The 55,598-nt window shown below is 69.3% G+C and carries 49 protein-coding genes and 1 tRNA gene (2 of these 50 running past the window's edge); 19 read left to right on the forward strand and 31 right to left on the reverse strand.

Annotated features, from left to right (window positions below; translation table 11 throughout):
* A protein-coding gene (locus IM787_RS12180; RefSeq protein WP_193676905.1) for an arginine/lysine/ornithine decarboxylase crosses the window boundary here: on the reverse strand, positions 1-1,056 show its beginning. It extends 1,215 nt beyond the left edge of the window; only the first 1,056 of its 2,271 coding nucleotides appear in the window; the start codon lies at positions 1,054-1,056; the stop codon falls past the left edge of the window.
* 112 nt (positions 1,057-1,168) lie between these two features.
* Here IM787_RS12180 and IM787_RS12185 point away from each other — a divergent pair, with 112 nt between their 5' ends.
* Together IM787_RS12185 and IM787_RS12190 are read left to right on the forward strand one after the other, a co-directional pair.
* Positions 1,169-1,591 (forward strand): NfeD family protein, encoded by a 423-nt coding sequence (locus IM787_RS12185; protein ID WP_193676906.1) that lies wholly within the window; start codon positions 1,169-1,171, stop codon positions 1,589-1,591.
* A gap of 19 nt (positions 1,592-1,610) precedes the next feature.
* Complete coding sequence (locus IM787_RS12190; RefSeq protein ID WP_193676907.1) at positions 1,611-2,597, forward strand: SPFH domain-containing protein; 987 nt, start codon at positions 1,611-1,613, stop codon at positions 2,595-2,597.
* Here IM787_RS12190 and IM787_RS12195 read toward each other — a convergent pair.
* Both IM787_RS12195 and IM787_RS12200 read right to left on the reverse strand, forming a co-directional pair.
* Entirely contained in the window at positions 2,561-2,944 is a 384-nt protein-coding gene (locus IM787_RS12195; RefSeq protein ID WP_193676908.1) for a hypothetical protein, read from the reverse strand. The genes IM787_RS12190 and IM787_RS12195 overlap by 37 nt on opposite strands.
* An 18-nt stretch (positions 2,945-2,962) precedes the next feature.
* Entirely contained in the window at positions 2,963-4,468 is a 1,506-nt protein-coding gene (locus IM787_RS12200; RefSeq protein ID WP_193676909.1) for a MerR family transcriptional regulator, read from the reverse strand.
* 306 nt (positions 4,469-4,774) lie between these two features.
* Between IM787_RS12200 and IM787_RS12205 the strand changes: the two genes are divergently transcribed.
* A complete protein-coding gene (locus IM787_RS12205; RefSeq protein WP_193676910.1) occupies positions 4,775-5,140 on the forward strand; it encodes a hypothetical protein in 366 nt (121 codons plus the stop codon).
* Between the two features lie 48 nt (positions 5,141-5,188).
* Here IM787_RS12205 and IM787_RS12210 read toward each other — a convergent pair.
* The 7 genes from IM787_RS12210 to IM787_RS12240 all read right to left on the reverse strand — a co-directional run bounded on the left by IM787_RS12210 (position 5,189) and on the right by IM787_RS12240 (position 17,969).
* A tRNA-Ser gene (locus IM787_RS12210) sits at positions 5,189-5,279 on the reverse strand.
* 29 nt (positions 5,280-5,308) lie between these two features.
* Complete coding sequence (locus IM787_RS12215; protein WP_354004405.1) at positions 5,309-7,411, reverse strand: hybrid sensor histidine kinase/response regulator; 2,103 nt, start codon at positions 7,409-7,411, stop codon at positions 5,309-5,311.
* Positions 7,412-7,425: 14 nt separating this feature from the next.
* Entirely contained in the window at positions 7,426-14,025 is a 6,600-nt protein-coding gene (locus IM787_RS12220; RefSeq protein WP_227494283.1) for a hybrid sensor histidine kinase/response regulator, read from the reverse strand.
* A 322-nt stretch (positions 14,026-14,347) separates the two neighbouring features.
* Entirely contained in the window at positions 14,348-15,586 is a 1,239-nt protein-coding gene (locus tag IM787_RS12225) for a branched-chain amino acid ABC transporter substrate-binding protein (protein ID WP_227494284.1), read from the reverse strand.
* A gap of 119 nt (positions 15,587-15,705) precedes the next feature.
* Positions 15,706-16,008, reverse strand: coding sequence for a hypothetical protein (locus IM787_RS12230; RefSeq protein WP_193676913.1), 303 nt, complete (start codon positions 16,006-16,008; stop codon positions 15,706-15,708).
* Positions 16,008-16,445 (reverse strand): DNA polymerase III subunit chi, encoded by a 438-nt coding sequence (locus IM787_RS12235; protein WP_193676914.1) that lies wholly within the window; start codon positions 16,443-16,445, stop codon positions 16,008-16,010. The genes IM787_RS12230 and IM787_RS12235 overlap by 1 nt, the downstream gene beginning before the upstream one ends.
* Before the next feature lie 3 nt (positions 16,446-16,448).
* Positions 16,449-17,969: a leucyl aminopeptidase gene (locus IM787_RS12240; RefSeq protein ID WP_193676915.1), complete on the reverse strand. Its 1,521-nt coding sequence runs from the start codon at positions 17,967-17,969 to the stop codon at positions 16,449-16,451.
* 42 nt (positions 17,970-18,011) lie between these two features.
* Between IM787_RS12240 and lptF the strand changes: the two genes are divergently transcribed.
* From lptF to IM787_RS12265, 5 genes are read left to right on the forward strand one after another with little or no spacing between them, the layout of a single operon-like run.
* Positions 18,012-19,112, forward strand: a complete 1,101-nt coding sequence (gene lptF / locus IM787_RS12245) for an LPS export ABC transporter permease LptF (RefSeq protein WP_193676916.1) — start codon at positions 18,012-18,014, stop codon at positions 19,110-19,112.
* Positions 19,109-20,206 (forward strand): LPS export ABC transporter permease LptG, encoded by a 1,098-nt coding sequence (gene lptG / locus IM787_RS12250; RefSeq protein WP_193676917.1) that lies wholly within the window; start codon positions 19,109-19,111, stop codon positions 20,204-20,206. The genes lptF and lptG overlap by 4 nt, the downstream gene beginning before the upstream one ends.
* Positions 20,207-20,211: 5 nt before the next feature.
* A complete protein-coding gene (locus tag IM787_RS12255) occupies positions 20,212-20,571 on the forward strand; it encodes a sirohydrochlorin chelatase (protein ID WP_193676918.1) in 360 nt (119 codons plus the stop codon).
* Positions 20,572-20,614: 43 nt separating this feature from the next.
* Positions 20,615-21,565 carry a CysB family HTH-type transcriptional regulator gene (locus IM787_RS12260; protein WP_193676919.1) on the forward strand — a complete coding sequence of 317 codons (951 nt, stop codon included), beginning with the start codon at positions 20,615-20,617 and terminating at the stop codon, positions 21,563-21,565.
* A gap of 47 nt (positions 21,566-21,612) precedes the next feature.
* On the forward strand, positions 21,613-22,764 hold the full coding sequence (locus IM787_RS12265) for a pyridoxal phosphate-dependent aminotransferase (protein WP_193676920.1): 1,152 nt from the start codon (positions 21,613-21,615) through the stop codon (positions 22,762-22,764).
* Between the two features lie 3 nt (positions 22,765-22,767).
* Here IM787_RS12265 and IM787_RS12270 read toward each other — a convergent pair whose 3' ends face one another.
* The 4 genes from IM787_RS12270 to IM787_RS12285 form a co-directional block, all read right to left on the reverse strand.
* On the reverse strand, positions 22,768-23,469 hold the full coding sequence (locus IM787_RS12270) for a Rieske (2Fe-2S) protein (RefSeq protein WP_193676921.1): 702 nt from the start codon (positions 23,467-23,469) through the stop codon (positions 22,768-22,770).
* A gap of 80 nt (positions 23,470-23,549) precedes the next feature.
* Positions 23,550-27,347: an ATP-dependent RNA helicase HrpA gene (hrpA, locus tag IM787_RS12275; protein WP_435531156.1), complete on the reverse strand. Its 3,798-nt coding sequence runs from the start codon at positions 27,345-27,347 to the stop codon at positions 23,550-23,552.
* 111 nt (positions 27,348-27,458) lie between these two features.
* Positions 27,459-28,703: a diguanylate cyclase domain-containing protein gene (locus IM787_RS12280; protein WP_193676922.1), complete on the reverse strand. Its 1,245-nt coding sequence runs from the start codon at positions 28,701-28,703 to the stop codon at positions 27,459-27,461.
* A 52-nt stretch (positions 28,704-28,755) separates the two neighbouring features.
* Positions 28,756-29,982: a GGDEF domain-containing protein gene (locus IM787_RS12285; protein ID WP_193676923.1), complete on the reverse strand. Its 1,227-nt coding sequence runs from the start codon at positions 29,980-29,982 to the stop codon at positions 28,756-28,758.
* Between the two features lie 71 nt (positions 29,983-30,053).
* Between IM787_RS12285 and argA the strand changes: the two genes are divergently transcribed.
* On the forward strand, positions 30,054-31,403 hold the full coding sequence (gene argA, locus IM787_RS12290; RefSeq protein WP_193676924.1) for an amino-acid N-acetyltransferase: 1,350 nt from the start codon (positions 30,054-30,056) through the stop codon (positions 31,401-31,403).
* 83 nt (positions 31,404-31,486) lie between these two features.
* Positions 31,487-32,833 (forward strand): erythromycin esterase family protein, encoded by a 1,347-nt coding sequence (locus IM787_RS12295; protein ID WP_193676925.1) that lies wholly within the window; start codon positions 31,487-31,489, stop codon positions 32,831-32,833.
* A 4-nt stretch (positions 32,834-32,837) separates the two neighbouring features.
* On the opposite strand, the gene IM787_RS12300 is transcribed toward IM787_RS12295, so the two are convergent.
* The 7 genes from IM787_RS12300 to IM787_RS12330 all read right to left on the reverse strand — a co-directional run bounded on the left by IM787_RS12300 (position 32,838) and on the right by IM787_RS12330 (position 38,907).
* Positions 32,838-33,383: a disulfide bond formation protein B gene (locus IM787_RS12300; protein ID WP_193676926.1), complete on the reverse strand. Its 546-nt coding sequence runs from the start codon at positions 33,381-33,383 to the stop codon at positions 32,838-32,840.
* Between the two features lie 45 nt (positions 33,384-33,428).
* Complete coding sequence (locus IM787_RS12305; RefSeq protein ID WP_193676927.1) at positions 33,429-34,547, reverse strand: sulfate/molybdate ABC transporter ATP-binding protein; 1,119 nt, start codon at positions 34,545-34,547, stop codon at positions 33,429-33,431.
* Positions 34,544-35,449, reverse strand: a complete 906-nt coding sequence (gene cysW / locus IM787_RS12310) for a sulfate ABC transporter permease subunit CysW (RefSeq protein WP_193676928.1) — start codon at positions 35,447-35,449, stop codon at positions 34,544-34,546. Before cysW ends, IM787_RS12305 begins: the two co-directional genes overlap by 4 nt.
* A complete protein-coding gene (gene cysT, locus IM787_RS12315; RefSeq protein WP_193676929.1) occupies positions 35,446-36,342 on the reverse strand; it encodes a sulfate ABC transporter permease subunit CysT in 897 nt (298 codons plus the stop codon). The genes cysW and cysT overlap by 4 nt, the downstream gene beginning before the upstream one ends.
* A gap of 9 nt (positions 36,343-36,351) precedes the next feature.
* Positions 36,352-37,344, reverse strand: coding sequence for a sulfate ABC transporter substrate-binding protein (locus IM787_RS12320; protein WP_193676930.1), 993 nt, complete (start codon positions 37,342-37,344; stop codon positions 36,352-36,354).
* A 65-nt stretch (positions 37,345-37,409) separates the two neighbouring features.
* Positions 37,410-38,048: a peroxiredoxin gene (locus IM787_RS12325; protein ID WP_193676931.1), complete on the reverse strand. Its 639-nt coding sequence runs from the start codon at positions 38,046-38,048 to the stop codon at positions 37,410-37,412.
* A gap of 103 nt (positions 38,049-38,151) precedes the next feature.
* Positions 38,152-38,907 (reverse strand): IclR family transcriptional regulator domain-containing protein, encoded by a 756-nt coding sequence (locus tag IM787_RS12330; protein WP_193676932.1) that lies wholly within the window; start codon positions 38,905-38,907, stop codon positions 38,152-38,154.
* A gap of 115 nt (positions 38,908-39,022) precedes the next feature.
* Here IM787_RS12330 and pobA point away from each other — a divergent pair, with 115 nt between their 5' ends.
* Positions 39,023-40,201 (forward strand): 4-hydroxybenzoate 3-monooxygenase, encoded by a 1,179-nt coding sequence (gene pobA / locus IM787_RS12335; RefSeq protein WP_193676933.1) that lies wholly within the window; start codon positions 39,023-39,025, stop codon positions 40,199-40,201.
* A gap of 51 nt (positions 40,202-40,252) precedes the next feature.
* On the opposite strand, the gene IM787_RS12340 is transcribed toward pobA, so the two are convergent.
* Positions 40,253-41,227 (reverse strand): tripartite tricarboxylate transporter substrate-binding protein, encoded by a 975-nt coding sequence (locus IM787_RS12340; protein ID WP_227494286.1) that lies wholly within the window; start codon positions 41,225-41,227, stop codon positions 40,253-40,255.
* 123 nt (positions 41,228-41,350) lie between these two features.
* Between IM787_RS12340 and IM787_RS12345 the strand changes: the two genes are divergently transcribed.
* On the forward strand, positions 41,351-42,223 hold the full coding sequence (locus tag IM787_RS12345) for a CoA transferase (protein ID WP_193676935.1): 873 nt from the start codon (positions 41,351-41,353) through the stop codon (positions 42,221-42,223).
* Here the strand turns inward: IM787_RS12345 and yihG are convergent.
* From yihG to IM787_RS21515, 5 genes are all read right to left on the reverse strand, one after another.
* Entirely contained in the window at positions 42,220-43,104 is an 885-nt protein-coding gene (gene yihG, locus IM787_RS12350) for a 1-acylglycerol-3-phosphate O-acyltransferase, YihG family (RefSeq protein ID WP_193676936.1), read from the reverse strand. The two genes, IM787_RS12345 and yihG, sit on opposite strands and share 4 nt — an antisense overlap.
* A gap of 92 nt (positions 43,105-43,196) precedes the next feature.
* Entirely contained in the window at positions 43,197-45,434 is a 2,238-nt protein-coding gene (locus IM787_RS12355; RefSeq protein ID WP_193676937.1) for a YgiQ family radical SAM protein, read from the reverse strand.
* 58 nt (positions 45,435-45,492) lie between these two features.
* Positions 45,493-45,696 carry a hypothetical protein gene (locus IM787_RS12360; protein ID WP_193676938.1) on the reverse strand — a complete coding sequence of 68 codons (204 nt, stop codon included), beginning with the start codon at positions 45,694-45,696 and terminating at the stop codon, positions 45,493-45,495.
* A complete protein-coding gene (locus tag IM787_RS12365; RefSeq protein WP_354004406.1) occupies positions 45,693-47,282 on the reverse strand; it encodes an FAD-dependent monooxygenase in 1,590 nt (529 codons plus the stop codon). The genes IM787_RS12360 and IM787_RS12365 overlap by 4 nt, the downstream gene beginning before the upstream one ends.
* Positions 47,283-47,343: 61 nt before the next feature.
* On the reverse strand, positions 47,344-47,640 hold the full coding sequence (locus IM787_RS21515; protein ID WP_227494287.1) for a hypothetical protein: 297 nt from the start codon (positions 47,638-47,640) through the stop codon (positions 47,344-47,346).
* Positions 47,641-47,748: 108 nt separating this feature from the next.
* On the opposite strand from IM787_RS21515, the gene IM787_RS12370 reads away from it, so the two are divergent.
* Positions 47,749-48,300, forward strand: a complete 552-nt coding sequence (locus IM787_RS12370; RefSeq protein WP_193676940.1) for a DUF924 family protein — start codon at positions 47,749-47,751, stop codon at positions 48,298-48,300.
* Here IM787_RS12370 and IM787_RS12375 read toward each other — a convergent pair.
* The 3 genes from IM787_RS12375 to IM787_RS12385 form a co-directional block, all read right to left on the reverse strand.
* A complete protein-coding gene (locus IM787_RS12375; RefSeq protein WP_193676941.1) occupies positions 48,292-48,921 on the reverse strand; it encodes a hypothetical protein in 630 nt (209 codons plus the stop codon). The genes IM787_RS12370 and IM787_RS12375 overlap by 9 nt on opposite strands.
* A 90-nt stretch (positions 48,922-49,011) precedes the next feature.
* Positions 49,012-49,821 (reverse strand): exodeoxyribonuclease III, encoded by an 810-nt coding sequence (xth, locus tag IM787_RS12380; protein WP_193676942.1) that lies wholly within the window; start codon positions 49,819-49,821, stop codon positions 49,012-49,014.
* A 54-nt stretch (positions 49,822-49,875) separates the two neighbouring features.
* On the reverse strand, positions 49,876-50,091 hold the full coding sequence (locus IM787_RS12385; RefSeq protein WP_193676943.1) for a hypothetical protein: 216 nt from the start codon (positions 50,089-50,091) through the stop codon (positions 49,876-49,878).
* A 59-nt stretch (positions 50,092-50,150) separates the two neighbouring features.
* Between IM787_RS12385 and IM787_RS12390 the strand changes: the two genes are divergently transcribed.
* The 3 genes from IM787_RS12390 to IM787_RS12400 all read left to right on the forward strand — a co-directional run bounded on the left by IM787_RS12390 (position 50,151) and on the right by IM787_RS12400 (position 52,355).
* Positions 50,151-50,606, forward strand: coding sequence for a hypothetical protein (locus tag IM787_RS12390; protein ID WP_193676944.1), 456 nt, complete (start codon positions 50,151-50,153; stop codon positions 50,604-50,606).
* Positions 50,607-50,694: 88 nt separating this feature from the next.
* On the forward strand, positions 50,695-51,654 hold the full coding sequence (gene ku / locus IM787_RS12395; RefSeq protein WP_193676945.1) for a non-homologous end joining protein Ku: 960 nt from the start codon (positions 50,695-50,697) through the stop codon (positions 51,652-51,654).
* A 17-nt stretch (positions 51,655-51,671) separates the two neighbouring features.
* The gene (locus IM787_RS12400; RefSeq protein ID WP_193676946.1) at positions 51,672-52,355 is read left to right on the forward strand and encodes a hypothetical protein; all 684 of its coding nucleotides are present in this window, start codon (positions 51,672-51,674) and stop codon (positions 52,353-52,355) included.
* Between the two features lie 5 nt (positions 52,356-52,360).
* Here the strand turns inward: IM787_RS12400 and IM787_RS12405 are convergent, their stop codons facing one another.
* Entirely contained in the window at positions 52,361-53,311 is a 951-nt protein-coding gene (locus tag IM787_RS12405; protein WP_193676947.1) for a LysR substrate-binding domain-containing protein, read from the reverse strand.
* An 82-nt stretch (positions 53,312-53,393) separates the two neighbouring features.
* Between IM787_RS12405 and IM787_RS12410 the strand changes: the two genes are divergently transcribed.
* From IM787_RS12410 to IM787_RS12420, 3 genes are all read left to right on the forward strand, one after another.
* Positions 53,394-53,690, forward strand: coding sequence for a DUF2917 domain-containing protein (locus tag IM787_RS12410; RefSeq protein WP_193676948.1), 297 nt, complete (start codon positions 53,394-53,396; stop codon positions 53,688-53,690).
* Between the two features lie 168 nt (positions 53,691-53,858).
* Entirely contained in the window at positions 53,859-54,422 is a 564-nt protein-coding gene (locus IM787_RS12415) for a biliverdin-producing heme oxygenase (RefSeq protein ID WP_193676949.1), read from the forward strand.
* Positions 54,400-55,598, forward strand: partial view of an ATP-binding protein gene (locus IM787_RS12420; RefSeq protein ID WP_193676950.1) — the 5' portion only. The gene runs 1,021 nt beyond the window's last position; only the first 1,199 of its 2,220 coding nucleotides appear in the window; it begins with the start codon at positions 54,400-54,402; the stop codon falls past the right edge of the window. The genes IM787_RS12415 and IM787_RS12420 overlap by 23 nt, the downstream gene beginning before the upstream one ends.

Raw genomic sequence — 55,598 nt, forward strand, 5'->3', positions numbered from 1 at the left:
GTAGCCGTCGAGCATGCCCTTGATGGTCTCGGTGTTGTACAGGACGCCGTCGTAGGTCGACTGCGTCAGCGTCAGGATGCGCGGCTTCACCGTCTCCGGGTCGACCCCGGCCAGCAGCGGGTTGGCCTTGATCTTGGCCCGGATCGATTCGGGCGTGAACTCGCTCTGCGGGATCGGCCCGATGATGCCGAAGTGGTTGCGCGTGGGCCGCAGGAAGACGGGGATCGCCCCCGTCATGATGATCGAGTGCAGGATCGACTTGTGGCAGTTGCGGTCGACCACCACCACGTCGCCCGGCGCCACCTCGTGGTGCCAGACCATCTTGTTCGAGGTGCTGGTGCCGTTGGTGACGAAGAAGCAGTGGTCGGCGTTGAAGATGCGCGCGGCGTTGCGCTCGCTGGCGGCCACGGGGCCGGTGTGGTCCAGGAGCTGGCCCAGTTCGTCCACGGCGTTGCAGACGTCCGCCCGCAGCATGTTCTCGCCGAAGAACTGGTGGAACATCTGGCCCACCGGGCTCTTGAGGAAGGCGACGCCGCCCGAATGCCCGGGACAGTGCCAGGAATACGAGCCGTCCTCGGCGTAATCGAGCAGCGCCTTGAAGAACGGCGGCTGGATGCCCTCCAGGTACGACCGCGCCTCGCGGATGATGTGGCGCGCCATGAACTCCGGCGTGTCCTCGTACATGTGGATGAAGCCGTGCAGCTCCCGCAGGATGTCGTTGGGCAGGTGCTGCGAGGTCTTGGTTTCGCCGTAGACGTAGATCGGCACGTCCGGGTTCTTGCGGCGCACTTCGGAGATGAAGGCGCGCAGGTTCACCACCACCGGGTCGACGCCGTCGGGGCCGGCGGTGAACTCCTCGTCGTCGATCGACAGGATGAAGGCGCTGGCGCGGCTTTGCTGCTGCGCGAACTGCGACAGGTCGCCGTAGCTGGTGACGCCCAGGACCTCGAAGCCCTCCGCCACGATCGCTTCGGCCAGCGCGCGGATGCCCAGTCCGGAGGTGTTCTCCGAGCGGTAGTCTTCGTCGATGATGACGATGGGGAAACGGAACTTCATGCGGCGTCCAGGAGGGCTAAAAGGGCAACGAGGGGCGAAGTGTATGAAATCCGCAGCGGCTTCACCGCCACGGATGAGTTTTCGCCCACAATGCGGGCCAAAAGGAGGGCACATGGCGGAACCGACACTCTGGTGGCTGCTGGCCGGCGCGGCCGTGGCGATCGAACTCCTCACGGGGACGTTCTACCTGCTGATGCTGGCCATCGGGCTGGCGGCGGGCGCCGTGGCGGCCCACGCCGGCACCTCGATCCCGACGCAGCTGGTGATGGCCGCCCTGGTCGGCGGCGGCGCGGTCGCGGCCTGGCACGTCGTGCGCCGCCGCCATTTCGCCGGCGCGGCGGGCGAGAACACCAACCTGAACCTCGATGCCGGCGAGGCCGTGCACGTGGAGGCCTGGACGGCCGAGAACACATCGATGGTCCGCTACCGCGGCACCACCTGGACCGCCGTCCCTGCCGGCGGCACGCCGCAGGGCACGGGCGCGCACCGGGTGCGCGAGGTGAGTGGCAGCCGCCTGGTCGTCGAGAAGATCTGATCCAAGAGGGAAGAAAAGCATGGAAATCGCACTGGTCCTGTTCGTCATCGCCGTCATCTTCGTGGTGCGCGCGATCAAGGTCGTCCCGCAGCAAAACGCCTGGGTCGTGGAGCGCCTGGGCAAGTACCACGGCACGCTGACGCCCGGCCTGAACTTCCTGATCCCCTTCGTCGACAAGGTGGCCTACAAGCACAGCCTGAAGGAGATCCCGCTCGACGTGCCCAGCCAGGTCTGCATCACGCGCGACAACACCCAGCTGCAGGTGGACGGCATCCTGTATTTCCAGGTGACCGACCCCATGCGCGCGTCCTACGGGTCGTCCAACTACATCGTGGCGGTGACGCAGCTCGCGCAGACCTCCCTGCGCAGCGTGATCGGCAAGCTCGAACTGGACAAGACTTTCGAGGAGCGCGACATCATCAACGCGCAGGTGGTCCAGGCCATCGACGAAGCTGCCCTGAACTGGGGCGTGAAGGTGCTGCGCTACGAGATCAAGGACCTGACGCCGCCCAAGGAGATCCTGCACGCCATGCAGGCGCAGATCACCGCCGAACGCGAGAAGCGCGCCCTGATCGCCGCTTCGGAAGGCCGGCGCCAGGAGCAGATCAACATCGCCACCGGCGAGCGCGAGGCGTTCATCGCGCGCTCCGAGGGCGAGAAGCAGGCCGAGATCAACAACGCCCAGGGCGAGGCGGCGGCGATCCTGGCGGTGGCGGAAGCCACGGCGGCGGCGATCCGGCAGGTCGCCGAGGCCATCCGCCAGCCGGGCGGCGAGCAGGCGGTGCAACTGAAGGTCGCCGAACGCGCCGTCGACGCCTTCGGCAAGGTGGCGGCCGACGCGACCACCACGCTCGTCATCCCGGGCAACATGAGCGAGGTCTCCGGCCTCATCGCGTCCGCCATGAAGATGATCTCCGGCACCCGCACCTCCCCTGCTGGCGCCACAGCGTCTCCCAACGCCGTTCCTTCTCAGATGTCGTCCGAATGGGGGCGCGACGCCCGGTAGGAGTGGTTCAGCGGGCTGGGACGCGAGCGCAGCCCGCTCGGCAGCATGTCCTCGAACAGGGCGCCCAGCCCTTCCAGCTGCTCGCGCGCCGCCATTTCCCCGTGCGTCCGTGCCAGCAGCCCCATCAGCTCCCCCCGCATGAACCAGAGCGCCTCGAGGTCCGCGTAGCGGATCCGCCGCGCCAGCTTCTCCGCGCGGTCGCTGCCGTCCATGTCGACCATCGCCAGCATCGTCTGCCGGATGTTCTCCGTGCGCAGCGAGTGATCCGAGGCCGCGGGCCTGGACACGCCCACGCTGAAGATCGCGTAGATGCTGCTCCGGAGGTCCTTGGTGTTGAACCAGCGCATTTTCTTGTCCTCTCGAAATCAGGCTCCGCCTCGTGGGGCGGGCTCGTTATGGGGGAACTGCAGGTCCAGGAGTTCGGCGACGGCAAGGTCGGCGAAGCGTCCGGACACGGGGGAAGCGGGGGCGATGTCGGCCAGGCGGCCGAAGGTGAAGAGCACGCGGCCGTCGCTGCCGTCGGTGGCCGGCACGCCGTAGGTGACGCGGCGCAGTTCCTCGGGCGCCACCTTGCCCAGGAAGCTGCGCGTGACCAGGATGGCGCCGAGCCGGCTCGCGCGTGACAGCTGTTCCGCGCGGTCCGCGGCGTCGCCCAGCACGCGCAGGCTGCCCTGTTCCGCGGGCCCCATGCCGCCGATCCATTCCTGGCCTTCGTCCAGGCCGACGTTCATCGACAGCTCCACGTCCCAGCTCTTGCGCTGCTTCCAGCGGCGGCTGACCTGGCGCAGCGCGTCGCGGCTCTGTTGCGCGGCCAGCAGCGCGTTCCACAGGTAGCTGCCGCCGCCGGCCGGCAGGAAGTAGCAGACGAGCACTTCGCCCGATTGCGTGCCGCGCACCCCCCCGTGGCGACGGAAGATCCGGTCCAGCTCGGCCCAGATCTCGTTGAGGAGCTCAAAATATTCCTGCGCGGTCAGCCGGACCCACAGCGCATGCGCTTCCTGCAGGGTGGCCACCAGCACGGCGACCGGCGTCAACGCGGGAGCGGCCTGCGGCGCCGGAGCGCTCGGCGCCTCCTCGGCGAGGGCGCCGTAGACGAACAGCACGCCGTCACGGAACTGCACGGCGTACACCAGGCGCGCCGGCGCGGCCGCCGAACCGGGGATGCGCAGGTGGCTCACCAGGCGCGGCTCCTGGTCCCGGACTTCGCGGTACACGTTTTCGACGGCGGCAGCGTGGTGCTGCGGCAGGTCCCGCAGCAGGTCGCCGGCCGCGGCGGAGCGCTGGCGGGCCATCTCCAGGTGGAAACGCAGCAGCGCGTCGCGCCCGCCGGCGGCATCGACCGCCAGCAGGTGCGGCAGGATGCTGCCGGCCCCTTCGCGCGTCACGCCGGCCAGCGGCGACAAGCCGCTGGCGCGCGCATCGTCGTTGGCCCACACGATCCGGAGCCCGTGGTCGACCAGGTAGGCGGCGCCGCGGCCCTGGGGCAGCCACAGGCGCAATGCGGGGTCGATCGGGGACGCCGGCGCGGGCGCCGCCAGCGCGGCGGCCGGCACGCGCGCCGGTGCGGATGCGATGGGCAGGGACGCGATGGGCGCGGACGCGGGAGTCACAGGGGACTCGGGCGCCGCGGGCGGATGCGCCGAGAGGTGCTCCGCGATGCGCGAGATGGTCCAGCCCTCGCGCTTCAGTCGCTGGATGACCTCGATGCGCGCGATCGTGTCGTCGGGGAAGTAGCCGATGCGGGGCGCCGCACCATCCCGCGGGCCCGGCGGCAGGACCTGCGGCCGCGGCACCAGGCCGCTGGCGATGTAGTTGTTGAGAGTGGCACGCGAGATGCCGGTCCTCTCGATGATCTCCTTGCTGGTGAGCAAGAGCGCCTCGTCGGTAGACTGTATGGACAGACTATGCGACTGCGCAAATGGACAGTCAACTTACACAGTAGACAGTTGTACACACTGCGCAACAGCTCGCGACGAACGGTAAGCGGAAGCCTGCGCGTCACTCGGAACACACCACCCCGACGTCGATACAAGTTGGCCCCGCCACTGTCCAAGACTGTCTAACTTCCTCTTGTCTGTCTAGTTAACTTAGACAGATGAGCCTATTGCATCCTGCGCTGTCACCTTCCGCAGGTTCGCGCGTCCAATGGACTCCCCCACCCCACCCAGGAGCCTTCCATGGATTTCCAGACCCTGCTGCGCACCGCCGTCGTCCTGCTGGCCATCACGGCGGCCGGCGGCCTGGTGCTCGCCGGCATCCGTTTCAGCGGACGTCCCCATCCTCCGATCTCCATCGCGATGGTGCACGGGCTGCTGGCCGCGGCCGGACTCACGCTCCTGCTCTACGGAGCGCTGGCCCGCGGCTTGCCCGGCATGGCCTGGGCCGGGCTCGTGCTGCTGCTGGTGGCGGCGCTGGGCGGCGCGGTGCTGAACCTGCGCTACCACTGGCAGCGCATCGCCCTGCCCGTTTCGTTCGTCCTCGGTCATGCTGCGGCCGCGGCGATCGGCCTGGTGATGGTCGCGTTGGGCGTGTGGAACGCCTGAGGGCGCGGCCAAGAAAAAACCCGCCGGTGGCGGGTTTCATCATCGTGCTGGCGGAGAGGGCGGGATTCGAACCCGCGGAGGGCTATTAACCCTCACACGCTTTCCAGGCGTGCGACTTAAACCGCTCATCCACCTCTCCAGCAAGCCAGCGATTGTAGCAGTGGAAATTCACGCGGCCGTCGTGGCCGTCGCGTTGCGGCGCGCCTCCTGCGGATTCGCGAGCATCGACAGCAGCAGGTTGACGTCGGCCGGCTTGACCATGTGGAAGTCGAAGCCCGCCTGGGCCGAGCGCGTGCGGCTCTCGGCTTCGCCATAGCCGGTCAACGCGATCAGCAGGGCCTCCTGCGACTCCGGCTGGCTGCGCAGGCCGTGCGCGACCTCGAAGCCGTTCATCCCGGGCAGGCCGATGTCCAGCAGCACCACGTCGGGCCTGAACTCCCGCGCGATGCGCAGGGCGTCCTGGCCCTCGTGCGCCATGCGCACCTCGAAGCCCTCCATCTCCAGCAGCGTGAGCAGGGTCTCGGCCGAGGCGGCCAGGTCGTCCACCACCAGGATCCGCGCCGCGGCGCCCGGTGCCACGTGCACCGGCCGATGCGTCACGGACGGCAGCGGGCCCGCCGGCTGCGTGGACACGCAGGCCGGCAGCGCGATCGTGACCTGGGCGCCCTTCCCCAGGCCTTCGCTGGTCGCCCAGACACGGCCTCCGTGCAGTTCCACGAGGTGCTTGACGAGCGTGAGGCCGATGCCCAGCCCGCCCTGCGAGCGGTCCAGCGACTGGTCCGCCTGCGCGAACAGGTCGAACATGTGGGGCAGGAATTCGGGGGCGATGCCGGCACCCTGGTCCTTCACCGCGATCTGCAGTTCGCCGTCGCGGTAGCTCGATTCCAGCGCGATGCGGCTGCCTGGCGGCGAGAACTTGCAGGCGTTGTTGATCAGGTTGGACAGCACCTGCGACAGGCGCACGGCGTCGCCGTCCAGTTCGATGGGTACCCTGGGGAGCACGACGTCGAGCACCTGGTCGCGCGCGCCCAAGCGGGGCGAACTGGCCTCCACCGAGCGCTCGATCAGCGACACGAGCTGCAGCTTCTCGGGCTTGACCGCCACCTTGCCCTGCACGATGCGGGAGACGTCCAGCAGGTCGTCGATCAGCCGCGCCATGTGTTCGGCCTGCCGCCCGATGACGTCCCGGGCCCATCCCAGCTTGGGCGGCAGTTCCTCCGCGCTCGCCAGGATGTGCACCGCGTTGCGGATCGGGGCCAGCGGGTTGCGCAGCTCGTGCGCCAGCATGGCCAGGAATTCGTTCTTGCGGCGGTCGGCTTCCTGCACGGCCGAATAGAGGCGCGCGTTCTCCATGGCGATGGAGGCGCGGCTGGCGAACTCGCGGATCAGCGCGGTCCGGGGCGAGTCGAAGAAGGCCTCGTCGCCGACGAGGGCGAGCGCGCCGCGGATCTCGTCGCCCGCCATCAGCGGGCAGACCGCGGCGGCCCGGCCGTTGCCCTTGCGCCAGAGCCGGAACTGCTTGTCGCGCAGCACCTGGTCGGCCACCGACCGCAGGTCCGGCCCCACCGCCTCGTCGAAGGCGACGTGGTCGTCCGCCTTGGGCGCCGGATGCATCTCCAGGCGGCGGACGCCGCCTTCCTTGTCCGGGATGCCCAGGACGGCGCGCTGGCCGAGCATGGGCACGCTCAGGTCCAGGATCGCGGCGACCGTGTCGTCGAGGTTCAGCGACCGGGACAGCACCTGGCTCGCCTCGGCCAGGTAGTCGGCGCGGTGGATCGCCTCCTCCGCTGCCGCCCGCGCGGCTTCGGAACGGGCCAGTTCCTCGCGTTGCTGCGCCTGCTTCTGCAACTGCCGGTTCATCCGGAACAGCTCGCAGAACACGCGCACCTTGGAACGCAGCACCTCCGGCACCACCGGTGACGGGATGTAGTCGACCGCGCCCAGCGCGTAGCCGCGCCTGGCCTGCAGGTCGTCGACGTAGGCCGTGATGAAGACGATCGGCGTCTGGGCCGACTTCTTGTACTGCCGGATCAGGCTGGCGGTCTCCAGGCCGTCGATGTCCGGCATGTTGACGTCGAGCAGGATGACCGCGAATTCCATCTCGAGGATGTACTTCAGGGCCTCCTGCCCGGACCGGGCACTGACGATGTTCTGGTCGAGCTCGTCCAGGATGGTGGTGAAGACCACGTGCTTCTCCGGCAGGTCATCCACCACGAGGATGTTGACCTTCTCCGGGGCCTCCTGCTGCTGCGGGTTCGCAGTGCTCGTCACCAATGCTCCTGTAGTTACTGCTGCAGCCAGGCGCGCAGCACCGACAGCAGGTCCGGCGTGTTCACCGGCTTGGCCAGGTAGTCCCAGGCCCCCGCCTCGATGCATTTCTCCCTGTCGCCCTTCATCGCCTTGGCCGTGACCGCGATCATAGGCAGGTTCCGGCCCTGCGGGAGCTTGCGGATCTCCTTCATGGTGGCCATGCCGTCCATCTCCGGCATCATGATGTCCATCAGGACCACCTGGATGCCGGGGTCGTTGGCCACGCGGTTGATCGCCTCGCGGCCATTGTCGGCCCAGACGATGTCCATGCCGTGCTCTTCCAGCACCGTGGCCAGGGCGAAGATGTTGCGCATGTCGTCGTCGACGATCAGCACCCGCTTGCCGGCCAGCGGCTTGGCGGATTCGTAGACGTTGTCGATGACGTTGCGCTTGATCTCCGGCAGGCGCGCCAGGCTGCGGTGCAGCGCGATCAGGGTGGCGTCGAACAGCTTGGGGGCGCCCTGCACTTCGTGCACGGTGATGCCCTCGTCCGAATGCCAGGCCTGGCGCGCGCCGGCGTCGCCCCGGTACAGGATCAGCGGCAGGGGGCCGATGCTGGCCTGCCCGGCGAGCGACCGGCGCAGTTCGCGGGTGTCCGCGCCGGCGAAGCCGTCCTCCAGCACCACCGCATCGAAGCGGCCGTCGTCCAGCGCCTGCTGCAGCTGCGCGGCCGTGGCCACCACCGTCACGTCGATCTGTTCGCCCTCGATCTGGGCCAGCAGGTCGTTGCGGACCGACTGGTCTTCCACGGCGACCAGGAGGCTCTTCTCGGTGCGCGCCAGGTAGTTGTGCAGCTTCTCGAGCATGCCGTCCAGGACTTCCTTGGAGCGGATCGGCTTTTCCAGGAACGCCAGCGCGCCGGACTTGAAGGCCCGGTCCTTGCTGTCGTCGGTGGAGATCACGCACACCGGCACGTGGCGCAGCGCCAGGTCGTGCTTGATGCGGTCCAGCACCCGCCAGCCGGCCATGTCGGGCAGGTGCATGTCCAGCGTGACCGCGGACGGCTTGTGCTGGCTGGCCAGCGTGAGCGCACCGGCCCCCATCGTGGTCACGAGGCCCTTGAAGCCCTTGGCGCGCGCGGCATCCAGCAGGAAGCGCGCGAAGGCCAGGTCGTTCTCCACGATCAGGAGCACCTGGTCGCTGGGCTGGATGTTGTCGCGGTCGTCGTTGGCCACGTTGTCGGCGGCCAGCAGCTCGTCGCCTTCGACCTCGACTTCGACCGCATCCTCGACCTCGGCCGCCGCGGACGGCACCGGCGTCGGCAGGCGCTTGGGCACCGGGGCCACCGTCTGGTCGCCGCGGTAGTCGGTGGTGACCCGGCGCGTCGTGCGCGTGGCCATGTAGACCAGCGGCAGGTACAGGGTGAACGTGGAGCCCTGCCCCGGCGCGGACACCAGGCGGATCTCGCCGCCCAGCAGCTTCGACAGTTCGCGCGAGATCGCGAGGCCCAGGCCCGTGCCCCCGTACTTGCGGCTGGTGGAGCCGTCGGCCTGCTGGAAGGCCTCGAAGATGATCTGCTGCTTGTCCGGCGAGATGCCGATGCCGGTATCGGAGACCGAGAACGCCAGCACCTGCTGTGCGCGGTTCAGGTCCTCGTTGTCCGGCGCCCAGCCCGCGAACACCTCTTCCACCGTCAGCGTGACGTGGCCCTGGTGCGTGAACTTGAAGGCGTTGGACAGCAGGTTCTTCAGGATCTGCTGCAGGCGCTTGGCGTCCGTGACCATCGAGGCCGGCAGGTTGAGGCCGGTGCGGACGGTAAAGTCCACGTTCTTGGCTTCGGCGACGTGGCGGAAAGTCCGTTCCACGTACAGCTGCAGGTCGGACAGGCGCAGCTCGTTGACGTCGACCACCACCGTGCCGGACTCGATCTTGGACAGGTCCAGGATGTCGTTGATCAGCATCAGCAGGTCGTTGCCGGACGAATGGATGGTCTTGGCGAACTCCACCTGCTTCGGCGTGAGGTTGCCCTCCGGGTTCTTGCACAGCTGGTCGGACAGGATCAGCAGCGAGTTCAGCGGCGTGCGCAGCTCGTGCGACATGTTGGCCAGGAACTCGGACTTGTACTTGGACGTCAGGGCCAGCTGCTTGGCCTTTTCCTCCAGGGCCTGGCGCGCCTGCTCCACCTCGGAGTTCTTGCGCTCCACCTCCTGGTTCTGGTGCGCCAGCAGGCGGGCCTTCTCCTGCAGTTCCTCGTTGGTCTGCTGCAGTTCCTCCTGGCGGGACTGCAGTTCCTGCGCCAGCGACTGCGACTGGGCCAGCAGGTCTTCCGTCCGCATGTTGGCTTCGATCGTGTTGATCACGATGCCGATCGATTCCGTCAGCTGGTCCAGGAAAGCCTGGTGGGTCGGGTTGAAGCGTTCGACCGACGCCAGCTCGATGACGCCGCGGACCTGGCCTTCGAAGATGATCGGCAGCACCAGCACGTTCAGCGGCGCGACTTCCGTCAGGCCGGAGGCGATCTTCAGCGTTTCGGGGATGCTGGAGGTCAGCGTGATCTTCTTCTTGTCGAACGCGGCCTGGCCGACGAGGCCCTGTCCCAGGTCGACCTCCTTGCCGTAGGCGCCATGGCCGTCGGACGCGTACGACGCCATCAGGCGCAGCTTCGGCTGCTCCTGCGTGTAGCGCAGCACGTAGAACTCGGCCTGCTGCGCGCCCACCACCGGCGCCAGCTCCGACAGGATCAGGTGGCCCACCGCGACCAGGTCGCGCTGGCCCTGCAGCATGCGCGAGAACTTGGCCAGGTTGGTCTTCAGCCAGTCCTGTTCCGTGTTCACCTGCGTCGTGTCGCGCAGGTTGCGGATCATCTCGTTCACCGTGTCCTTCAGCGCGGCCATCTCGCCCAGCGCCTCCACCGTGATCGAGCGCGTCAGGTCACCCTGCGTCACGGCCGTCGCCACCTCGGCGATCGCCCGCACCTGCGTCGTCAGGTTGGCGGCCAGCTGGTTCACGTTCTCCGTCAGGCCCTTCCAGGTGCCCGAGGCGCCCGGCACCTTGGCCTGGCCGCCCAGCTTGCCTTCCACGCCCACCTCGCGCGCCACGGTCGTCACCTGGTCGGCGAAGGTGGCCAGCGTGTCCGTCATGGCGTTGATGGTGTCGGCCAGCGCGGCCACTTCGCCCTTGGCTTCCACGGTCAGCTTCTGGTCGAGGTCGCCGTTGGCCACGGCCGTCACCACCTTGGCGATGCCTCGCACCTGCGACGTCAGGTTGCCGGCCATGAAGTTGACGTTGTCGGTCAGGTCCTTCCAGGTACCCGCCACGCCCTGCACGTAGGCCTGGCCGCCCAGCTTGCCTTCGGTGCCCACTTCCCGCGCCACGCGCGTCACCTCGGCGGCGAAAGAGGAGAGCTGGTCCACCATCGTGTTGATGGTGTTCTTCAGTTCCAGGATCTCGCCCTTCACGTCCACCGTAATCTTCTTGGAGAGGTCACCGGCGGCCACGGCCTTCGTCACGTCCGCAATGTTCCGCACTTGCGCGGTCAGGTTGCCGGCCATGAAGTTCACGTTGTCGGTCAGGTCTTTCCAGGTGCCGGCCACGCCCTGCACGTAGGCCTGGCCGCCCAGCTTGCCTTCGGTACCCACTTCCCGCGCCACCCGGGTCACTTCCGAAGCGAAGGAGCGGAGCTGGTCCACCATCGTGTTGATGGTGTTCTTCAGCTCCAGGATTTCACCCTTCACGTCCACCGTGATCTTCTTGGACAGGTCGCCCGCGGCCACGGCGGTCGTCACTTCCGCGATGTTCCGCACCTGCGCCGTGAGGTTGCCGGCCATGGAGTTCACGGAATCGGTCAGGTCCTTCCACGTGCCGGCCACGCCCTGCACGTCGGCCTGGCCGCCCAGCTTGCCTTCGGTACCCACTTCGCGCGCCACGCGCGTCACTTCGGAAGCGAACGAACGCAGCTGGTCCACCATCGTGTTGATGGTGTTCTTCAGCTCCAGAATCTCGCCCTTCACGTCCACGGTGATCTTCTTGGAGAGGTCGCCGGCCGCCACGGCCTTCGTCACGTCCGCGATGTTCCGCACCTGGGCCGTCAGGTTGCCGGCCATGAAGTTCACGTTGTCGGTCAGGTCCTTCCACGTGCCGGCCACGCCCTGCACGTCGGCCTGGCCGCCCAGCTTGCCTTCGGTCCCCACCTCGCGCGCCACGCGCGTCACTTCCGACGCGAACGAGCGCAGCTGGTCCACCATCGTGTTGATGGTGTTCTTCAGCTCCAGGATCTCGCCCTTCACGTCCACGGTGATCTTCTTGGAGAGGTCGCCGGCCGCCACGGCCTTCGTCACGTCCGCGATGTTCCGCACCTGGGCCGTCAGGTTGCCCGCCATGGAGTTCACCGAGTCTGTCAGGTCCTTCCAGGTGCCGGCCACGCCCTGCACGTCGGCCTGGCCACCCAGCTTGCCTTCCGTGCCCACCTCCCGCGCCACGCGGGTCACTTCCGAGGCGAACGAGGAAAGCTGGTCCACCATCGTGTTGATGGTGTTCTTCAGCTCCAGGATCTCGCCCTTCACGTCCACCGTGATCTTCTTCGACAGGTCACCGGCGGCCACGGCCTTCGTCACGTCCGCGATGTTCCGCACCTGCGACGTCAGGTTCCCGGCCATGAAGTTCACGGATTCGGTCAGGTCCTTCCAGGTACCCGCCACGCCCTGCACGTCGGCCTGGCCCCCCAGCTTGCCTTCCGTACCCACCTCGCGCGCCACGCGCGTCACTTCCGAGGCGAAGGAGGAGAGCTGGTCCACCATCGTGTTGATGGTGTTCTTCAGCTCAAGGATTTCACCCTTCACGTCCACGGTGATCTTCTTCGAGAGGTCACCGGCCGCCACGGCGGTCGTCACTTCCGCGATGTTCCGCACCTGGGCCGTGAGGTTGCCGGCCATGGAGTTCACGGAATCGGTCAGGTCCTTCCACGTGCCGGCCACGCCCTGCACGTCGGCCTGGCCGCCCAGCTTGCCTTCGGTACCCACCTCGCGGGCCACGCGCGTCACTTCCGAAGCGAAGGAGCGCAGCTGGTCCACCATCGTGTTGATGGTGTTCTTCAGCTCCAGGATCTCGCCCTTCACGTCCACCGTGATCTTCTTGGAGAGGTCACCGGCGGCCACGGCCTTCGTCACGTCCGCGATGTTCCGCACCTGGGCCGTCAGGTTACCGGCCATGGAGTTCACCGAGTCGGTCAGGTCCTTCCAGGTGCCGGCCACGCCCTGCACGTCGGCCTGGCCGCCCAGCTTGCCTTCGGTCCCCACCTCGCGCGCCACGCGCGTCACTTCCGACGCGAACGAGCGCAGCTGGTCCACCATCGTGTTGATGGTGTTCTTCAGCTCCAGGATCTCGCCCTTCACGTCCACGGTGATCTTCTTGGACAAGTCACCGGCCGCCACCGCCTTGGTCACGTCAGCGATGTTCCGCACCTGCGAGGTCAGGTTGCCGGCCATGAAGTTCACGGATTCGGTCAGGTCCTTCCACGTGCCGGCCACGCCCTGCACGTCAGCCTGGCCCCCCAGCTTGCCTTCGGTCCCCACCTCGCGCGCCACCCGCGTCACTTCCGAAGCGAAGGAGCGCAGCTGGTCCACCATCGTGTTGATGGTGTTCTTCAGTTCGAGGATCTCACCCTTCACGTCCACGGTGATCTTCTTGGAGAGGTCACCGGCGGCCACGGCCTTCGTCACTTCGGCGATGTTCCGCACCTGGGCCGTCAGGTTGCCGGCCATCGAGTTCACGGAGTCGGTCAGGTCCTTCCAGGTACCCGCCACGCCCTGCACTTCTGCCTGGCCGCCCAGCTTGCCTTCGGTACCCACCTCGCGCGCCACCCGCGTCACTTCGGCGGAGAAGGTCCCGAGCTGCTGCACCATCTTGTTGATGGTCATGGCCGTGCGCAGGAACTCGCCTTCCAGCGCGCGCCCGTCCGCCTCCAAAGCCATCGACTTGGACAGGTCCCCCTGCGCCACGGCACCGATCACGCGCGCCACTTCGGACGTCGGGTGCACCAGGTCGGAGATCAGGGAGTTGATGGATTCCGCGGAATCGCGCCAGAAGCCGCCCTGGCTCGGCATCGCCGCGCGTTCCTTCAGCTTGCCTTCCTTGCCGACCACGCGCGAAAGGCGGGCCAGCTCCTGCGACATGCGCACGTTCTCGGCGACGACGTCGTTGAAGGCGTCCGCGACCTTGCCGAACAGGCCGGTCCAGTCGTGCGGCAGGTGCGCGTCGGCACTGCCCTTCTTCAGTTCGGTGAGGCTGGAAAGCAGCGTGCGGGTGCGGTCGGAAGCGAGCTCGACTTCGTCCAGCAGGCTGTTCACGCTGGCGACGTTCTCCTGCCAGAAGCCCGTCAGCTTGTCGTCGGCGACGCGCTTGACGGTGCGGGCGCCCGTGTTCGGTGCGGCGGCGACCGTCTTGAGCTTGTGCGAGGTGCGCGAGGTCTGCGAGGAAAGCTCATTGAACTCCGCGGCGATCTTTCCGTAGAGCCCGTCCCATTCGGTCGGCAGCGTAACGCCGTGTTCGCCACGCCGGAAGGCCGAGAGCGCCTTCAGCACCAGTTTCAAGTCGCCGTCGCGATGCTCGGCCGAAGGCACTTTCGCCAGAACTTCCATGTCTTCCCCCATTGGTAAGCAACTGTTGGCACGCCAACAGAACGAGGGAGGGTACCGGGTTCACGATGGCCGTTCAACCCGACAGGAAAGCGGGATCGCCCACAAACCCAATACTGGCGCGGGGTGTAGGACGGCGCGCACAGGAAAACCTCCAGCGGGCCTACAGCAAGCGTGCGTGGATGCGACGCCGTGACCAGGGCACCAACCAAGCTCTGCAGGCCCTCCTGCTGCGACACATGCGGTTACCGCGGATCAGCATGCCCGGACGACGGCACAAAGAAAAAGGCCGCCTCGCGGCGGCCTTTTCCGTGCGTCGAGCGGCTTACTCGATCGGCTTCTTCGCGCCGCCCTTGTACGAGTACAGGGTGGTGGCGGCGTTCTTCAGCTCGCCGTTCGGCTCGAACGCGATCTTGGCGGTGACGCCCTGGTACTGCGTCTCGATCAGCTTGGGCATGTAGACCTTCGGGTCCGCCGAGTTGGCACGCTTCATCGCGTCGACCAGCACGAACGTCGCGTCGTAGGTGTACGGGCTGTACACCTGGAACTGGTTCGGGTACTTCTGGTCGTACTTCTGGCGCCAGGCGGTGCCGCCGGGCATCTTGGCGATGGAGGCGCCGCCTTCGGCGCAGATCACGTTGTCCAGCGTCTTGGCGCCCGCGGCCAGCTTGATGATCTCGCTGGTGCAGATGCCGTCGCCGCCGAAGTACTTGACGTTGGCCATGCCCAGCTGTTCCATCTGGCGCAGCATCGGGCCGGCTTGCGGGTCCATGCCGCCGTAGAAGATGGCGTCGGGAGCCTTGGCCTTGATGGCGGTCAGGATCGCCATGAAGTCGGTGGCCTTGTCGTTGGTGAACTGCTCGTCCACCACCGTCATGCCCTTGGACTTGGCGGTGTTCTTGAACACCTCGGCGACGCCCTGGCCGTAGGCCGTGCGGTCGTCGATGATCGCGACCTTCTTCAGCTTCAGCGTGTCGGCGGCGTACAGGGCCAGAGCGGCGCCCAGTGCGTTGTCGTTCGCGATGATGCGGTAGGTGGTCTTGTAACCGGGCTTCGTCAGCGCCGGGTTGGTCGCCGCGCCGGTGACGTGCGGGATGCCGCAGTCGTTGTAGACCTTGGACGCCGGGATGGTGGTGCCGGAGTTCAGGTGGCCCACCACGCCCGCGACCTTCGCGTCGCACAGCTTCTGGGCGGCGGCGGTGCCCTGCTTCGGATCGGCGGCGTCGTCTTCCGCCTGGATCTCGAAGCGCACGGCCTGGCCGCCGATCTGGATGTTCTGCGTGTTGAGTTCCTCGATCGCCATCCGGACGCCGTTCTCGTTGTCCTTGCCGTAGTGCGCCTGCGCACCGGACAGGGGAGCCACGTGACCGATCTTGATGACGTTGCCGCCGGCCGCGGGGGCGGCAGCGGTCGGGGCGGGAGCGGGCGCGGCCGCCGGGGCGGGCGCGGGGGCCGAGCTGGTCGCGGGAGCCGGCGCCGGTGCCGGTTCTTCCTTCTTGCCACAGCCTGCCATCAACAGAACCACGGCAGCGGTCACGCTACCCAGTACCAAACCTCTCCGCATAGCACCTCCAGTGAAAAATGAGAGTTGAATTTTGCTCAAGCGCGGCACATTAACGCAAAACGCGTGCCTCTTCCATAGGTAAAACGAAGGGACGGGCCGGGGCGCAACAGCGCGGGCCTTCAGGGACCGCGCGGCGCGCGGGCCTGCATCTCGTCGGCCACCGCTTCCGCCACGACTTCGCGCACCACGACTTCGAGGCGTTCCCGCAGCATGGGCGTGAGCAGCCTGCTCTGCTCGAGCACCACGCTGGCGATCGCCTCGCGCAGGCGGCGCTCCAGCACCAGGTCCACGCGCTGGAGCACCCGCTGGGCGATCTGCTCCTGGGACACCGCCACGTTGCCCGCGGGCGCCAGCGGCGCGGGCCCGGAATGCACGACTTCGGTGAGCGTTGGCACGAAACGGGGCGGCGTGCGGCTGGCCATCAGGCGGACTCCCGCGCGGCGAGGTCGTGCCGGGTGATCGCATAGCCGCGGTCGGCATAGTGCTTCCAGCGGCCGCGCGCCTGCTGCCGGTCGCCGTCGTCGGTCGCCACCAGCTCGATCAGGCGCTCGAAGCGCTCGAAGCCTTCCGGCACCGGGCCGCCGAGGTTCACCAGCACCTGCTGGTGCGGCGTGCCGCGGGGCGACGCCGCCAGCAGCACCGGCGAGGCCGCGACCACGGACGGGTCGGCTTCGGCCACGCTGCAATGGGGGATGAACTCCAGCGGCGAGAAGGTCCACAGCTGCGTGTCGAGGCTGCGCAGCGCCTCGGGCTCGCCCGTGACCACCACCCGCGAGCCGGTGCCGTGCGCCTTGCGCAGCAGGCGGCACGCATAGGCCAGCTTGTCCGGCACGTTGAAGTGGAACGCGACCTCGGTCATGCGTCAGGCGGCAGCGCGCGAACGGCCCTTGGCCGGCTTGGCGGCCTTCACGGCCCGCGGCGGCGCGTCCTTGGCGGAGGCATTGCCGCCTTCCTGCGACAGCAGGTATTCCAGCAGCAGTCCGACGGGCCGGCCCGTGGACCCCTTCGCGGAACCGCCCTTCCAGGCCGTGCCCGCGATGTCCAGGTGGGCCCAGGGATAGTTCTGGGTGAAACGGTGCAGGAACTTGGCCGCGACGACGGCGCCCGCGGCGCGTCCCGCCACGTTGGCCACGTCGGCGAAATTGGTCTTCAGGCCTTCCGCGTACTCGTCGTCCAGCGGCAAGCGCCAGCACGGGTCGAGCGCCGCTTCGCCGGCGGCCGCGAGCTGCTCCGCCAGTGCGTCGTCGGTGGCGAACAAGCCGCTGCGCACGCCGCCCAGGGCCACCACGCAGGCGCCCGTGAGCGTGGCGATGTCGATCACGGCGCGCGGCTTGAAGCGTTCCGCAAAGGTCAGCGCGTCGCACAGGATCAGGCGGCCCTCGGCGTCCGTGTTCAGCACCTCGATGGTCTGGCCGCTCATGCTGGTGAGGATGTCGCCCGGCTTGTACGCGGAGCCATCCAGCATGTTCTCGCAGCTCGGGACCAGCCCGACGACGTTCAGCTTCGGCTTCAGTTCCGCCAGCGCCCGGAAGGTGCCGAGCACGCTGGCCGCACCGCCCATGTCGAACTTCATCTCGTCCATCTCGGCGGAGGGCTTGATCGAGACGCCGCCGCTGTCGAACGTGATGCCCTTGCCCACCAGCACGATGGGCGCCTCGGACTTGCCCGCGCCGTTGTAGCGCAGCGTGATGAAGCGCAGGGGCTCCGCGGAACCCTTGGCCACGCTCATGAAGGACCCCATGCCGAGCCGGGCGACTTCCTTCGGGCCGAGGACCTCGACGGCGAAGCCGTGCGCCTTGCCCATCTTCTGCGCCTCTTCGCCCAGCCGCGTGGGGGTGGCGTAGTTCGGCGGCAGGTTGCCCAGCTCGCGGGCGAATTCGATGCCCACCGCCGCGGCCTTGGCACGCTGGAAGGCCTGGCGCTGCGCGCCGGCATCGGCCACGCCGACCACGACCTTCTTCAGTTCGCGGCCTTCGGGCTTGGACTTGGTCGCCACGTACACGTAGCTGCTTTCGGCGGTACCGCACACGGCGGCGCGGACCGCTTCGGCGCCGGCGGCCCGCGGCAGCAGGATGACCAGCTTGCGGGCGGCCGAGGACCGCAGCACGCCGGCGGCGGCCTGGACCGCGGCCTGCACGCGCTTGCCCGACCCGTCGCCGCAGCCGGCCAGCACGACGCGCGTCGCGGCGATGCCCTCGCTGCGGTAGGCCTGCAGCATCTTGCCGGGCTTGGGTTCGAGGTCGCGGGCCGAGAGGGCGGCGCCCACCAGGCGCGAAACGGGGTCCTTGCCGGCCTGGAAACCTTCCGTCACCAGGACCAGGAGCACGTCGCACTTTTCGGCGGCTGCACCCGCGAGGTCGAGGGTCTTGAGTTCGAAGTCCATAATCCCTTGTTGTTCACGCGCACAAGGCGCCTGCAGCCGCCGATGTTATTCCATTCAACCGTCCGCAAGGAGCTGGCCCGCAGTTTCGGGGCCTCGCTCGTCGTGCTGGTCACCATCATCGTGACCATGACCCTGATCCGTACGCTCAGCCTCGCCAGCCGCGGCAGCGTGAACCCGGAAGAAGTCCTGATGGTCATGGGCTACACCGTGCTCGGCTACCTCCCCACGGTGCTGACGCTGTCGCTCTTCATCGCCATCGTCGGGACGCTCTCGCGCATGTACCGGGACAGCGAGATGGTCATCTGGTTCTCCGCCGGGCGGGGCCTGTCGTCGCTGGTGCGCCCTCTGTTCGCGTTCGCCTGGCCGGTGCTGGTGGTGGTGGCGCTGCTGGCCCTGGTGGTCTGGCCCTGGGCCAACCAGCAGACGCAGGAACTGAAGGAACGCTATGGCCGCCGCGGCGACCTCGAGCGCGTCGCGCCGGGCCAGTTCCAGGAGTCGGCCAGCGGGCGCCGCGTGTTCTTCCTGGACAAGGACACGCCGGACAACAAGTCGGGCCGCAACATCTTCATCTCGACCCTGGAGCGGGACCGCGAGACGGTCACCTCCGCGCGCAGCGGCCGCGTCGAGACGATCGGCGACGCGCAGTTCCTGCTGCTGCAGAACGGCCAGCGGATGGAGAACTCGCTCAAGGGCGACGGCATGCGCATCAGCGAGTTCGAACAGCACGGCAGCCGGGTCAAGGACAACGACTGGCTCGGCGGCGGCGAAGGCCCCACCAAGGCACGCTCCACCCTCGAACTGGTACGGGAGCCCACCGCGCAGAACCGGGCGGAACTCGGCTGGCGCCTCGGCCTGGCGCTCGCCGCCATCAACTTCGTGCTGCTGGGGGTCACGGTGTCCAGCGTCAACCCGCGCGTGGGCCGCAGCGGCAACCTGGTGTTCGCCCTGTTCTCCTTCGTCGTGTACTTCAACCTGCTGAACCTGGGCCAGAGCTGGATCTCGAACGGGCGCATGGGCCTGGCGCCCTTCCTCCTGCTGCTGCATGGGGGCACCTTCGCCTTCGCGGCCTTCTGGCTGGCCAAGCAGCACAACAACTGGGGCTGGGCCGCGCTCGTGCGCCGCGTATCGGGGCGCGCGGCATGAAGACGATCCGGCGCCTGATCTACGTCGAGGTCCTGCAGGCGGTGGCTTTCGTGAGCCTCGGCTTCCTCGCGCTGTTCTTCTTCTTCGACTTCGTCGACGAACTGCCCAACCTCGGCCGCGGCCTGGAGCCCTACCGGATGACGCAGGCCCTCGTCTACGTCGGGCTGCGGCTGCCGAACCACCTGTACGAGCTGCTGCCCATCGCGGTGCTGATCGGCACCATCTTCGTGATGGCGCGCTTCGCCCAGAGTTCGGAGTACACCATCCTGCGCACCAGCGGTCTCGGCCCCTGGCGGGCGCTGCGGACGCTGCTGGTGCTGGGCGCCGGCTTCACCGTCCTCACCTTCGCCGCCGGCGACTACCTCGCGCCGCTGGCGGACCGCACGGCGCAATTGCTCAAGGCGCGCTTCTCGGGCGGCATTTCCGTGGGCACCACCGGCGCGTGGCTGAAGGAGCGGCAGCGCTATCTCTCGTACAACGTCAACGTCCGCTCCCTCACGCCGGAGGGGCAGATGCGCGAAGTGCGCATCTTCGAGGCCGATTCGCGTGGCCACCTGGTCTCGATCACGCAGGCGAAGCGCGGCGTGTTCGGCGAGGCGGCATGGGTGCTGCAGGACGTCGAACGCACCGAGTTCAACGTGGGCGACGGCGTTTCGCGCGTCGACCAGGCGAAGATGGCCACCCTGCGGTGGCCCACCGAGATCACGCAGGAGATGGTCTCCGTGGCGCTGCTCAAGCCCGACCGCATGAGCACCATCGCCCTGTTCCAGTACATCCGCCACCTGGAGGCCAACGGCCAGACCTCGCAGCGCTACGAGATCGAGTTCTGGCGCAAGGTGTTCTACCCCCTGTCCTGCATGGTGATGGTGGTGCTCGCCCTGCCCTTCGCGTACCTGCACTTCCGCTCGGGCGGCATCACGAGCTACGTGTTCGGCGGGGTGCTGATCGGCATCAGCTTCTTCCTCCTGAACAACGTGTTCGGCTACATCGGCAACCTGCAGAACTGGCTGCCGTGGGTGGCGTCCGGGGCGCCGGGCCTGATCTACATGCTCGTGTCGCTGGCCGCCTTCGGCTGGCTCGTGCTGAGGCGCTGACGCCGATGTCCTCCGCGATCATCCTGTTCGGCCACGGTTCGCGCGACCCCCTGTGGCGCCTGCCGATGGAAACGGTGGCCGCCCGGCTACGCCACCTCAGCCCCGGCACCCCGGTGCGCTGTGCCTTTCTCGAACTCGAGGCGCCCGGCCTGCCCGAAGCGGCCGGCGCGCTGGTCGCCGAGGGCGCGAGCCGCGTCACGATCGTGCCGATGTTCCTGGGCACGGGCCGCCATGCGCGCGAAGACCTGCCGGCGCTGGTCCGGCAGCTGGAAACCGAGCATCCCGCCGTCGCCTTCGTGCTGCAGAAGCCGGTGGGAGAGGACGGCCGGGTGCTGGAACTCATCGCAAAGATTGCTTTGGAATAACAACCGAATGCATAATGAATTTCTTTCTTAGAAGAAATTCGATATGAATCTGCATCAGTTTCGCTTCGTGCAGGAAGCGGTGCGGCGGAACCTCAACCTGACCGAGGCGGCCAAGTCGCTGCACACCTCGCAGCCGGGGGTGTCCAAGGCCATCATCGAACTCGAAGAGGAACTGGGCGTGGAGATCTTCGCGCGCCACGGCAAGCGGCTCAAGCGCGTGACGGAGCCGGGCCAGCACGTGCTGAAGAGCATCGAGCTCATCATGCGGGAGGTCGGCAACCTCAAGCGCATCGGCGAGCAGTTCAGCGCGCAGGACAGCGGCACGCTGTCCATCGCCACGACCCATACGCAGGCGCGCTACGTCCTGCCGGTGCCCGTGGCCAGGCTGCGCGAGGCCTACCCCAAGGTGAACGTCAGCCTGCACCAGGGCTCTCCCGACCAGGTGGCGCGCATGGTGCTGGACGAGATCGCCGAGATCGGCATCGCGACCGAATCCCTGTCGGACTACCCGGACCTGGTCACGATGCCCTGCTACGAATGGCAGCACGTGCTGGTGCTGCCTGAGGCGCATCCGCTGGCGAAGAAGGAGCGCATCACGCTGGAGGACATCGCGTCGGAGCCGCTGGTGACCTACCACCCCTCCTTCACCGGCCGCACCCGCATCGACACCGCCTTCGCGCAGAAGAAGCTGCAGCCCCGCATCGCGCTCGAGGCGATCGATTCGGACGTCATCAAGACCTACGTCCGGCTGGGCCTGGGCATCGGCATCGTCGCGGAGATGGCGGTGCACGACGACGTCGGCAGCACCAACGGCGACCTCGCCGTGCGCCCCCTGGGCCAGCTGTTCGGGCAGAACCTTGCCCGCGTCGCGTTCAAGCGCGGCGCTTACTTGCGAAACTTCGTCTTCCGCTTCGCGGAACTGCTGTCGGACCGCCTCGACCGCAACCTGATCGCCCGCGCCATGACGGGCCACGCCAACGACTACGAACTGTGACTCCCCCCGAAGCGGCCTGGAGAAAGCCGGCTGTCTATCATTGCCTCATGAGCACTCCCGCACTCGAAACGAAGTTCCCTTCCATCGGCACGACCATCTTCACCGTGATGTCGGCCCTGGCCGCCGAGAAGGGCGCGGTCAACCTGGGCCAGGGTTTCCCGGATTTCGATTGCGACCCGAAGCTGGTCGAAGCCGTTGCCGAAGCGATGCGCAAGGGGCTGAACCAGTACCCGCCCATGACGGGGGTGCCGGTGCTGCGCGAAGCCGTGGCGAACAAGGTCGAGGCCCTCTACGGCCGCAAGTACGACCCGGCGGCGGAGATCACGATCACCGCGGGCGCCACGCAGGCGATCATCACCGCCATCCTCTCGATCGTGCGGGCCGGCGACGAGGTGATCGTGCTGGAACCCTGCTACGACAGCTACGTGCCCAACATCGAGCTCGCCGGCGGCAAGGTGGTGCGGGTGCCGCTCACGCCGCGCACCTTCCGGCCCGACTTCGCCCGCATCGCCGCCGCGCTGACGCCGCGCACCCGCGCGATCGTCGTCAACACCCCGCACAACCCGAGCGCGACCGTCTGGACGCGGGAGGAGATGCTGCAGCTGCAGGACCTGCTGGCGCCGACCGGCGTGTTCGTCATCAGCGACGAGGTGTACGAACACATGGTGTTCGACGGCCAGCTGCACCAGAGCGTGGCGCGCTTCCCGGGCCTGGCCGACCGCGCCTTCATCGTCTCCAGCTTCGGCAAGACCTACCACGTCACCGGGTGGAAGATCGGCTACGTGGCCGCCCCCGCCGCGCTGACGGCGGAGTTCCGCAAGGTGCATCAGTTCAACGTGTTCACCGTCAACACCCCGATGCAGCATGGCCTGGCCACCTACATGGCCGACCCGCAGCCCTATCTCCAGCTGCCGGCCTTCTACCAGCGCAAGCGGGACCTCTTCCGCGAAGGGCTGGCGCGCACCCGCATGGCGCTGCTGCCGTGCGAAGGCACCTATTTCCAGTGCGTCGACATCTCCGGCATGAGCCGCATGAAGGAAGCCGAGTTCTGCAAGTGGCTGACCACGGAGATCGGCGTCGCTGCCATTCCGCAGTCCGCCCTCACGGTGGACGGCGACGACCAGGGCATCGTGCGCTTCTGCTTCGCCAAGAAGGACGAGACGCTGCGCACGGCCCTGGAACGGCTGGCGAAGCTCTAGCAGTCAGCACTGGATCGGGTTGCGGCAGAACTTCTCCAGCTCGCGCACGACGCTCTGGCCCGCCACCGGCTGCTTCGCCTTCGGGCCCACGTCCAGGCTCAACTTCATTTCGTACTTGCGGAAGAAGGCATCGAACAGCTCGCCCCCGAGCGTGGCATAGGCGGTCAGCGTGTCGGCTTTCGCGTCGTGCGCCAGCAGCACGGCGCACAGGGGCTGGCGCGCGGGACCGGAGAGCACCTGCGCACCCTTGGCGGGGTCGTACTGGCTGTGCTCCGCGCAGCAGTGGATCAGGCCGTCTTGCACGCCTTGCCGGGCGCGCGTCTTGCGAAAGCTGATGAAGCTCACGTCCTTCGTAGGGTAGACCAGCTGGTGCGCGCAGATCGCCGAGAAGGCGACGATGCTGCGGTTGCGGCCCACGCCGCCCGGCCAGCTGTAGGCGTTCCGGTCCTCCGTCGTCAGCGCGTGCGGCGCCACCGGCCGGCCCAGCTCCAGCAGGAACACGGGCGTCGCCTCGAAGGGGTAGTGGAAGACGTAGTTCGCCTGTGGCTTCAGGCTGCCGGCGCGCACCGGGTCGCCGCGCTCGTCCACCAGCACCGCCCGGGCGTACGCCTTGGGCTTCGCGTCGGCGGCCCAGGCCGGAAAGGCCACCGCGGCGCCGAGGCCGGCCGCACCCGCGGTGCATTCGAGGAAGCTGCGTCTGTCCATGCTGGGACCTCCGGATCACCGGCTTTGTACCCCAGCTGGCACCGCCGCAGGGCGCTTGCGCCCCCTGCTTCGGGTAAATCTCAGCTATTGAGCTGGGCCCAGACCTTGTCGAGGCGCTTCACGCTCACCGGCTGCGGCGTGCGCAACTCCTGCGCGAACAGGCTCACCCGCAGCTCCTCCAGCAGCCAGCGGAAGTCCTCCATGCGCTCGTCCGCCACGCCCTTGCGCTCGCCGACCAGCCGCCAGAACCGTTGCTCCTGCGGCCGGAGTTCGGCCATCCGCGCGGCATCGCGGCCAGGGTCCGCGCGCAGTTTCTCGAGCCGCAGCACGATGCCCTTCAGGTAGCGTGGCACGTGCTGCAGCCGTGGCCACGGCGTGCCGGCCAGGAAACGCTTCGGCACCAGCCGCTGCAGCTGCTGGGTGGCGTCCGCCGTCGTCTCCGGCTGGATCTTCGTGTCCTTGATCTTGCGGGCCGCGGCCGCGTACTCGGTGAGGATCGTCGCGGCCAGTCGCGCGACTTCGTTGGCGATCAGCGTCAGCCGGCCCCGGCCTTCGTCGAGGCGGCGCTGGAACTCCGCCGCGGTGTCGGGCAGCGGATCGAGCAGGAAGGCGCGATCCAGCGCGACCTCGATCACCTGTTCGCGCAGCTCCTCCGACGTCCCCAGCGGCATGAAGGCCACGGCCATCTTCTGCAGGTCCGGGATGTTCTTCTCGAGGTACTTGAGGGCATCCTTCAGCTGCAGCGCGAACAGGCGGCGCAGGCCGGCCCGGTGCTTCGCGGCGGCGACCTCCGGCTCGTCGAACACCTCGATGCGCACGGCGTCCCTGTCGTCGATCAGCGCGGGAAAGCCGACGAGGCTGGTGCCACCCTTGCGGATCTCCATCAGTTCCGGCAGCTCGCCGAAGGTCCAGGCGGTATAGCGCTGTTCGGAATTCCCTCCGCCTCCCGCCTGCGGGAGCCTGGGAGGGAGGCGCTCCCTGTCCTTCGCCGCCACCGCAGCGTCCCCGCCCTGCCCTTGCCCGGACGGGGAGGCAGGAGACGCCACCTTCAGGCCCGCCAGCGCCTGGAACGCACCCCGCGCCTTGGCCCCGAGTTCCGCCTTCAGCGCCGCGAGGTTGCGCCCCATCCCCAGCTGCCGGCCGTGCTCGTCGACGATGCGGAAGTTCATGAACAGGTGCGCGGGCACCATGTCCAGCTTGAAATCGGTGCGCTTCACGTCCAGGCTGGTGGCGTCGCGCACTTCCTTGAGCAGGGCATCCGTGAGGCTGCCGTTCGCCCAGCGCTCGGGCGCCGACAGTTTCTCGGCCAGCCGGGTCGCCGACTCCGGCAGCGGCACGAAGCGCGAGCGCGGCTTCTGCGGCAGGCTTTTCAGCAGCGCCTGCACCTTGTCCTTCAGCATGCCCGGCACCAGCCATTCGGCGCGGTCCTCGTTCACCTGGTTCAGGACGAACAGCGGCACGGCCACCGTGACACCGTCGCGCGGGTCGCCGGGCTCGTGCAGGTAGCTGGCGGCGCAATCCACGCCCCCGAGCTTCACCGTCTTCGGGAAGGCGCTGCTGGTGATGCCCGCCGCCTCGTGCCGCATCAGCTCCTCGCGGGTGAGCTTCAGCAGGTCGGGCCGGCCTCGGCCCGCCTCGCGGAACCAGCGCTCGAAGGTCGCGCCGCTGTAGACGTCCTTGGGCAGCTGCTGGTCGTAGAAGGCGTAGATCAGCTCCTCGTCGACCAGCACGTCCTGGCGGCGCGACTTGTGCTCGAGCTCCTCGACCTGTTTCACCAGCTTCTGGTTGGCGGCCAGGAAGGGCAGCCGCGTCTCCCACTGGCCGGCGACCAATCCTTCGCGGATGAAGATGTCGCGCGCGCCGTGCAGGTCGGCCCGCGCGAACGGCACGCGGCGGCCGCTGTAGATCACGAGGCCGTACAGCGTCGCGCGCTCCAGCGCCAGCACCTCGGCGGCCTTCTTCTCCCAGTGCGGGTCCAGCAGCTGCTTCTTCAGCAGGTGGCCGGCCACCTCCTCCACCCATTGCGGCTCGATGTTGGCGATGCCGCGGCCGAAGAGGCGCGTGGTCTCCACCAGTTCCGCCGCGACGATCCAGCGGCCCGGCCGCTTCTTCAGGTGCGCGCCGGGATGGCGGTGAAACTTGATGCCGCGCGCCCCGAGGTAGGCCTCGTCGTCCTCCAGCTTGAAGCCGATGTTCCCGAGCAGGCCGGACAGCATCGCCTTGTGCAGCTGCTCGTAGCTGGCGGGCTGGTCGTTCAGGCGCCACTTGTGCTCGGTGACCACGGTCAGCAGCTGGCTGTGCACGTCGCGCCATTCCCGCACCCGCCGGACGTTGACGAAGTTCTGCCGCAGCAGCTGCTCGTACTGGCGGTTGGAGAGGCGATGGTCGGTCCCGTGGCCGCCGCGCGCCTCGTCCAGCCATTGCCACAGGCGCAGGTAGCCGGAGAACTCGCTCTTCTCGTCGTCGAACTTGGCATGCTGCTGGTCCGCCTGGGCCTGCAGTTCCATCGGCCGGTCGCGCACGTCCTGCAGCGACAGCGCCGAGGCGATGACCAGCACCTCCTGCAGCGCACCGCGCGTGCGCGCCTCGAGGATCATGCGGCCGACCCGCGGGTCCAGCGGCAGGCGCGCCAGCTCGGCGCCCATGGGGGTCAGGGCGTTGTCGTCGTCCACCGCCCCGAGCTCGTTGAGCAGCTGGTAGCCGTCGGCGATCGCCCGGCCCGAGGGCCGGTCGATGAAGGGGAACTCCTCCACCGCACCCAGCCGCAGGGACTTCATGCGCAGGATCACGCCGGCGAGCGAAGACCGCAGGATCTCCGGGTCGGTGAAGCGCGGGCGCCCGCTGAAATCCTGCTCGTCGTACAGCCGGATGCAGATGCCGTTGGCCACGCGGCCGCAACGCCCCGCGCGCTGGTTGGCGGCGGCCTGGCTGACCGGCTCCACCAGCAGCTGTTCCACCTTGCTGCGGAAGCTGTAGCGCTTGACCCGCGCAGTGCCCGTGTCGATCACGTAGCGGATCCCCGGCACCGTGAGCGAGGTCTCCGCCACGTTGGTGGCCAGCACGATGCGCCGGCCGCCGTGCGTGTCGAAGACGCGGTCCTGCTCGGCCTGCGACAGGCGCGCGAACAGCGGCAGCACCTCCGCGTTGCGCGTCAGGACGTCGTGCGACAGGTGCTTGCGCAGGTGGTCGGCGGCCTCGCGGATCTCCCGTTCACCGGGCAGGAACACGAGGATGTCGCCGGGCGCGTTGCCGCGCCAGAGTTCGTCGACCGCATCCGCGATCGCGTCGTTCAGGTCGAACTCGCGGGACTCCGCGAACGGGCGCCAGCGCTGCTCCACCGGGAACATGCGGCCGGACACGTGGATCACGGGCGCAGGTCCGGTCGGCGAAGCGAAATGCTGGGCGAAGCGTTCGGCGTCGATGGTCGCGGAGGTCACCACGACCTTCAGGTCCGGCCGCCGCGGCAGCAGCTGCCGCAGGTAGCCGAGCAGGAAGTCGATGTTGAGGCTGCGCTCGTGCGCCTCGTCGATGATGATCGTGTCGTACGCGTGGAGCAGCGGATCGGACTGCGTCTCGGCCAGCAGGATGCCGTCGGTCATCAGCTTGACCGAGGCGTCGCGCGCCAGCCGGTCCTGGAAGCGCACCCTGTAGCCCACCACCTCGCCCAGGGGCGTGTCCAGCTCCTGCGCGATGCGCTTGGCGACGCTGGACGCGGCGATGCGGCGCGGCTGCGTGTGCCCGATCAGGCGGCCCTTGCCGTCCGGTGCGTTCAGCTTGCCCCGGCCCAGCGCCAGCGCGATCTTCGGCAACTGGGTGGTCTTGCCCGAGCCGGTCTCGCCGCAGACGATCACCACCTGGTGCGCCGCCATCGCGGCCATGATCTCCTCGCGCCGGGCGGAGACCGGCAGGGATTCGGGGAAGGTGATGTTCAGGGCGGAAGGCAAGGCGGCACGCGAGCGAAACCCGCGATTATCCGTCGCCCGCCGCGCTCAGGCCGGCATCGACGCCGGCGCGCCCGGCACGCCGTGGGTCTCTTCCGTCAGCTCCGCGATCTGGCCGGAGGCCGGATCGAAGAAGGCGAGCCGGCCGGGATAGCTCCACGCCGTGCGGGCCATCGCCCGCGCGGTCGACACCGCCTGCGACGGCCGGGCCTGCGTGCTGGTGCCGAGCACACCCACGCCGAGGTCGGCCACCCAGGCGGTGCCGGCGGCCTCGAGGCCGGCCATGTCGCGGCTCGTGCTGAGCGCCACCGGCCGCGACAGCCGATCGCGGATCTGGCGCGCCAGCTGCGCCAGGCGGTCCACGTCCGCCGCATGCGGCACCAGCAGCAGGAACCCGTCCTCGCCGAGACGGCCCATCTCGACGTTCTGCGGCACGCAGCGGCGCAACCGCCCCGCGCAGACGAACAGGGCGTGGTTGAACGCGGCGCGTCCGTGCAGGTTCTCCAGCGCATAGAGGTTGGCGATGGAGACCGCGAGCACGCCGATCGGCCGGGCCTCCGCGTTGCGGCTGAAGAACACGTCGCCCACCATCTGCCCGGTCTCGCTGTGCGAGCGCATGCGCGTCACGGGGTCGTAGCTGGGGCCGTGGGCGAGCACCTCGGACAGCTCCAGCAGGTAGGAATAGCGGGACCACAGGACGGTGGCGATCACGCAGAGGTAGGCGACGCCGGCGACGGCGCTGACGGCATGGACCGGCCAGGCGGTGGTGCGGCTGAGCGCGATCCAGCTCAGGCCGGACACGGCCACCAGCATGAAGCCGATGCTCAGGACCGCGGACCAGCCGGCGCGGTCGCCGCGGAGGGCGCCGCGGGCCGCCGTCACCAGCATGGCGGCGCCGACGGCAAAGGCAAACACCGAGCTGGCGGCCAGCGACTGCGCCGGCTCCAGCGCCCATCCCGCGGCCAGGACCCCGAACCCGACCGCCAGCAAGGCCACCACGCCGCTGCGGGCCACCGCGGTCTGCCGCAGCATCCCCATGGTGGACATCAGCATGAGCGCGAGACTCACGGAAGTGAAGACCGCCACGTGCGCGAGCACCCGGGCTTCGGCGGCGTCGGGCAGCGGCAGCCAGCCGAGGTAGGCGACCACGAAGGCGGCCGAGATGACGGAGGCCAGGCCCGCCATGAGCGCGACCTTGCGGTGGGAGCGGATGAACGCGGCGAGCGAGATCACCAGCATCAGCGTCGCCGTGCAGAAGAATGCGCCCCAGAAGCCGGCAGCCACCGTGTCCATGGCGCGACGATAACAGGCGGCGCGTGGGCCGCCCAGCCGTGGCGAGGCTAGGCTAGGCGGGCTGCGGGGCCGGGGCGTCCTGCGGGAGTTCGGCGATCTGCCCGCGTTGCGCGTCGAAGAACGCGATGCGGGCCGGATAGGTCCAGGCGGTGCGCGCCATGGCGCGCGCGGTGGCCACCGCATGGGCGGGGCGCGCCTTGGTGGTGGTGGGCAGCACGCCGATCCCGACGTCGGCGATCCAGGTCGTGGCACCCGCCTCCATGCGCCCCGGCTCCCGGCTGGTGCTCAGCGAGACCGGGCGCGCGAGCTTGTCACGGATCTGCCGTGCCAGCTGGTCCAGCGCACGCAGGTCCTCCATGCTGCGCGTGAGCAGCAGGAAGCCGTCGTCGCCGAGCCGCCCCATCTCGATCGTGTCCGGCACGCAGCGGCGCAGGCGGCCGGCGCAGATGAAGAGCGCGTGGTTGAAGGCGGCGCGCCCGTGCAGGTTCTCCAGGGCATAGAGGTTGCCCACGCAGACGGCCAGGACGCCGACCGGCCGCGCCTCCGCTTCCCGATGGAAGAAGATGTCGCCCACCAGCTGGCCGGTCTCGCTGTGCGAGCGCATGCGGGTCACGGGGTCGTAGCTGGGGCCGTGCGCCATCACCTCCGACAGCTCCAGCAGGTAGGAGAAGCGGCTCCACGCCGCGGCCGCCATCATCATGAGGTACCCCATGCCGGCGCCGGCGGCCAGCGCATGCGCCGTCCAGGGCGCCTCGCGGTGCCACGCCATCCAGCTCAGGGCTGCCAGGCCCGCCAGCAGCAGTCCCATGCCGGAGACCGTGGCGCGGCCGAGACGGTTGCCGGCGCCGGCACTGCGCCAGGCCACCACCAGCAGCACGAGGCTGTTCGCGCACATGAAGGCCCAGCTCGCCGCCAGCGCTTCTTGCGCCTGCAGCGTCCAGCCCGCCGCCAGCACGGTGAGGCCCAGGCCGGCGTAACCCCAGCCGATCCGCCGGAAGGCGACCCGCGTGCGCACCAGTCCGAGCAGCGAGACGAGCAGCGGCGACAGGATCGCCGTGGCGGCCATGGACGCGTGCGCCAGCACCCGCGCCTGCACGTCGCCGCCGGCCGTCAGCCACCCCAGGTACGCGGCGACGAACGCGGCGGGCACGACCGCGGCCAGGCCCGCGAGCAGCGCGACGCTGCGGCGGAACCGGATGAAGGCGGTGAGCGCCACGCCCAGCATGAGCGCGGCGGTGCCGAAGAAAGCGCCCCAGAAGCCGGCGGCGATCGGATCCATGGCGCGGAACGATAGCGCAAAGCACCGGGGGTGTCCCTTAAACTGTCGCGCTGATCCTCCACCCGCCGTCGATGTCCGCCATCTTCAACTTCACCTTCGTCCCGTGGTTCCGCTCGGTGGCGCCCTATATCCACATGCACCGGGGCAAGACCTTCGTGGTGGGCATGGCCGGCGAGGCGGTGGCCGCGGGCAAGCTGCAGCACATCGCCCAGGACCTCGCGCTGATCCAGAGCATGGGCGTGAAGATCGTGCTGGTGCACGGCTTCCGGCCGCAGGTCAACGAGCAGCTGCAGGCCAAGGGCCACGCCGCGCGCTACTCGCACGGCATGCGCATCACGGACGAAGTGGCGCTGGACTGCGCGCAGGAGGCCGCCGGCCAGCTGCGCTACGAGATCGAGGCGGCGTTCAGCCAGGGGCTGCCCAACACGCCGATGGCCGGCTCCACGGTGCGCGTGATCTCGGGCAACTTCATCACCGCCCGGCCGGTGGGCATCGTCGATGGCATCGACTTCCGCCATTCCGGCCTGGTGCGCAAGGTCGACGTGGGCGGCATCAGCCGCACGCTCGACTTCGGTGCCATGGTGCTGATCTCGCCCTTCGGCTTCTCGCCGACGGGCGAGGCCTTCAACCTCACCATGGAAGAAGTGGCGACCAGCGTCGCCATCGCCCTGCAGGCCGACAAGCTGATCTTCCTCACCGAGATCCCGGGCGTGCGCGTGAAGCCGCTGGAGGCCGAAGGCGAGGACAACCCGATCGACACCGAACTGCCGCTGGCCGCCGCGGAGCAGCTGCTCGCGGGCCTGCCCGCCGCGCAGAACCCGACCGACACGGCCTTCTACCTGCAGCACTGCGTGAAGGCCTGCAAGGCGGGCGTGGAGCGCAGCCACATCATCCCGTTCGCCGTGGACGGTTCGCTGCTGCTGGAGATCTACGTGCACGACGGCATCGGCACCATGGTGGTCGACGAGAAGCTGGAGGAGCTGCGCGAGGCGACCGCCGACGACGTGGGCGGCATCCTGCAGCTGATCGAACCCTTCGAGCGCGACGGCACGCTGGTCAAGCGGGACCGCACCGAGATCGAGCGCGACATCTCCAACTACACCATCATCGACCACGACGGCGTGATCTTCGCGTGTGCCGCGCTGTACCCGTATCCCGAGGCGAAGACGGGCGAGATGGCGGCGCTGACGGTTTCCCCGCAGAGCCAGGGCCAGGGCGACGGCGAGAAGGTGCTGCGGCGCGTGGAGCAGCGCGCCCGCGCGATGGGCCTGGAAAGCATCTTCGTGCTCACCACCCGCACCATGCACTGGTTCCTCAAGCGCGGCTTCGTCCAGGTCGATCCCGACTGGCTGCCCGACGCGCGCAAGCGCAAGTACAACTGGGACCGGCGCAGCATGGTCTTCGTCAAGAAGCTCGTCTAGCGCGCCGCGCCGGCGCCGCCTTCCTACGGCCGCAGCGCCGGCGTCCGACAGCCACGGGGCCCGGCCGCCTTTAGCTTGGCGGCATGGGCCTCTTCTCCACCCGCGACGACACCCTGCTGCAGGCACTGCGCCCCCACCTGCGCGCCCTGCCCTCGTCCGCCGCGGCGGACGACCTCCTGGTGCAGCAGCTGGGGCGCGCGAAGCTCGCCCTGCTGGGCGAAGCGTCGCACGGCACGCACGAGTTCTATGCCGAGCGCGTGGCGCTGACGCAGCGCCTCGTGCGCGAACATGCGTTCAACGCCGTCGTCGTGGAAGCCGACTGGCCGGACGCCTGGCGCGTGAACCGCTACATCCGCGGCGCCTCGGACGACCGCAATGCGAAGGCGGCGCTGTCCGGCTTCGAGCGCTTCCCGACCTGGATGTGGCGCAACACCGTCGTGCACGATTTCGTGGAATGGCTGCGCGACCACAACCGCGAACTGCCGCCCTCGCGGCAGGTCGGCTTCTACGGCATGGACCTGTACAGCCTGTACAGCTCGATCCGTGCCGTGCTCGGCTACCTGGACCGCGTGGATCCGGAAGCGGCGCAGCGCGCGCGCAGCCGCTACGCCTGCTTCGACCATTTCGGCGGGGACAGCCAGGCTTATGGCCATGCAGCGAGCTTCGGCATGCAATCCAGTTGCGAGGACGAGGTCGTGCAGCAGTTGCGCGAGATGAACCGCCGCGCCGCCGAGCTCCTCGCCGCGTCGGGAGCGGACCGCGCGGACCTCTTTTTCGCCCAGCAGAACGCACGGCTGGTGCGCAACGCGGAGGAGTACTACCGGACCATGTTCCATGGCCGCGTGTCGTCCTGGAACCTGCGCGACAGCCACATGGTCGAGACGCTGCAGGCGCTGGAGAAGCACCTGGCCGCGCAGGGCACCGCGCCGAAGATGGCGGTGTGGGCCCACAACTCGCACCTGGGCGACGCCAGCGCGACGGAGATGGGCGACCTTGGGGAATGGAACGTCGGCCAGCTCGCGCGCGACCGCTGGGGCGAGGCGGCGGTGCTGGTGGGCTTCAGCACGCACCATGGCACGGTGACGGCGGCTTCGGAGTGGGACGGCGCAGCGGAACGCAAGCGGGTGCGCCCCGGCCTGCCCGGCAGCTACGAGGACCTGTTCCACCAGGCCGGGGAGGAGCGCTTCTGGCTGCCGCTGCGCGGGAACGCGGCCCTCGCAGAGGTGTTGAAGGACAGGCGGCTGCAGCGCGCGATCGGTGTCATCTACCTGCCGAACAGCGAGCGCCAGAGCCACTACTTCCACACACGCCTGGCCGACCAGTTCGATGCCATGGTGCACATCGACGCGACCGAAGCGGTGGCGCCGCTGGTGCCCGAACCTACCTGGCACGCCGGCGAACCGGCCGAAACCTACCCCACCGGGCTCTGAAGGCTCAGGCCGCGATCGGGGCGCTGGCGGAGCGGCGGAAATCGTCGCGCGGGCGCAGCTGGCGGACCACCAGCACGATGCCGACGACGGCGAAGAACACGAACCAGAGGAACGACCAGTTGGCGATGGAGCCGCCGAGGAAGGTCCAGTCGATCCTGGTGCAGTCGCCGCTGCCGCGGAAGATCATGGGGATCGCTCGGCGCAGCGGAAAGGTTTCGATCATCCCGTAGAAGTCACGGCCGCAGGACGCGATCTCCGGCGGGTACCACTGCAGCCAGCTCTGGCGCGCGGCGACGAAGGCGCCGAAGCCGGAGAGCAGCACGATGAGCCCCGAGCCGGCGATGTGCGCGCCGCGGGAACGCAGCAGCGCGGCCACGACGGCCACGAGGCCCACCAGGGCCAGGGCGTAGCGCTGCACGATGCACATCGGGCAAGGCTCCAGCCCCACCACGTGCTGCAGGTACAGCCCGAAGGCCAGCAGGGCCACGCAGGCCGCGGCCACCAGGGCCAGGATGCGCCGGGGCGCGTTGTCGAACCACTTCAGGAACATGCCGACTTTCTTTCCCTCACGCGCGAGGACCGGCCTTTCCGGTCTTCAGGTCGCGCTGTCCACGAACACCCGGGCGCGTCGCGGCGTCACCACCAGCGTCTCGCCCTCCCGGAAGCCCATCTCCCGGAACTGGTGCGCGGGAATCTGCGCCTCGATGATGGCGTCCACGCCCCGATTGTCCACGGCTTTGTTCCCCTCGGCCGGCAGGAGTTCCAGCCGGGCGACCGGACCGACCACGATCGCGCGTTCGAGCCGAGCAACGATGCCTCCGGGCCGACCGGCGGCATCCAGTGCCCCGCCCGGGACGTAGCGCGCCACGTCCAGGTCGTGCGGCCGCACATAGGCGAACGCCTTCGCGTTCTGGGCATCCGCGTGCTCCGGCGACGCCAGGTTCAGGCCGTGGAGGTGCACCTCGCCCTGGTGGGCACGCCCCTGGAACAGGTTCACATCGCCGAGGAAGCCATACACGAACGGGCTGGCGGGGTGCTCCCAGACCTCCTGCGGCGAACCCACCTGTTCGACATGGCCGGCGTTCATCAGCACCACGCGGTCGGCCACTTCCAGCGCCTCCTCCTGGTCGTGCGTGACGAAGATGCTCGTGACGTGCAGGTCGTCGTGCAGGCGGCGCAGCCAGCGGCGCAGTTCCTTGCGCACCTTGGCGTCGAGGGCGCCGAACGGCTCGTCGAGCAGCAGCACCTTGGGCTCCACCGCGAGCGCCCGGGCCAGCGCGATCCGCTGCCGCTGGCCGCCGGAGAGCTGGGAAGGGAAGCGATCGGCCAGCCAGTCCAGCTGCACCAGGTTCAGGAGCTCGTGCACCTTCTGCTTGATCTGCGCCTCGCCGGGACGCTGGCCGCGCGGCTTGACGCGCAGGCCGAAGGCGACGTTCTCGAAGACCGTCATGTGCCGAAACAGCGCGTAATGCTGGAACACGAAGCCGACCTGGCGCTCGCGGACGTGCACGTCGGTGGTGTCCTCGCCGGCGAACAGGATGCTGCCGCGGTCGGCGCTCTCCAGGCCGGCGATGATGCGCAGCAGCGTCGTCTTGCCGCAGCCGGACGGCCCCAGCAGCGCCACCAGTTCGCCGGAAGCGATGTCCAGCGAGACGTCGTCCAGCGCGCGGAAGTCGCCGAAGTTCTTGCTGACGTTGCGGATCTCGATGCTCATGCGAACTTCTCCTGGGCGGGTATGGCGGCTCGCGGCTGCTCGGGCGGCAACGCGTTGGCCGCCTTCATCTCGCGTTCCTGCTTCCATTCGGCCACCGACTTGATGACCAGCGTCACGAGGGCCAGCAGCGCCAGCAGGGAGGCCACCGCGAACGCGGCCACCGACTGGTATTCGTTGTAGAGGATCTCGACGTGCAGCGGCATGGTGTTGGTCTGGCCGCGGATGTGGCCGGACACCACGGAGACCGCGCCGAACTCGCCCATGGCGCGCGCGTTGCACAGGATCACGCCGTAGATCAGGCCCCACTTGATGTTGGGCAGCGTGACGTACCGGAAGGTCTGCCAGCCGGTGGCGCCCAGCACGATGGCAGCCTGCTCCTCGTCGTTGCCCTGCGCCTGCATCAGCGGGATCAGCTCGCGCGCGATGAACGGGAAGGTGACAAAGATCGTCGCCAGCACGATGCCCGGGACGGCGAACACGATCTTGATGTCGTGCGCCGCCAGCCACGGCCCGAACCAGCCCTGGGCGCCGAACACCAGCACGTAGATCAGGCCGGCCACCACGGGCGAAACCGAGAACGGCAGGTCCACCAGCGTGGTCAGGAAGGCCTTGCCGCGGAACTCGTACTTGGCGATGCACCAGGCGGCCGCCACGCCGAACACCAGGTTCAGCGGCACGGCGATGGCCGCGGTGATCAGCGTGAGGCGGATTGCGGCCCAGGCGTCGGGTTCTCGCAGCGCTTCGAGGTAGGCGCCGAAGCCCTTGCGCAGCGCCTCGGTGAACACCGCCGCCAGCGGCAGCACCAGGAACAGCAGCACGAAGACGAGCGCCACGCCGATCAGCGTGTTGCGCACCCAGGGCGACTCGGTCGTCGCGATGCGCTTGCGCGCGCCGGCGCTCATGCTCCCGCCCTCCGCCGCTGCCAGGCCTGCAGCGCGTTGATCACCAGCAGCAGCACGAAGGAGAACAGCAGCATCACGGAGGCGACCGCGGTCGCCCCGGCGTAGTCGTACTGTTCCAGCTTGCCGATGATGATCAGCGGCGTGATCTCCGAGACCATCGGCATGTTCCCGGCGATGAAGATCACCGAGCCGTACTCGCCGATCGCGCGGGCGAAGGCCATCGCGAAGCCGGTGAGCAGCGCGGGGCCGATCGAAGGCAGGATCACGCGGGTGAAGGTCTGGAGCCGGGTGGCGCCCAGGCACATGGCGGCCTCTTCCAGTTCCTTTTCCGACTCCTCCAGCACCGGCTGCACCGTGCGCACCACGAAAGGCAGCCCGATGAAGATCAGCGCGATCACCACGCCGTTCGGGTTGAACGCGAGCTGGATGCCGAGCGGCTCCAGGTACTGGCCGATCCAGCCGTTGCCCGCCAGCAGCGCGGTCAGCGAGATGCCGGCCACCGCGGTCGGCAGGGCGAACGGCAGGTCCACCAGCGCGTCGACGATGCGCTTGCCCGGGAACTCGTAGCGCACCAGCACCCAGGCGAGCAGCAGGCCGAAGAACACGTTGACCAGCGCGGCAAGAAACGAGGCACCGAAGGTCAGGCGATAGGAGGCCAGCACGCGCGGCGAGGTCACGGCTTGCCAGAACTGGTCGAAGCTGAGCGAGAAGGTCTTGAAGACCAGCGCCGACAGCGGGATCAGCACGATCAGGGACAGGTACAGCAGGGTGTAGCCCAGGGTCAGGTTGAACCCGGGCAGCACCTTGCGGTTGCCGACGCGCGAGCCCGCGCGGGGGGATGGGGAAGGCGCCGCCGCCGTTCCCGGCAGCGGCGCCGCGAGGGCGCCGGTCATGTCAGTGCGTCACTTGACGGTGTAGATCTTGTCGAACTGGCCACCGTCGTTGAAGTGCACCTTCTGCGCCTGCGACAGCGAGCCGAAGTACTTGTCGACCGGGAAGAGCTTGATCGGCTTGAAGGTCGCGGCGTACTTCTTCAGCACCGCTTCGTTGCGCGGGCGGATGTTGTGCTTCGCGGCGATCTCCTGGCCTTCCGGCGTGTAGAGGAAGTCGAGGTAGGCCTTGGCCAGTTCGGCCGTGCCCTTCTTGCCGACCGTGCGCTCGACGATCGCGACCGGGTTCTCCGCGACGATGCTGGTCGAGGGATAGACCACGTCCACCTTGCCGTCGCCGAATTCGCGGTTCACCGACTCCACCTCGGATTCGAAGGTGATCAGGACGTCCCCGATGTTCCGCTGCAGGAAGGCGGTGGTCGCGTCGCGGCCGCCGCGCGCCAGCACCGGCACGTTCTGGTACAGCCTGGCGACGAACTCGGCCGCCTGCGCATCGGTTCCGCCGGTCTCGCGCACGTAGCCCCAGGCCGCCAGGTAGGCATAGCGGCCGTTGCCGCCCGTCTTCGGATTGACCACGACCACCTTGACGCCGGGCTTCACCAGGTCGTTCCAGTCCTTGATGCCCTTGGGGTTGCCGTTGCGGGTCAGGAACAGCATCGTCGACGTCGTCGGCGCGGCGTTGTTCGGGAAGCGCTTCTGCCAGTCCTTGGCCACCACGCCCTTCTCCGCGAGGAACTCCACGTCGGTCGTGGTGTTCATGGTGACGACGTCGGCTTCGAGCCCGTCGGCCACCGCGCGCGCCTGCGCGCTGGAGCCGCCGTGCGCCTGTTCCACCTTGGCGTCCTTCCCGCTGGACTTCTTGTACCAGGGCACGAAAGCGGCGTTGATGTCCTTGTAGAACTCACGGGCGACGTCGTAGGAGACGTTCAGCAGCGTCTGCTGCGCGGAAACCAGGCCGCTGGCGGCAAGGGCGATGGAAGCGAGGAGGACTTTGAGGGGTTTCATGGTCTGCGGGCAAAGGGAGAGCGCGGCCCCGGATGCGGGGCCGTGCCGGCACGGACGCCGGAGGGTTACTTGTTCGGCTGCGGCGTCAGGCGCAGGTAGGGCTTGACCGCGCGGAACCCTTGCGGGAAGCGCTCGGCGAGCTCCTTGGGGTCGGTGATGCTGGGCACGATCACCACGTCGTCGCCCTGCTTCCAGTTGGCCGGCGTGGCCACCTTGTGGCTGTCCGTCAGCTGCAGCGAGTCGATCACGCGCAGGATCTCGTCGAAGTTGCGGCCGGTGGACGCGGGATAGGTCAGCGTCGCGCGGATCACCTTCTTCGGGTCGATGATGAACACGCTGCGCACGGTGGCGTTCACCAGCGAGTTCGGGTGGATCATGTCGTACAGCGTGGCGACCTTCTTGTCCGCGTCCGCGAGGATCGGGAAGTCCACTTCGCAGTTCTGGGTCTCGTTGATGTCCTTGACCCAGGTCCGGTGCGAGTCGACCGGGTCGACGCTGACGGCGATCGGCTTCACGCCGCGGCGGGCGAACTCGCCGCCCAGCGCGGCGGTCTTGCCCAGTTCGGTGGTGCACACCGGGGTGAAGTCGGCGGGGTGCGAGAACAGCACGACCCAGGAAGCGCCCGCCCATTCATGGAAGCGGATCGTCCCCTCGGTGGATTCCTGGACGAAATCGGGAGCGGTGTCTCCGAGGCGCAGGGTCATCGTGATTCTCCTTTCTGGCTTGAAAAGGATTGTGGGGACGGCTCCTTCATCCACCAACGAATATATCGTTGTTAATTAATGGGTCATCCGGAATAAGGCGGCCTCAAAGCAGCGGCCGGAGTTCGCGCGCAGACTCCAGCAGCAGAGGCAGCAGGTCCTTCCGCATCGCCTGCGGTTCCAGCCTCTGGCGCGGCGCGACGGCGTTCAGCGCGGCGACCGTCCGCCCTTCCATGTTCCGCAGCGGCACGGCCAGCGCATGCACGCCCAGCTCGTGCTCCTCGCTCGCCACGCACCAGTCCTGCTGGCGCACCTGGTCGACGAGCGCCTTCAGGGCGCGTGGCTCGACCACCGTATGCGCCGTCAGCCTCGGCAGTTCCCGGCCCTTCAACCACGCCGCGAAGTCCCCGCGGTTCTTGGCGGCCAGCAACACGCGTCCTGTCGAGGTCGCGTGCGCGGGCAGGCGGGCGCCCAGGTGCAGCCCGTAGGCCAGCAGCCGGGCGGTGCCGCTGCGGGCGACGATCACCACCTGGTCGCCGTCGAGCACCACGACCGAGAACGATTCGCCGGTGAGACCCGCCAGCCGGTCCAGCGTGGGCTGCACGGCACGCGGCATGCGCGCGGAGGCGAGATAGCTTCCTGAAAACCGCAGCACCTTGGGGGAAAGCCAGAAGTAGCTGCCGTCCGTTTCAAGGTATCCCAGGTGGGCCAGCGTCAGCAGGTGCCGGCGCGCCGCCGCCCGCGTCAGGCCGGCGCGCTCCGCCGCGAGCGTGGCGTTCAGGCGCTGGCGTTGCGTGTCGAAGCTCTCCAGCACCGCCAGCCCCTTGGCGATGCCCGCGACGTAGTCGGCCTTGGCGATCATCCGGATTCCTTGCGCGATGATCGCGCAACTTGCGCAATGATCGCACAGCCGCCGCCCTGCCCCCGTGCGGGGCGGCGGCCCGGCGCCTAAGCTCGCTCCGAAGGAGACAAGCACCATGAACCAGCGTACCCAGGTCGCCATCATCGGCGCCGGGCCCTCGGGCCTGCTGCTCGGCCAGCTGCTGCACAAGGCCGGCATCGACAACGTGATCGTGGAGCGGCAGAGCGGCGACTACGTCCTCGGCCGCATCCGCGCCGGCATCCTCGAGCAGGTCACCGTGGACCTGCTGCGCGAGGCCGGCGTGGGCGAACGTGTCGGACGCGAAGGCGTCGTGCACCACAGCATCGAGCTCGTGTTCGCCGGCACCCGCCACCCCATCGACGTCCACGGCCTCACCGGCGGCAAGGTGGTCACGGCGTACGGCCAGACCGAGCTCACGAAGGACCTGATGGAGGCGCGCGCGGCGGCCGGACTGCAGACCGTCTACGAGGCGGCCGACGTCAGCCTGCACGGCCACGACGGCGATGCGCCGGTCGTGCGCTACCGCAAGGACGGCCAGTCCCGCGAACTGCGCTGCGACTTCATCGCCGGCTGCGACGGCTTCCATGGCGTGAGCCGGGCCACGGTGAAGGACCACGTCACCGAATTCGAGCGGGTGTACCCCTTCGGCTGGCTGGGCGTGCTGGCCGACGTGCCGCCGGTGTCGCCGCACGCCATCGTCTACGGCAACAGCGAGCGCGGCTTCTCGCTTTGCTCCATGCGCAGCATGACGCGCAGCCGCTACTACGTGCAGTGCCCGCTCGACGACAAGGTCGAGGACTGGAGCGACCAGCGCTTCTGGGACGAACTGCGCCGCCGGCTGGACCCGGAGCTGGCGCAGAAGGTCGTGACGGGGCCGAGCATCGAGAAGAGCATCGCGCCGCTGCGCAGCTTCGTCGCCGAGCCGCTGCGCTTCGGCCGGCTGTTCCTCGCCGGCGACGCGGGACACATCGTCCCGCCCACCGGCGCCAAGGGACTCAACCTGGCGGCGACCGACGTGAAGTACCTGTCGTCCGCCTTCATCGAGCACTACGCGGAAAGAAGCGATGCCGGCATCGACAGCTACTCGCAGCGCTGCCTGCGCCGCATCTGGAAAGCCGAGCGCTTCTCCTGGTGGCTGACCAACCTGATGCACCGCTTCCCCGACACCGACGGCTTCGGCCAACGGGTGCAGGAGGCGGAACTGGACTACCTGGTGAATTCTCGCGCGGCCTCCACCGCCCTCGCGGAGAACTACGTGGGGCTGCCGCTCTAGGCGCGCAAAAAAATGGCGGCCCGGAGGCCGCCTTGCGCGGGCGCTGCGCGTTCAGTCCGCGAACTTGCCACCGGCCCGGATGACCGGGCCCCACTTGTCGATCTCCGCCTTCAGGTGCGCCTGCAGCGCCTCCGGCGTGTTGGTGCGGTCGTCGACGATTTCCGCGCCGAGGTCGTCCATGCGCTTGACGACGTCCGGGTCCTTCAGCGCCGTGCGCACGGCCTGGTTCATCCGGTCGACGATCGCCTTCGGCGTGCCCTTGGGCGCGTAGACGCCGTGCCAGACGACGACCTCGAAGTCCTTCAGGCCCTGCTCGTGCAGCGTCGGCGCCTGCGGCAGCACCTTCACGCGGCTCTTCGTGGTCACGCCATACAGCTTGACGGTGCCGCCCTTGATCTGGGGCACGGTCTGCGTGGTCTGGTCGCACATCACGTCGACCTGGCCGCCCAGCAGCGCGTTCATCGCCGGGCCCGTCCCCTGGAACGGCACCTCCGTCAGCTGCACGCCGATGGCGCGCTGGAACATCATGCCGCACAGCTGCGAGACGGCGCCGAGGCCGGCCGTGGCCAGGTTGATCTTCTCCTTGTTGGCCTTGATGTAGGCGACCAGTTCGTTGAAGTTGCTGGCCGGGAAGTCCTTGCGCGCCAGCAGCGTCATGGGGACTTCCACCGCCTGCGACACGAACTCGAAGTCCTTCAGCGCGTCGTACTGCAGCTTGCGGTACAGCGCGGTCGACGTCGCCATGCCGTTGTGGTGGATGAAGAAGGTGTAGCCGTCGTTCGGCGCCTTCGCCACGTACGCCGCGGCGACGTTGCCCCCGGCGCCCAGCTTGTTCTCCACCACCACCGTCTGGTTCAGGCTCTTGGTCATGGACGCGGCGAGCGTTCGCGCCACCACGTCGGTGGGGCCCCCGGCGGCGAACGGCACGACCAGGGTGACGGGCTTGGCCGGCCAGGCGCCCTGGGCCTGGGCGAATGCTGCCGTGGCGAGGGCCAGCAACGCGATCGTGGTGCGCTTGAACTGCATCGTTTGTCTCCTGTGGATGGGCATGCCGGCAGGTAGCCGGTCGCGCGGCCAGCGTAGCCCGGCCGCTCGCGCGGCCGCATCGGGGTGTACCCCAGCGCGGCCGCTCTGCTAGCCTTGCGGCCCATGACCCACGCCTCGCCGCCCCTGCAAGGACTGCGCATCCTCAGCCTCGCGCTCAACCTGCCCGGGCCCGCGGCGCTGATGCGCTGCCGGCGCATGGGCGCGCAGTGCGTGAAGGTGGAGCCGCCCTCCGGCGACCCGATGGGGCACTACAACCGCGAGGCCTATGCGCAGCTGCACGAAGGCGTGGAGGTGCGGCGGGCGGACCTCAAGTCGGCCGAAGGACAGGCGGCGGTCCACGCCGCGCTGGGCGAGACTGACGTTCTCCTGACGTCGTTCCGTCCTTCGGCGCTGCGCAAGCTCGGGCTCGGCTGGGAAGCGCTGCACGTGCGCTACCCGGCATTGAGCCAGGTGGCGATCGTGGGCGCGGCCGGCGGGCGTGCGGAGGAGCCGGGGCACGACCTGACCTATCTCGCGGAGAACGGACTGGTGACGGGGCTGGAGCTGCCGTCCACCCTGTATGCCGACATGGGCGGGTCGCTGATGGCGGCCGAAGCCGTCCTGCAGGCCGCGTTGCGCAAGCTGCGGCCCGCATCCGGCGGCGCGTACTTCGAGGTCGCCCTCTCCGATGCGGCGGGCTACCTCGCCCTCCCGCGGGCATGGGGCCTCACCCAGCCGAGCGGATCCGTCGGCGGCGCGCACGCGGCGTACCGCGTCTATCCGTGCCGGGACGGCCGCGTCGCGGTGGCCGCGCTGGAGCCGCACTTCGCCGCGGCGCTGCGCGAGGCCGCGGGCGTGCAAGGCAGCGACCCGGCCGTGATGTTCGATCCGGCCGCGCGCCAGGCGATCGCCGCGTTCTTCGCGACCCGCACCCGTGCCGAACTCGACGCGCTGGCCGTGCAGCGCGACCTGCCGCTGCACACGCTGCCGGCCTAGGCGCTCTGGAGCAGCGACGCGAGCTCCCGGTCCTTGTCTTCCCACAAGGCGGTGAGCCAGCGCTGGAAGTCGCGCCGGAAGGCGGGGTCGGCCGCATAGTCCCGGCTGGCGAAGCCCTCGGGGATGGGGACCTCGCGCAGGCGCAACACGATGCGCGGCACGCGTCCGCAGAGGAAGTCCCAGAACGTCGGCACGCCGGCGGGGTAGACGATGGTCGCGTCGACCATGGACTGGAAGCGTTCGCCCATGGCGTTCAGCGTGAGCGCCATCGCGCCCGCGCGCGGCTTCAGCAGGTGCCGGTAAGGCGAGCCTTGCCGCCGGTGCTTGTCCGAGGTGAAGCGCGTGCCTTCCGCGAAGTTCATGACGCTGGTCGGCGCGCGCGCGAAGCGGCGGCAGGCGCGCAGCGTCGCCTCCTGGTCCTGGTGCCGCAGTTCCGGCCGGCGCCGCAGCGCTTCCTTGCCGTGCCGCTTCATGAACGGGAAGCCCAGCGCCCACCAGGCCAGGCCGATCACGGGCACGTAGATCAGCTGCTGCTTCAGGAAGAACTTGAGCAGCGGAATGCGGCCGCGCAGCGCGTGCTGCAGGACGAAGACGTCCACCCACGACTGGTGGTTGCAGTTCACGAGGTACCAGCCCTGCGGCCGCAGGCCTTCCAGGCCCTGCACGTCCCATCGCGTGGGCAGCAGGAGGCGCATCCACCCGCTGTTGCAGGCCACCCAGCCGTTGGCGAAGGCATGGAGCACCGCGTCCACCCTGCGCTGCACGGAGGGGACGGGCAGCAGCAGCTTGAGCAAGGCGCCGGCGAACACGGGAAGGCACCAGAACACGGTGTTCAGCACCAGCAGGAGGAGCGCCGCGGCGCCACGCAGGAGGGAGAGCATGCCCAGGTTCCGACCGAAAGCCGCATGTTCGCCGCTGGCGGCGAACCGGGCCTTGCGTCACGTCAAGGAATGCGGCGCCCTCGCCGCCGCGCTCAGCGCGGCTTGCGCGGCGGTTTCGCGGCGCCGGTCACGCGCGGCGGCAGCCCCGTGTGCTGCGTCAGCACGCGGCCCTTCGCCGGCTGTCCCGGCGTGGAGTTCTTGCGCCGCGGGCTCGCGTAGCTGCCATCGCTGATCGGCTGGTACGTCGGCACCAGGTGGTGCTTGCCGTTGCCGATCAGGTCGGCGCGGCCCATGGCCTTGAGCGCTTCGCGCAGCAGGGGCCAGTTGTTCGGGTCGTGGTAGCGCAGGAAGGCCTTGTGCAGCCGCCGCCGGCGTTCGCCGCGCACGATGTCGACGCCCTCGCTGTCGCGCGTCACCTTGCGCAGCGTGTTCCTGCCCGAGTGGTACATCGCCGTTGCCGTCGCCATCGGGCTCGGGTAGAACGTCTGCACCTGGTCGGCGCGGAAGCCGTTGCGCTTGAGCCAGACCGCGAGGTTCATCATGTCCTCGTCGCTCGTGCCGGGGTGCGCGGCGATGAAGTACGGGATGAGGTACTGCTTCTTGCCGACCTCTTCCGAGAATTTCTCGAACATCGCCTTGAAGCGGTCGTAGCTCCCGATGCCCGGCTTCATCATCTTCGACAGCGGGCCGGCTTCGGTGTGCTCGGGGGCGATCTTCAGGTAGCCGCCCACGTGGTGCTGCACCAGTTCCTTCACGTACTCCGGCGACTGCACCGCCAGGTCGTAGCGCAGGCCCGAGCCGATCAGGATCTTCTTGATGCCCTTGAGCGAACGCGCGCGGCGGTAGATGTCGATCAGCGGCCCGTGGTCGGTGTTCAGGTTCTGGCAGATGCCCGGGTACACGCAGCTCGGCTTGCGGCAGGCCGCCTCGATCTCCGGCGTCCTGCAGCCGATGCGGTACATGTTGGCCGTCGGGCCGCCCAGGTCGGAGATCACGCCGGTGAAACCCGCCACCTTGTCGCGGATGTCCTCGACCTCCTGGATGATCGAGTCCTCGCTGCGGCTCTGGATGATGCGGCCCTCGTGCTCGGTGATCGAGCAGAAGGTGCAGCCGCCGAAGCAGCCGCGCATGATGTTCACCGAAAAGCGGATCATCTCCCAGGCCGGGATTTTCGCGTCGCCGTACACGGGGTGCGGCGCGCGCGCATACGGCAGCCCGAAGACGTGGTCCATCTCCGCGGTCGTCAGCGGGATCGGCGGCGGGTTGAGCCAGACGTCGCGTTCGCCGTGCGCCTGCACCAGCGCCCGCGCGTTGCCCGGGTTGGTCTCCAGGTGCAGCACGCGGTTGGCGTGCGCGTAGAGCACCGGGTCCGCCTTCACCGCCTCGTAGGACGGCAGGCGGATGACGGTGTGGTCCCGCGGCGGCGGCCTGAGCTTCACCTTGGGATTGGGGACGAACTGCAGCGGCGCGCCTTCGGCTGGAAGCAGCGCACCGCTGCCCTCTTCCTTCTTGCAGGTCTCGCCCTGCGCCTTGGCCTGGTCGGCGGTGGTCAGGTAGGGATTGACGTGGTCCTCGACGCGGCCGGGCGTGTCGACGCCGGTGGAATCGACCTGGAACCAGCCTTCCGGCGTGGAGCGGCGCATGAAGGCCGTGCCGCGCACGTCGGTGATGTCTTCGACCCGCTCGCGGGCGGCCAGCCGGTGCGCGATCTCCACGAGCGCGCGTTCGGCGTTGCCATACAGCAGCAGGTCGCACTTGGCGTCCAGCACGATGCTGTGGCGCACCTTCTCCGACCAGTAGTCGTAGTGGGCGATGCGCCGCAGGCTGCCTTCGATGCCGCCGAGGATGATCGGCACGTCCTTGAACGCTTCGCGGCAGCGCTGGCTGTACACGATGGCGGCGCGGTCCGGCCGCTTGCCCCCCACGTCGCCCGGCGTGTACGCATCGTCGCTGCGCAGCTTCCGGTCCGCCGTGTAGCGGTTGATCATGGAATCCATGTTCCCCGCCGTCACGCCCCAGAAGAGGTTGGGCTTGCCCAGGACCTTGAAGGGTTCGGCGCTGTGCCAGTCCGGCTGCGCGATGATGCCGACGCGGAAGCCCTGCGCTTCCAGCACGCGGCCGATCACGGCCATGCCGAAGCTCGGGTGGTCGACGTACGCGTCGCCCGTGACCAGGATGACGTCGCAGCTGTCCCAGCCGAGCGCCTCCATCTCCTTCCGGCTCATCGGCAGGAAAGGCGCAGGGCCGAAGCGATGCGCCCAGTACTTGCGGTAGCTGGTCAGCGGCTTCGCGGCGCGCGCGAAAAAGGAAACGTCGACAGGGGCGTTCATGCGTCTTTCGGGGGACCGGGGATTGTAGGCGCCGCCCCCGTTCCGGCCCGCGGCATGGTTATTGCCGTGGCTCGGCCGCCGGCGTGTCGAGGCAGCGGTCGCGGGCACGCTGGACGAGGGCGAGCACCTCCCCGGCATGCTCCTGCCGGGCCATCAGCGCCAGCGCCAGCATGGCCAGCAGCAGCTCGCTCCGCTCCGGCCCGACCTCGCCGAGCGCATGGCACAAGGCGGTGTAGCTGCGGTCCAGGTCGGCGTCGTTCATGGCGTGATCCGCTTCCCGCGGAGGCACGCCAGCACGGGGGCCGCATCGATGCCGTGCCAGCGGCCCATGACGTAGCCATCGGGCCGCACGAGCACCATGGCCGTGGACTTGCCGCCCGGCACGCCGTAGCGCGCGCGTGCCTGCCCGTGCACGTCGGCCTCCGGCGCGATGTCCAGCACCGCGATGCCGTGCCTCGCCAGGTCGGCGACCGCATGGGGCAACGGCCCATCCCCGAACACCAGGCAGGTGAAGTCGGTGCCGAAGCACTGGCTCAGGTGGAAGCTGCCCTTGGGCCCCTGCAGCAGGGCTTCGGGTGCCGGTTGTCCCGGGGCGGCCTGGGCGCTGGTCCAGGGGCCCTGCTCCGCGACGTTCAGCACGGAGTCCGCATACGCCACCGGCGCCGACTGGCGCGGGTTGATCAAGGAGCGCACGGCCGGCTCGTCGAGCGCGAGCCGCAGCGTCGCCTCGCGCAGGAGGCGGAAGCCGAAGTCCGGCGGCGCCATGAATTCGGTGCTCTTGGCGCCGTAGGCGATGTTCTCGCGCGCGGCCTGCACGCGTTCCTGCGAGTAGGTGTCCAGCAACGCAGGCTCCGCGCCGCCGTCCAGCACGAGCGCCAGCTTCCAGGCCAGGTTGGCCGCGTCGTCCAGGCCGGAGTTGAGGCCGCGGACGCCGAAGATCGGCACCAGGTGCGCCGCGTCCCCGGCGAACAGCACCCGGCCGGCGCGGTAGTCCGGCAAGGTGAGGCACTTGGCGTTGTACATGGAGGACCAGAGCAGGCGCCAGGGCGCCGTCTCGCCGATCATCTCCAGGTGGCTCTGCACGCGGGGCAGGATGTTCTCCGGCTTCAGGGCCTCGTCCGGGTCCTCATCGTCCCGCAGCTGGTAGTCGATGCGCCAGACGTCGTCGGGCTGCCGGTGCATGAGCAGCGTGGAGCCCGGGTTCGAGGGCGGATCGAACCACGCCAGGCGTTCGACGGGCCTGCGCGTGGGCTGCACGATGTCGACGATGACGTAGCGCCCCTCGTACTGGGTGCCTTCGAATTGCAGCCCGAGCTGATCACGCACCGTGCTGCGCCCGCCGTCGCAGGCCACCAGGTAGTCCGCCCGCACCTCGCGCCGCCCGGCCGCGCCGTCGATGTCGACCCGCACCTCGCCCGCGTCCTGCCGCAGCCCCGTGACGCGGCTGGACCAGGCCACGGTGCAGAGCCCAGGCACACGCTGCAAGGCGGCGTGCACGAAGGCTTCGACGTGGTACTGCTGGATGTTGACCATGGGGGCGAAGCGCTGCGTCGGCTCGTGCGGCATCTCGAAGTGCAGCACCTCCCGGTCGCGCCAGTGGCTGCGGCCGCCGGTCCAGGGCAGCGCCTTGGCGGCCAGTGCCGGGCCGGCGCCCGCCGTCCAGAGGATTTCCTGCGAACGGCGCGAGATGCAGATCGCGCGGCTGCCGGTGCAGTAGCCCTCGTCCGCCTCGACGACCAGGCTCGCCACGCCATGCCGCGCCAGCAGCGCGGCGAGGGTGAGGCCGACGGGCCCGCCGCCGGCGATGAGAACCGGAACGGTCTCCGGCAGCGCTTGCGTGGCGGGCACGCGTCCTCCTGTGGTTGCGGACGCCACTCTACCCGCTGGCCGCCGCGCTCCGGCGGTCGCGCTAGCGGTCCTTGTCCTTGGGCAACTTGCCGCGCGCGGCGTCCAGCTCCCAGGGACTGGATTCCACGTTCGGGCCGTCGGGGTAGGACGCCGGTCCCTGGGTGACGCCGCTGCGCGGCCGCGCCCCGGGGACGCCGGCAGGCACCTGCGCGCCGGCTTCGTCGACGACGCCGGCGCCCGTGGGCGGCTGCTGCGTCGCCTGCGTGCCCAGCGTCTTGTTGCCGCACCCGTCGGCATTGCCCGGGTTGTCGTTGCTGCCCCGTCCGGCGTCGGGGCCGATGCTCGTATCAGTGCTCATGCGGCGAATCTAGGGCGCCGCCCGTAGCGACCGTGCAGGGTGCGCAGCCGCTGTCGTGTAGGACGTGCCTGCCGCGCGGCTAGACTGCTCCACCCAACGCACACCCCGATGACGCCTACCGACCCGACACAACCCTCCGAAGTCGTCGCCTTCTGGCGCGACGCCGGACCGCAGCAATGGTTCCGCCGCGACGACGCCTTCGATGCGCGCTTTCGCCAGCGCTTCCTGGACGCGCACGAAGCGGCCGCCTCCGGCGCGCTCGACGGCTGGCTCGCCACGCCCGAAGGTGCACTGGCGCTCGTGCTGTTGCTGGACCAGTTCCCGCGCAACGCGTTCCGCGGCACGGCCCGGGTCTACGCCACCGATTCACGCGCACGGGCAGCGGCGGACCAGGGCATCGCGCGCGGGTTCGATGTCGAGGTGGATCCGCAGCTGCGGCCGTTCTTCTACCTGCCGTTCATGCATTCCGAGGACCCGCGCGACCTGGACCGGGCGGTCGCCCTGAACACGCCGGTGGGCGGGGAATCGCTGCGTTTCGCCATGCACCACCGGGACATCGTGGCGCGCTTCGGGCGCTTCCCGCACCGCAACGCCGTCCTGGGCCGCGCGAGCACGGCCCAGGAGGATCGCTTCCTGGCCGAAGGCGGGTTCTCAGGCTAGCAGGATGTCGACGCCGTCGATGGCGGCGTCGAGGGCCAGGGAGGAGAGGTCGACCTCGGAGTCGCTGAACTCCATCGCCGGACGGGAGTCGGCGCGCAGCCGCACGCTGATGCGCGTGGGGTTGTACGTCTCGGGGGAAATGACGATGCGGCCCGGTGCCGCGCCGGCGGCCACCTTGGCGGCCCGCGCCGGCTGGTCACCGAGGGGCGTGCACCAGAGGCGCCCCTGCGCACGGAAGAAGGCCAGCATGCAGGGGCCGCTCACCACGCCGATGCGCAGCGGCACTTCCTGCGCGGCACGCTGCAGCTCGATGGCCATGCGCACGGCCGCACCCGGGTCCTCGAAGGTCACGAGCGCGGTGGCGTTCACGTAGGGGTCGAGCCGGCCGCCATGGCGGGCGTTGAGGCGCTGCAGTTCCTGGTAGAAGCGTTCGGTCACCGTGCCCTGGCCACCGGCCGGTACTTCGGCATCGGCATGGACCAGGGTAAGCAGGCGTTCCTCGAAGCGGATGGAGTCACGCTCGGCGCCGAGGAACAGGTTCTTCCAGACCGCCGGCGGCAGCTGGTGCAGCACCTTGTCCGAAAGGGCTTCGAGCAGCAGCGGTTCCTGGCTCGGTTCCATGTGACATCTCCCATCGCGAAGTAACCGAATGAAACCACGGCCGTGCTCCGCCGTGCTAGGGAAAAGCGGCCCGGCGGTTAAGGAATTTCCCTAGATTTTCCGCTTGGGGGAAGGCGCTGTCAGGCGATCGAGGTCCAGCTCGACCCAAGTCGGCGCATGGTCGCTCGCCTTTTGCTCGCCGCGGACCCACCGGTCGACCCCCGCCGCTTTCAGGCTCGGTGCGAGCTTGCGGTTGAGCAGGAGGTGGTCGATGCGCAGGCCCGAGTTGTGCTCCCAGTGCTGCCGGAAATAGTCCCAGAAGGTGAACACCGCCTCGTCGGGATGCACGTGCCGGAGCGAATCCGTCCAGCCCTGCGCCAGCAGCCGCGCGTAGCAATCCCGGGTCTCGGGTTGCAGCAGCGCATCCTTGCGCCAGGAGCGGGGGTTGTAGATGTCGAAGTCCGTGGGCACGACGTTGTAGTCCCCGCACAGGATCACGGGATGCGGCGAATCCACCAGCGTGGCGGCGTGGGCGATCAGGCGTTCGAACCAGGCGAGCTTGTAGTCGAACTTCGGTCCGGGCTGCGGATTGCCGTTCGGCAGGTACAGGCAGCCGACCACCAGCCCGTTCACCGCCGCCTCGAGGTAGCGGCTCTGCTCGTCGGCCGCATCGCCGGGCAGCTCGCGCCGGATCTCCAGCGGATCGGTGCCGCGCGCGAGGATGGCCACCCCGTTCCAGGACCGCTGTCCTTTCCAGAGCGCGCCGTAGCCGGCATCGCGCAGTTCGCGCTCCGGGAAGCCCTCGTCGAGGGCCTTCAGCTCCTGCAGGCAGGCCACGTCCGGCTGTTCGCGCTCCAGCCATCGCAACAGGTGGGCGAGCCGGGTCTTGATGCCGTTGACGTTGAAGGTCGCGATCTTCATGGGCGGCAGCATCCTACAGAACGGCCGGCCACGGGGAACCTAGACTGCAACGTCCTAAGGCTTCGTGCGGCGCCGGCTGAACGCCTCGGCTCCGCCGCTGCCGCCTCCATCGGGAAAATCATGCGGATCCAGCGGCCCCTTCTTCTTCCCCTGCGGTGCCTCGACGATGGTGCTGGCGGAGTTTTCGCCGTGGTCGGGCTTGGCGGGGACCGAGGAGGTGGGACGCTCGCCGAGCTTCGCACGGCTGGAACGGGTGTCGCTGGACTTCATGGTCCGACGCTAACGAATGCCGCTGGCGTGGCCTGTCGGACAAGCCCGCGAAGCGCCCCATGAAGCGGGCCGCGCCGCTGCTGCTGGCCGCGTGCGCCATGCTGGCCTTCGCCCAGGACGACGATCCGCTGAAGTCGCCGGCCTGCGCCGCCGCGCTGGACACCCTGCAGGCGGCGCGCGGGAACGCGAACGCCGCCGGCGTGGAAAGCGCGCGCGCCGCGGCCGCGGCGGCATGCCTGGGCACGTCGGAGAGGTCCACCCGTCCGGCACGCATCGCGCAGCCCCCGGTGGCCGTGCCCGCACCGCGCATCGAGCCGCCGCAGGCTGCCGCGCCGCCGCCCGCGCCCAGGCTGCCGCCTCCTCCCGTGGCCATCGAGCGCGCACCTTCGCCGGCCCTGTGCGACGCCGGCGGCTGCTGGACACCCGATGGGCCGCGGCTGCGCCACGTGCCGCCCGCCATCGCCGGTCCCCAGGGCCCGTGCACCGCGCAGGGCGGCACCGTGTATTGCCCCTGACGGCGCGCCCTGCAGCCATTTCCCGTGCCGTCCTACAGCTTGCCCGCAGCGGCTCGCCTACCGTGGCTGGGCTGCCAAAGGAATCCGCATGCCCGCACCGACCAGTTCCCGTACCCTGTGGAAGGGCGCCATCAGCTTCGGCCTGGTGCACATCCCCGTGACGCTGCACTCCGCGACCGCGGAGAACCGCATGAAGTTCAACCTGCTGGACAAGTCCACGATGACGCGCGTCGGCAACCAGCAGGTGAACAAGGCGACCGGTGAAGCCGCGGCCAAGGAGGAGATCGTCAAGGGCTTCGAGGTCGAGAAGGACCAGTACGTGGTGCTCTCGCCGGACGAGATCAAGGACGCCCTGCCCCGCTCCACGCAGACCATCGACATTGAGTCCTTCGTCGAGCGCGAGCAGGTCCCCAGCGTCTACTTCCACAAGCCCTACTACGTCAGCCCCGGCGGCAAGGGTGGGCAGAAGCCTTTCACCCTGCTGCGCGAGACGCTGGAGCGCACCGGCAAGGTCGCCATCGCGCGCGTGGTGATCTCGACCAAGCAGCACCTGGCGATGCTGCTGCCGCACGGCAAGGGCCTCGTGCTGAACCTCCTGCGCTGGGCCGACGAAGTGCGGGACACCGCCGGCCTGGCCTGGCCGGGTGAGGACGTGAAGGTCAGCGCCGCCGAACTGAAGATGGCGGAGCAACTGGTCGACGCGATGGCCGCCGACTGGCAGCCCGACCTGTTCCATGACGAATTCCGCGAGAAGCTGATGGCGCTCGTCGAACGCAAGGCGAAGGAAGGCGGGCTGCGCGCCGTCACGCCCCTGCCGGGCGAGGACGTCCAGCCCACGGCCGAGGTCATCGACCTCACCGAACTGCTGCGCAAGAGCCTGAAGGGCAATGCGGCACCGGCCCCGGCGTCCGCGGCGGCGAAGAAGGCGCCGCGCCGCGAGACGGCCGCCAACGACGAGGCCGAACCGGTGCGCAAGGCGGCCGCGCGCAAGACACCGGCCACGGCACGCGCGACCGCGAAACCGGCCACGCGCCGCAAGAGCGGTTGACCGGCCGGAGGTCCCCCATGCGGTACCGGGGCGTGCTCGTGCTGGCTGCCATGGTGGCCCTCTCGGGCTGCGGCGACGAGCTGCCGAAGAGCGCCGGCGTCAACAACACGGCGGTCCTGGGCGGTTACGCGCCCGGGCAGGCCCGCACGCCCGAAGGACAGGTGCTCACGGACGGGCGCGGCCAACCGATTCCGCCCGCGCCCGTCCCGGCGGGGGTGCAGGCCCAGGCCGTGCGCTCGGCCGAAGAGGGAGCGCTGGCCGTGTGGGTGCAGGAAGGCCATGTCGTGGCGTCAGGATGGACGCGCGACGGCGGATGGACCCCGCCGCAGGCGCTGGAAGAGATCTACGGCGTGGCGAGCGATCCCCAGGTCGCCGGCAATGGCCGCGGCAGCGCCATGGCGGTGTGGCGACACACGGTGGGCAGCATCCACAGCCTGCGCTTCAGCCGCTTCGACACCGCGTCCGGATGGAGCGTGCCCGACGTGATGCCCGGCGCCCTGCCGCGCCCGGACGTGAGCGGCCCGGGTGACCCGACGGTGCCGCGCCTGCAGATGGACGCGGAAGGCAACGTGGTCGCGCAATGGCCCAGCGGCTTCGCGGCGGACGAGGTGCAGACCGCGCGCTACCTGGCCGGCCAGGGTTGGAGCGCCGCCAGCAGCGAACGCATGGCGGCGAACCCGGCCGCGCCCCTGGCGCGCTGAGCGCCTCAGGCCCGGGCGCGCGTGCGGGGCTGTTCGGAACGGGCCTGGGCCACCAGCCAGTCCGCGAAGGCGCGCGCATTCGCGTCGTCCGCGGCCTGCGGCGACAAGGTCACGAAATAGCCGCGGCTGGACGCCGCCGCGCCGCGGAACGGGGCCACCAGCTTCTTCGCCCGCACCAGGTCGGCGAGCAGGGGCAGGCGCCCGATCACCACCCCATGGCCGGCGACGGCCGCTTCCACCGCCTCGGAGTAACGCAGGAAGCGCAAGGTGCGCGTCATGCGCGGCGCCGGCAACCCCATGAGCCGCAACCACGGCTCCCAATCCGGCAGAGGTGCATCGTGCTCGATCGTCAGCAGGGTGTGGTGCTCCAGGTCGGCCGGCGTGGCCAGGGGCCGCCCGGGGTCGCGCAGGAGTCGCGGCGCGCACATCGGTTGCACCTGTTCCTCGAACAGCATCGGGCCCTCGCCCTGCGCGCTGGGGACGAAGCGTACCGCCAGGTCGACGTCGCTGCGCTGCAGGTCGACGATCTCCAGCGTGGCCGCGATGCGCACGTCCACGTCGGGGTGGACGGCGGTGAAGTGGGCCAGGCGCGGGATGAGCCAGAAGGAAGCGAAGCCCGGCGTGCACGTCACGGTGAGCGGCCGCCGGGTCCCCGTGCTGCGGACCCGGGCCGCCGCGTCGCGCAGCCGCTCCAGGCTGTCTTCGACGGCGCGCTGCAGGATCCTGCCCGCCTCGGTGAGGAACAGCGCGCGGTGGCGCCGCTCGAACAGCGCCGCACCCACGCTCTCCTCCAACTGCTGCACCTGGCGGCTGACCGCGGACTGCGACAGCGACAGCTCCGCGCCGGCCTGCGTGAAGCTCAGGTGCCGCGCTGCCGCCTCGAAGGTGTGGAGCAGGTCCAGCCGCAGCTGGCGGGAACGGGGCAGCTCCTGCCCATTCGCATTCGCGAAATGCATCCGAGGCATGCAAATTCACCGTTCTCCCAGTGGTCGGGCGGCCAGTATATTGATTCCCACACCGCATGCGAAGGAGCACGCCATGGTCCAGGGTCCCACCGTTTCGCTGCCGCCGAGGCAGCTGTTCGAACTTCCCGACGCCGCGTCGGCCCGCATCCTCTGTACTGCCGGGTGCCTGTGGGTGACGATCGACCACGATCCGCGCGACGTGGTGCTGCACCCCGGCGAAAGCTTCGAAGGCACGGCAGGGCGACGCGCCCTCGTGTATGCGCTGGAGCCTTCGGCCTTCGTGCTGGCGCCGGCAAGCCAGCGCGCCATCGGCCACGCGCACGGAAGGGACCGGGCGCGCCGCACGGCGTTCGTCTGGGGATGTGCGTAACCTTCACATGTTCTGCAGTCCCCGTTCGGGACGCGCGCGAGGCGGCGTCCTACAAACCGCCGGGCCGGCAGATGACACGATCGCAGGATGGCGCTTGCGCCCAGCCTGAACCGTGTCCCGAACTTGAAGTCTCCTTCCGTCCACCCACGCCCCGCCTCCCCTGGCCCCTTGTCCGCGCTGCGGACCGCAACCCGCGAGCACCACGACCGGATCGACCGGCTGGTCAACCTCACCCTCCTGCAGGACCGCGAGCATTACGCCACGGTGCTGCAGGTGTTCGACGCCTTCCTGCGCGCCTGGGAGCCCGCCGTCCAGGCGGCGCTGCCCGGCCGGCGTGAATGGCTGCAGGCGCGTTCGCGCCTGCGCTTCCTGCAGCACGACCTCCGGGTCCTCGGCATCGCCGCCCTGCCCGCGATCGCGGCACTGCCTGCCTTCGCGAGCCCCGCGGCCGCCTGGGGCTCCGTGTACGTCATGGAAGGCTCGGCGCTCGGCGGGCAGGTGATCACCCGCAGCCTGGCGGCCGCCGGCCTCGGCCCGCACACGGGCGCGGCCTACTTCCATGGCTGGGGCGAAGCGACGGCCGGACTGTGGCGCGACGCGCGCGCCCTGCTCGAATCCGAGCTCTCCGACCCCGTCGCGCTGGACCACGCCTGCGACGGCGCCCGCGGTACGTTCGACTCCCTGACCCTCCTCCTCGAGGCCGCACTGCATGAGCGCACTTCCGCTGCCTGACCTCTCGCAGTGCGCGACGGAGCCGATCCGTGTGCCCGGCGCGATCCAGCCGCATGGCCGCATGGCCATCCTCGCGGCAAACAGCGGCCGGCTGCTCGCGCACAGCGCCAATTGGCCCACCCAGGAAGCCGTGCACCAGGCGCTGTCCACGCTGCCCATCGACACCGGGCGGCTGCAGGCCGGCAGCGGGCCCGCCTGGATCGGCACCCTGCCCCTCGACGGCCGCACCTACGACGTCGCGGCGCACCGGCAAGGCGAGTTGGCCATCGTGGAATACGAGCCCGGCGGCCCGGCGGCCAGCATGCACGCCCCGATCTACACGGTGGCGCGCGACCTCCTGCCGCAGGTGCAGCAGGCGGAATCGGTCGTGGCGCTGTGCCAGCTGGTCGCCCGCGAGATGAAGCGCCTCACGGGATTCGGCCGCTGCCTGGTCTACCGCTTCGACGGCGACGGCCATGGTGAAGTGCTGGCGGAGCGCCTCGACGAGGGCTACCACTCCTACGACGGCCACCGCTTCCCGGCGACCGACGTGCCGGCGCAGGCGCGGGCCCTGTACCTCGTCAACCACATCCGCCTGATCCCGGACGCCAACTACGAACCCGTGCCGCTGGTGGCGGCCGACTCCGGGTTCGCGCCGGCGGCGACCGACCTCACCTTCGCCGGGCTGCGCAGCGTCTCGCCCGTGCACCTCGAGTACATGCGCAACATGGGCACGGCCGCATCGATGTCGGTGTCCATCGTCTCGCGCGGCCGCCTGTGGGGCCTGATCTCCTGCCACAACCACGAGGCGCGGCACCTGTCCTTCCAGACCCGCGTCGCCTGCGAACACCTCGGGCGCCTGCTGTCCCTGCAGATCCAGGCGCAGGAGGACAACTCGGAAAGCGCCCAGCGCCTCGCCCTGCACCAGCGCGTGCTGACGGTGGTGGCGCTGATGGCGGAATCCGACGGTACCCTGCAGCGCCTGGCCTCGCCCGAACTCGACCTGCCCCAGCTGTGCGAGGCGGCCGGCGCGGCGGTGGTCCTGAACGACACGTGCTGGACGATCGGCCAGACGCCGCACGCGGACCACGTGCGCCAGTTGGCGCACTGGGTCGCGGCGCGCGGCGGCGACGTGTTCTGCACCGACCGCCTGCCGGAGGTCTACGCCGAGGGCGAGGCCCTGCTGCCCGCGTGCGC

Source organism: Ramlibacter pallidus, from assembly GCF_015070875.1.
Taxonomy (GTDB): Bacteria; Pseudomonadota; Gammaproteobacteria; order Burkholderiales; family Burkholderiaceae_C; genus Ramlibacter; species Ramlibacter pallidus.

What these genes read in the sequence shown, in the direction of transcription:
- IM787_RS12185 (WP_193676906.1), top strand. Translation starts at nt 1,169, where the DNA reads ATGGCGGAACCGACACTCTGGTGGCTGCTGGCCGGCGCGGCCGTGGCG.
- IM787_RS12190 (WP_193676907.1), top strand. Translation starts at nt 1,611, where the DNA reads ATGGAAATCGCACTGGTCCTGTTCGTCATCGCCGTCATCTTCGTGGTG.
- IM787_RS12195 (WP_193676908.1), bottom strand. Translation starts at nt 2,944, where the DNA reads ATGCGCTGGTTCAACACCAAGGACCTCCGGAGCAGCATCTACGCGATC.
- IM787_RS12205 (WP_193676910.1), top strand. Translation starts at nt 4,775, where the DNA reads ATGGATTTCCAGACCCTGCTGCGCACCGCCGTCGTCCTGCTGGCCATC.
- IM787_RS12220 (WP_227494283.1), bottom strand. Translation starts at nt 14,025, where the DNA reads ATGGAAGTTCTGGCGAAAGTGCCTTCGGCCGAGCATCGCGACGGCGAC.
- IM787_RS12225 (WP_227494284.1), bottom strand. Translation starts at nt 15,586, where the DNA reads ATGCGGAGAGGTTTGGTACTGGGTAGCGTGACCGCTGCCGTGGTTCTG.
- IM787_RS12230 (WP_193676913.1), bottom strand. Translation starts at nt 16,008, where the DNA reads ATGGCCAGCCGCACGCCGCCCCGTTTCGTGCCAACGCTCACCGAAGTC.
- IM787_RS12235 (WP_193676914.1), bottom strand. Translation starts at nt 16,445, where the DNA reads ATGACCGAGGTCGCGTTCCACTTCAACGTGCCGGACAAGCTGGCCTAT.
- IM787_RS12240 (WP_193676915.1), bottom strand. Translation starts at nt 17,969, where the DNA reads ATGGACTTCGAACTCAAGACCCTCGACCTCGCGGGTGCAGCCGCCGAA.
- lptF (WP_193676916.1), top strand. Translation starts at nt 18,012, where the DNA reads ATGTTATTCCATTCAACCGTCCGCAAGGAGCTGGCCCGCAGTTTCGGG.
- lptG (WP_193676917.1), top strand. Translation starts at nt 19,109, where the DNA reads ATGAAGACGATCCGGCGCCTGATCTACGTCGAGGTCCTGCAGGCGGTG.
- IM787_RS12255 (WP_193676918.1), top strand. Translation starts at nt 20,212, where the DNA reads ATGTCCTCCGCGATCATCCTGTTCGGCCACGGTTCGCGCGACCCCCTG.
- IM787_RS12260 (WP_193676919.1), top strand. Translation starts at nt 20,615, where the DNA reads ATGAATCTGCATCAGTTTCGCTTCGTGCAGGAAGCGGTGCGGCGGAAC.
- IM787_RS12265 (WP_193676920.1), top strand. Translation starts at nt 21,613, where the DNA reads ATGAGCACTCCCGCACTCGAAACGAAGTTCCCTTCCATCGGCACGACC.
- IM787_RS12270 (WP_193676921.1), bottom strand. Translation starts at nt 23,469, where the DNA reads ATGGACAGACGCAGCTTCCTCGAATGCACCGCGGGTGCGGCCGGCCTC.
- hrpA (WP_435531156.1), bottom strand. Translation starts at nt 27,347, where the DNA reads ATGGCCGCGATGGCGGCGCACCAGGTGGTGATCGTCTGCGGCGAGACC.
- IM787_RS12280 (WP_193676922.1), bottom strand. Translation starts at nt 28,703, where the DNA reads ATGGACACGGTGGCTGCCGGCTTCTGGGGCGCATTCTTCTGCACGGCG.
- IM787_RS12285 (WP_193676923.1), bottom strand. Translation starts at nt 29,982, where the DNA reads ATGGATCCGATCGCCGCCGGCTTCTGGGGCGCTTTCTTCGGCACCGCC.
- argA (WP_193676924.1), top strand. Translation starts at nt 30,054, where the DNA reads ATGTCCGCCATCTTCAACTTCACCTTCGTCCCGTGGTTCCGCTCGGTG.
- IM787_RS12295 (WP_193676925.1), top strand. Translation starts at nt 31,487, where the DNA reads ATGGGCCTCTTCTCCACCCGCGACGACACCCTGCTGCAGGCACTGCGC.
- IM787_RS12300 (WP_193676926.1), bottom strand. Translation starts at nt 33,383, where the DNA reads ATGTTCCTGAAGTGGTTCGACAACGCGCCCCGGCGCATCCTGGCCCTG.
- IM787_RS12305 (WP_193676927.1), bottom strand. Translation starts at nt 34,547, where the DNA reads ATGAGCATCGAGATCCGCAACGTCAGCAAGAACTTCGGCGACTTCCGC.
- cysW (WP_193676928.1), bottom strand. Translation starts at nt 35,449, where the DNA reads ATGAGCGCCGGCGCGCGCAAGCGCATCGCGACGACCGAGTCGCCCTGG.
- cysT (WP_193676929.1), bottom strand. Translation starts at nt 36,342, where the DNA reads ATGACCGGCGCCCTCGCGGCGCCGCTGCCGGGAACGGCGGCGGCGCCT.
- IM787_RS12320 (WP_193676930.1), bottom strand. Translation starts at nt 37,344, where the DNA reads ATGAAACCCCTCAAAGTCCTCCTCGCTTCCATCGCCCTTGCCGCCAGC.
- IM787_RS12325 (WP_193676931.1), bottom strand. Translation starts at nt 38,048, where the DNA reads ATGACCCTGCGCCTCGGAGACACCGCTCCCGATTTCGTCCAGGAATCC.
- IM787_RS12330 (WP_193676932.1), bottom strand. Translation starts at nt 38,907, where the DNA reads ATGATCGCCAAGGCCGACTACGTCGCGGGCATCGCCAAGGGGCTGGCG.
- pobA (WP_193676933.1), top strand. Translation starts at nt 39,023, where the DNA reads ATGAACCAGCGTACCCAGGTCGCCATCATCGGCGCCGGGCCCTCGGGC.
- IM787_RS12340 (WP_227494286.1), bottom strand. Translation starts at nt 41,227, where the DNA reads ATGCAGTTCAAGCGCACCACGATCGCGTTGCTGGCCCTCGCCACGGCA.
- IM787_RS12345 (WP_193676935.1), top strand. Translation starts at nt 41,351, where the DNA reads ATGACCCACGCCTCGCCGCCCCTGCAAGGACTGCGCATCCTCAGCCTC.
- yihG (WP_193676936.1), bottom strand. Translation starts at nt 43,104, where the DNA reads ATGCTCTCCCTCCTGCGTGGCGCCGCGGCGCTCCTCCTGCTGGTGCTG.
- IM787_RS12355 (WP_193676937.1), bottom strand. Translation starts at nt 45,434, where the DNA reads ATGAACGCCCCTGTCGACGTTTCCTTTTTCGCGCGCGCCGCGAAGCCG.
- IM787_RS12360 (WP_193676938.1), bottom strand. Translation starts at nt 45,696, where the DNA reads ATGAACGACGCCGACCTGGACCGCAGCTACACCGCCTTGTGCCATGCG.
- IM787_RS21515 (WP_227494287.1), bottom strand. Translation starts at nt 47,640, where the DNA reads ATGAGCACTGATACGAGCATCGGCCCCGACGCCGGACGGGGCAGCAAC.
- IM787_RS12370 (WP_193676940.1), top strand. Translation starts at nt 47,749, where the DNA reads ATGACGCCTACCGACCCGACACAACCCTCCGAAGTCGTCGCCTTCTGG.
- IM787_RS12375 (WP_193676941.1), bottom strand. Translation starts at nt 48,921, where the DNA reads ATGGAACCGAGCCAGGAACCGCTGCTGCTCGAAGCCCTTTCGGACAAG.
- xth (WP_193676942.1), bottom strand. Translation starts at nt 49,821, where the DNA reads ATGAAGATCGCGACCTTCAACGTCAACGGCATCAAGACCCGGCTCGCC.
- IM787_RS12385 (WP_193676943.1), bottom strand. Translation starts at nt 50,091, where the DNA reads ATGAAGTCCAGCGACACCCGTTCCAGCCGTGCGAAGCTCGGCGAGCGT.
- IM787_RS12390 (WP_193676944.1), top strand. Translation starts at nt 50,151, where the DNA reads ATGAAGCGGGCCGCGCCGCTGCTGCTGGCCGCGTGCGCCATGCTGGCC.
- ku (WP_193676945.1), top strand. Translation starts at nt 50,695, where the DNA reads ATGCCCGCACCGACCAGTTCCCGTACCCTGTGGAAGGGCGCCATCAGC.
- IM787_RS12400 (WP_193676946.1), top strand. Translation starts at nt 51,672, where the DNA reads ATGCGGTACCGGGGCGTGCTCGTGCTGGCTGCCATGGTGGCCCTCTCG.
- IM787_RS12405 (WP_193676947.1), bottom strand. Translation starts at nt 53,311, where the DNA reads ATGCATTTCGCGAATGCGAATGGGCAGGAGCTGCCCCGTTCCCGCCAG.
- IM787_RS12410 (WP_193676948.1), top strand. Translation starts at nt 53,394, where the DNA reads ATGGTCCAGGGTCCCACCGTTTCGCTGCCGCCGAGGCAGCTGTTCGAA.